Origin of the sequence: Stenotrophomonas sp. PS02300, assembly GCF_029959395.1 — a bacterium.
Lineage (GTDB): Bacteria > Pseudomonadota > Gammaproteobacteria > Xanthomonadales > Xanthomonadaceae > Stenotrophomonas > Stenotrophomonas maltophilia_AD.
Genome location: NZ_JASCOP010000021.1, coordinates 1 through 45,695 on the forward strand (window position 1 = coordinate 1; position 45,695 = coordinate 45,695).

Annotated in this window: 39 protein-coding genes and 1 tRNA gene; 11 read left to right on the plus strand and 29 right to left on the minus strand. The window is 67.6% G+C overall.

Annotated features, from left to right (window positions below):
* Positions 1-404: 404 nt before the first annotated feature.
* Positions 405-1,802: a histidine--tRNA ligase gene (gene hisS / locus QMX79_RS06365; protein ID WP_282245459.1), complete on the minus strand. Its 1,398-nt coding sequence runs from the start codon at positions 1,800-1,802 to the stop codon at positions 405-407.
* Between the two features lie 142 nt (positions 1,803-1,944).
* Here hisS and QMX79_RS06370 point away from each other — a divergent pair, with 142 nt between their 5' ends.
* Positions 1,945-2,694 carry a helix-turn-helix domain-containing protein gene (locus QMX79_RS06370; RefSeq protein WP_282245461.1) on the plus strand — a complete coding sequence of 250 codons (750 nt, stop codon included), beginning with the start codon at positions 1,945-1,947 and terminating at the stop codon, positions 2,692-2,694.
* 28 nt (positions 2,695-2,722) lie between these two features.
* Here QMX79_RS06370 and thrC read toward each other — a convergent pair whose 3' ends face one another.
* The 5 genes from thrC to QMX79_RS06395 all read right to left on the minus strand — a co-directional run bounded on the left by thrC (position 2,723) and on the right by QMX79_RS06395 (position 9,597).
* Positions 2,723-4,012, minus strand: coding sequence for a threonine synthase (gene thrC / locus QMX79_RS06375; protein ID WP_282245463.1), 1,290 nt, complete (start codon positions 4,010-4,012; stop codon positions 2,723-2,725).
* A gap of 32 nt (positions 4,013-4,044) precedes the next feature.
* Positions 4,045-4,977 (minus strand): homoserine kinase, encoded by a 933-nt coding sequence (locus QMX79_RS06380; RefSeq protein ID WP_282245465.1) that lies wholly within the window; start codon positions 4,975-4,977, stop codon positions 4,045-4,047.
* Positions 4,974-7,496 carry a bifunctional aspartate kinase/homoserine dehydrogenase I gene (gene thrA, locus QMX79_RS06385; RefSeq protein ID WP_282245466.1) on the minus strand — a complete coding sequence of 841 codons (2,523 nt, stop codon included), beginning with the start codon at positions 7,494-7,496 and terminating at the stop codon, positions 4,974-4,976. Before thrA ends, QMX79_RS06380 begins: the two co-directional genes overlap by 4 nt.
* A 351-nt stretch (positions 7,497-7,847) precedes the next feature.
* Entirely contained in the window at positions 7,848-8,795 is a 948-nt protein-coding gene (locus tag QMX79_RS06390; protein WP_282245468.1) for a DMT family transporter, read from the minus strand.
* A 73-nt stretch (positions 8,796-8,868) separates the two neighbouring features.
* The gene (locus tag QMX79_RS06395; protein WP_282245469.1) at positions 8,869-9,597 is read right to left on the minus strand and encodes an AraC family transcriptional regulator; all 729 of its coding nucleotides are present in this window, start codon (positions 9,595-9,597) and stop codon (positions 8,869-8,871) included.
* Positions 9,598-9,741: 144 nt separating this feature from the next.
* Between QMX79_RS06395 and QMX79_RS06400 the strand changes: the two genes are divergently transcribed.
* Positions 9,742-10,227: a GNAT family N-acetyltransferase gene (locus QMX79_RS06400; protein WP_282245471.1), complete on the plus strand. Its 486-nt coding sequence runs from the start codon at positions 9,742-9,744 to the stop codon at positions 10,225-10,227.
* A gap of 6 nt (positions 10,228-10,233) precedes the next feature.
* On the opposite strand, the gene QMX79_RS06405 is transcribed toward QMX79_RS06400, so the two are convergent.
* The 6 genes from QMX79_RS06405 to kdsA form a co-directional block, all read right to left on the minus strand.
* Positions 10,234-10,518 (minus strand): hypothetical protein, encoded by a 285-nt coding sequence (locus tag QMX79_RS06405; protein ID WP_282245473.1) that lies wholly within the window; start codon positions 10,516-10,518, stop codon positions 10,234-10,236.
* Between the two features lie 157 nt (positions 10,519-10,675).
* The gene (locus QMX79_RS06410; protein ID WP_282245475.1) at positions 10,676-11,125 is read right to left on the minus strand and encodes a PA2169 family four-helix-bundle protein; all 450 of its coding nucleotides are present in this window, start codon (positions 11,123-11,125) and stop codon (positions 10,676-10,678) included.
* Positions 11,126-11,652: 527 nt separating this feature from the next.
* Positions 11,653-12,021, minus strand: a complete 369-nt coding sequence (locus tag QMX79_RS06415; protein ID WP_282245541.1) for a DUF1214 domain-containing protein — start codon at positions 12,019-12,021, stop codon at positions 11,653-11,655.
* 6 nt (positions 12,022-12,027) lie between these two features.
* A complete protein-coding gene (locus QMX79_RS06420) occupies positions 12,028-13,035 on the minus strand; it encodes a DUF1254 domain-containing protein (RefSeq protein ID WP_282245477.1) in 1,008 nt (335 codons plus the stop codon).
* Between the two features lie 116 nt (positions 13,036-13,151).
* Positions 13,152-13,228 (minus strand) — tRNA-Arg (locus tag QMX79_RS06425).
* A 124-nt stretch (positions 13,229-13,352) separates the two neighbouring features.
* The gene (kdsA, locus tag QMX79_RS06430) at positions 13,353-14,198 is read right to left on the minus strand and encodes a 3-deoxy-8-phosphooctulonate synthase (RefSeq protein WP_282245479.1); all 846 of its coding nucleotides are present in this window, start codon (positions 14,196-14,198) and stop codon (positions 13,353-13,355) included.
* A 214-nt stretch (positions 14,199-14,412) separates the two neighbouring features.
* Here kdsA and QMX79_RS06435 point away from each other — a divergent pair, with 214 nt between their 5' ends.
* Genes QMX79_RS06435 through QMX79_RS06465 form a run of 7 tightly spaced genes read left to right on the plus strand, consistent with a single transcriptional unit; the run spans position 14,413 to position 20,857 of the window.
* A complete protein-coding gene (locus QMX79_RS06435) occupies positions 14,413-15,945 on the plus strand; it encodes an aldehyde dehydrogenase family protein (protein WP_095364601.1) in 1,533 nt (510 codons plus the stop codon).
* Entirely contained in the window at positions 15,945-16,712 is a 768-nt protein-coding gene (locus QMX79_RS06440; protein ID WP_282245491.1) for an SDR family oxidoreductase, read from the plus strand. Before QMX79_RS06435 ends, QMX79_RS06440 begins: the two co-directional genes overlap by 1 nt.
* A 51-nt stretch (positions 16,713-16,763) precedes the next feature.
* Positions 16,764-17,048, plus strand: coding sequence for a DUF4190 domain-containing protein (locus QMX79_RS06445; RefSeq protein ID WP_282245493.1), 285 nt, complete (start codon positions 16,764-16,766; stop codon positions 17,046-17,048).
* A gap of 7 nt (positions 17,049-17,055) precedes the next feature.
* Entirely contained in the window at positions 17,056-17,826 is a 771-nt protein-coding gene (locus tag QMX79_RS06450) for a class I SAM-dependent methyltransferase (RefSeq protein WP_282245495.1), read from the plus strand.
* Positions 17,827-17,835: 9 nt separating this feature from the next.
* Positions 17,836-18,891, plus strand: a complete 1,056-nt coding sequence (locus tag QMX79_RS06455) for a quinone-dependent dihydroorotate dehydrogenase (protein WP_282245497.1) — start codon at positions 17,836-17,838, stop codon at positions 18,889-18,891.
* Positions 18,888-19,937, plus strand: coding sequence for a UDP-N-acetylmuramate dehydrogenase (murB, locus tag QMX79_RS06460; protein ID WP_282245499.1), 1,050 nt, complete (start codon positions 18,888-18,890; stop codon positions 19,935-19,937). Before QMX79_RS06455 ends, murB begins: the two co-directional genes overlap by 4 nt.
* Positions 19,938-19,969: 32 nt before the next feature.
* Positions 19,970-20,857, plus strand: coding sequence for a DMT family transporter (locus QMX79_RS06465; protein WP_282245501.1), 888 nt, complete (start codon positions 19,970-19,972; stop codon positions 20,855-20,857).
* 19 nt (positions 20,858-20,876) lie between these two features.
* On the opposite strand, the gene QMX79_RS06470 is transcribed toward QMX79_RS06465, so the two are convergent.
* The 4 genes from QMX79_RS06470 to QMX79_RS06485 form a co-directional block, all read right to left on the minus strand.
* Complete coding sequence (locus QMX79_RS06470; RefSeq protein WP_282245503.1) at positions 20,877-21,902, minus strand: aminoglycoside phosphotransferase family protein; 1,026 nt, start codon at positions 21,900-21,902, stop codon at positions 20,877-20,879.
* 113 nt (positions 21,903-22,015) lie between these two features.
* Positions 22,016-24,220 (minus strand): ATP-binding protein, encoded by a 2,205-nt coding sequence (locus tag QMX79_RS06475; RefSeq protein WP_282245505.1) that lies wholly within the window; start codon positions 24,218-24,220, stop codon positions 22,016-22,018.
* Entirely contained in the window at positions 24,217-25,428 is a 1,212-nt protein-coding gene (locus tag QMX79_RS06480) for a helix-turn-helix transcriptional regulator (protein WP_282245507.1), read from the minus strand. The genes QMX79_RS06475 and QMX79_RS06480 overlap by 4 nt, the downstream gene beginning before the upstream one ends.
* Before the next feature lie 66 nt (positions 25,429-25,494).
* Positions 25,495-26,019 (minus strand): DUF3592 domain-containing protein, encoded by a 525-nt coding sequence (locus tag QMX79_RS06485; RefSeq protein WP_282245509.1) that lies wholly within the window; start codon positions 26,017-26,019, stop codon positions 25,495-25,497.
* Positions 26,020-26,315: 296 nt separating this feature from the next.
* Here QMX79_RS06485 and QMX79_RS06490 point away from each other — a divergent pair, with 296 nt between their 5' ends.
* A complete protein-coding gene (locus tag QMX79_RS06490) occupies positions 26,316-29,366 on the plus strand; it encodes a discoidin domain-containing protein (protein ID WP_282245511.1) in 3,051 nt (1,016 codons plus the stop codon).
* Positions 29,367-29,420: 54 nt separating this feature from the next.
* Here the strand turns inward: QMX79_RS06490 and QMX79_RS06495 are convergent, their stop codons facing one another.
* From QMX79_RS06495 to QMX79_RS06535, 9 genes are all read right to left on the minus strand, one after another.
* Positions 29,421-30,389 (minus strand): ABC transporter substrate-binding protein, encoded by a 969-nt coding sequence (locus tag QMX79_RS06495; RefSeq protein WP_282245513.1) that lies wholly within the window; start codon positions 30,387-30,389, stop codon positions 29,421-29,423.
* Positions 30,390-30,411: 22 nt separating this feature from the next.
* Entirely contained in the window at positions 30,412-32,151 is a 1,740-nt protein-coding gene (locus QMX79_RS06500; RefSeq protein ID WP_282245515.1) for an amino acid ABC transporter permease/ATP-binding protein, read from the minus strand.
* Positions 32,148-32,693 (minus strand): GNAT family N-acetyltransferase, encoded by a 546-nt coding sequence (locus QMX79_RS06505; protein WP_282245518.1) that lies wholly within the window; start codon positions 32,691-32,693, stop codon positions 32,148-32,150. Before QMX79_RS06505 ends, QMX79_RS06500 begins: the two co-directional genes overlap by 4 nt.
* Positions 32,690-33,901, minus strand: coding sequence for a M20 aminoacylase family protein (locus tag QMX79_RS06510; RefSeq protein ID WP_282245520.1), 1,212 nt, complete (start codon positions 33,899-33,901; stop codon positions 32,690-32,692). Before QMX79_RS06510 ends, QMX79_RS06505 begins: the two co-directional genes overlap by 4 nt.
* Positions 33,902-33,908: 7 nt before the next feature.
* The gene (locus tag QMX79_RS06515) at positions 33,909-35,252 is read right to left on the minus strand and encodes an LLM class flavin-dependent oxidoreductase (protein ID WP_282245521.1); all 1,344 of its coding nucleotides are present in this window, start codon (positions 35,250-35,252) and stop codon (positions 33,909-33,911) included.
* Positions 35,253-35,269: 17 nt separating this feature from the next.
* Positions 35,270-36,265, minus strand: coding sequence for an MsnO8 family LLM class oxidoreductase (locus tag QMX79_RS06520; protein WP_282245523.1), 996 nt, complete (start codon positions 36,263-36,265; stop codon positions 35,270-35,272).
* Between the two features lie 10 nt (positions 36,266-36,275).
* Positions 36,276-36,638: a DUF3088 family protein gene (locus tag QMX79_RS06525; RefSeq protein ID WP_282245525.1), complete on the minus strand. Its 363-nt coding sequence runs from the start codon at positions 36,636-36,638 to the stop codon at positions 36,276-36,278.
* A gap of 160 nt (positions 36,639-36,798) precedes the next feature.
* Positions 36,799-37,371, minus strand: coding sequence for an FMN reductase (gene msuE, locus QMX79_RS06530; RefSeq protein ID WP_282245527.1), 573 nt, complete (start codon positions 37,369-37,371; stop codon positions 36,799-36,801).
* 11 nt (positions 37,372-37,382) lie between these two features.
* Complete coding sequence (locus tag QMX79_RS06535) at positions 37,383-39,938, minus strand: TonB-dependent receptor (RefSeq protein WP_282245530.1); 2,556 nt, start codon at positions 39,936-39,938, stop codon at positions 37,383-37,385.
* A 168-nt stretch (positions 39,939-40,106) separates the two neighbouring features.
* On the opposite strand from QMX79_RS06535, the gene ftrA reads away from it, so the two are divergent.
* Positions 40,107-41,099, plus strand: a complete 993-nt coding sequence (gene ftrA, locus QMX79_RS06540; RefSeq protein ID WP_282245532.1) for a transcriptional regulator FtrA — start codon at positions 40,107-40,109, stop codon at positions 41,097-41,099.
* Between the two features lie 5 nt (positions 41,100-41,104).
* On the opposite strand, the gene QMX79_RS06545 is transcribed toward ftrA, so the two are convergent.
* The 4 genes from QMX79_RS06545 to guaB all read right to left on the minus strand — a co-directional run bounded on the left by QMX79_RS06545 (position 41,105) and on the right by guaB (position 45,531).
* Positions 41,105-41,605 carry a hypothetical protein gene (locus tag QMX79_RS06545; protein ID WP_282245534.1) on the minus strand — a complete coding sequence of 167 codons (501 nt, stop codon included), beginning with the start codon at positions 41,603-41,605 and terminating at the stop codon, positions 41,105-41,107.
* Between the two features lie 84 nt (positions 41,606-41,689).
* The gene (locus QMX79_RS06550) at positions 41,690-42,277 is read right to left on the minus strand and encodes a TetR/AcrR family transcriptional regulator (RefSeq protein WP_282245536.1); all 588 of its coding nucleotides are present in this window, start codon (positions 42,275-42,277) and stop codon (positions 41,690-41,692) included.
* 123 nt (positions 42,278-42,400) lie between these two features.
* Positions 42,401-43,966 (minus strand): glutamine-hydrolyzing GMP synthase, encoded by a 1,566-nt coding sequence (gene guaA, locus QMX79_RS06555; RefSeq protein WP_282245537.1) that lies wholly within the window; start codon positions 43,964-43,966, stop codon positions 42,401-42,403.
* A gap of 110 nt (positions 43,967-44,076) precedes the next feature.
* Positions 44,077-45,531 (minus strand): IMP dehydrogenase, encoded by a 1,455-nt coding sequence (gene guaB, locus QMX79_RS06560; protein ID WP_282245539.1) that lies wholly within the window; start codon positions 45,529-45,531, stop codon positions 44,077-44,079.
* Between the last annotated feature and the right edge of the window lie 164 nt (positions 45,532-45,695).

The window sequence follows — 45,695 nt, forward strand, 5'->3', positions numbered from 1 at the left end:
ACCCTACCGCTGCCAGCCATGACGCCCGAAGCACAGTGGTAGGGTCGGTCGCCAGACGACTGCCCGCAAACCATCCACACGCGGTAACGCATTACCCCAGAACGAAATCGCTGTTGCATTTCCCCATGGCCACCAACCCGCTGTCGAAGGTGGGACGGGGCGGGTTTGCGGGACTGTCAAAAACATGGATGTTTTTGCCAAGCCTCCATGGACGGATTCACGGCGTGTCCCGCAAACCCGCACCGTCCCGCCAAACCAGGGATCCGGTGATAACGGGCTTTCCGCACGAATGCATGAAGCACCGGGCAGCGCCCGGTGCACAGTGAAGCCACGCAATCAGACACCCAAAAACAACAACGGCACCCGAAGGTGCCGTTGTCAGACAAGCCTCAACCAAACCAGACTCACGCCATCGCGCGCGTCTGCTCCAGCTCCACCTGCAATGCACTGGCCAGCTCATCACGGGCGACTTCGAACTGCTGCTCGCGCAGCAGATCCTTCACCGCCACCACGCCACGCGCCAGCTCGTCTTCACCAGCCAGCACCACGAAGCGGATGCCTGCCTTGGCCGCGTACTGGAACTGCTTGCCGATCTTCTTCGGCTCCATCTGCACTTCGGCGTTGATCCCACCCACACGCAGGCGACGGGCGATATCCAGCGAATCGGCCAGGCCGTTGTCGTCCATCAGCGCCACCAGCGCGTGCACGCTGCTGTCTTCGATGCCCGCGATCAGGCCCGCCTCGCGCAGCTGCCAGAACAGGCGGGTCAGGCCGATGGAGATGCCCACGCCCGGCAGCTTGGACTTGCTGTAATGGCTGGCCAGGTCCTCGTAACGGCCGCCCGAACAGATCGAACCGATCTGCGGGTGGTCGGTCAGCGTGGTTTCGTACACCGTGCCCGTGTAGTAATCCAGGCCACGCGCGATCGAGAAGTTCAGGCAGTACGCCGTTTCCGGCACGCCCAACGCCTTCACCAGCTGCAGCACCTCGCGCAGCTCGGCCACGCCCAGCTTCAGCGTCTCGCTGGCAGCGCCATCGGCCACCAGCGCATCCAGCTGCGCGAGCGCATCGGCATGGCTGCTCGAACGCACCGCCACGAACGCCAGGATCCGGTCCACCTGCTCGGCCGGAATCGCGAAGCCTTCGCCGGTCAGCGTTTCACGCACGTAATCCGGGCCGCGCTTGTCCAGCTTGTCGACCTCGCGCAGCACCGCCATCTGGCGCTCGCCGTCGGCCACGCCCAGGCTTTCGAAGAACCCGCGCATCAGCTTGCGGTTGTTCAGCTGCACCGAGAAGTCGCCGATGCGCAGCTCCGCGAACACCGCATGGATGACCGCCAGCACTTCCGCGTCATAGCGCGTGCTCAGGCTGTCCTTGCCGATCACGTCGATGTCGCACTGGTAGAACTCGCGGAAACGGCCGCGCTGGGCGCGCTCGCCGCGGTACACCCGCTGCATCTGGTAACGACGGAACGGGAAGGTCAGGTCGTGTTCGTGCTCGGCCACGTAGCGCGCCAGCGGCACCGTCAGGTCGAAGCGCAGCGCCAGCTCCGGCAGGCTCTTGTCGCCGGCTTCGGCCGCATTGGCCAGCGCACCGGTCGACTGCACGAAATACACCTGGCGCTCGGTCTCGCCACCGGACTTGGTCAGCAGCACGTCGGACAGCTCGAACACCGGGGTTTCCACCGGCAGGAACCCGAACCGCTCGTAATTGCGGCGGATGACGTCCAGCATGCGCTGGAACGCGATCTGCTCGCGCGGCAGCAATTCCATGATGCCGGGCGGCGTACGGGGCTTGATCACTTGCGGGACTCCTGCGGGGAACTGGGGAAGAGCGAGCTGCATATTCTAGCCGCAGCCGGGCCGCGCGGCCGTCATCAGCCGCGCCGAACCGGGCCAACCGCCGCATGACGTATCATAGGCAGGCCCCGCTCCCTGGTTCGACATGACCCGGCCCCACTCCGGAACCGCTGTTGCCGCTGTAGAAGATCCCGCACCGGGCTGCTCGCCGCTGCGTGACTGCCTGCACTGCTCGGTGCGCCACCTGGCCGTGTGTTCGGCGCTGTCGCCTGATGAGGTCCAGGCCCTGGAACGGGTCACGGTGTCGCAGCCGCTGCCGCTGGGGGCCACCCTGGCCCGCGCCGGCGAGGCCCGCCAACATGTCTATACCTTGACCGAAGGCGCGCTGCGGCTGGTCCGCACCCTGGCCGATGGCCGCCGCCAGATCAGCGGGTTCGTGCTGCCCGGCGACTATCTCGGCCTGACCGGCAGCGACAACCACCGCTACGACATCGAAGCCATTGCCGACAGCCGGGTCTGCCGCGTGGGCCTGGCCCCGATGAAAGACCTGCGCGCACGCTATCCGCACCTGGAGCGCAAGCTGCTGCAGCGCGCCTGCCAGGCACTGGACGAAGCGGCCGATGCGGCGCTGGCGCTGGGCCGCCTGCAGCCGGCCGAAAAGCTGGCCGATTTCCTGCTGCGGCTGGCCGCGCGCGAAGCGCGGCTGGGCGGGAATGGGTTGCGGGTCACCTTGCCGATGGGGCGCAGTGATATTGCCGACCATCTTGGGCTGACCATGGAAACGGTGAGCCGTACGTTCACCAAGCTGCGGCAGCAGGGCCTGATTGCCCTGCCCCATCTGAACACCGTCGAGATCCTCGACGAAGCCGGCCTGCAGATCCTCTGCGGCGCATAGCGCCGGGCCCTGCCTGGCCGCACATCCATCACGCCTCAAGGAATTCCCTCAGCGCCGCGTAATGCGGCGGGCACGGTTCAGCATGCGCGGGGCGTTCCAGGAGCGCCGCCAGCGCCGGGGGCACCTCAAGGGGGCGGCCGATCAGCGGTTCGACCACCGATTCGAATTTGGCCGGGTGCGCGGTTGCGGCCACTGCCCAATCGCCCTGCACGCCTTCGGCACGCAGCTGTTCAAGCACCTTCACCGCCGTAGCGGTGTGCGGGCAGAAGACTTCGCCCGCTGCCGCATGGCGCCGGGCGATCAGTTCGCGGATTGCCGCGTCGTCCACCGCCTCGACACGGAACGCTGCGCGCAGTGCGTCGTCGTCTTCTTCATACAGCCAGCGCAGCCGCTCGAAGTTGCTGGGTGCGCCGACGTCCATCGCGTTGGCCAAGGTGGCCACACTGTGCAGCGGCCGGTATTCGCCGCCGTGGAAGAAGCGCGGCAGCACGTCATTGGCGTTGGTGGCCAGTGCGATCTGGCCCAGCGGCAGGCCCATCGCGCGTGCCAGCACCGCTGCCATCGCGTTGCCGAGGTTGCCGGTGGGCACCACCAGGTTCAGCATCTCGCCGGTCGCCTCGTGGTGCGTCAGCGCCGCGTCGGCGTAATAGCTCATCTGCGGCAGCCAGCGGCCCAGGCTGATGCTGTTGGCCGAGCTCAAGGGCACCTCTGCCTGCAGCTCGCGGTCGCTCAGGGCCTGCTTCACCATCGCCTGGCAATCGTCGAACGAACCGGCGACGCGCAGCGCATGGATGTTGTCGCCGAAGCAGCCCAGCTGGTGCGCCTGGCGCGGCGAGACGCGGCCATCGGGATACAGCACCACCACGCGGATGCCCGGCTGGCCATGGAACGCCGCCGCGACGGCCGCGCCGGTGTCGCCCGAGGTGGCCACTACAATCGTCAGCGGGCGGGCACGGTCGCGCTGGAGCTGGGCCAGGCTGGCCGCCAGGAAACGTGCGCCAAAATCCTTGAACGCGGCGGTCGGCCCATGGAAAAGCTCCAGCACGTGGTCGCCCGGGGTGGCCAGCGCACGCAGCGGCGCCGGGAAGTTGAACGCGTCCTCGCACAGGGTGGACAGGTGCGGGGCGAGCGCGTCGCCGGCGAAGAACGGTGCCAGCACCGCTTCGGCGTTGCGCGCCAGGCTGCCCTGCGCCTGCCAGCGCTGCGGCTGCGGTCGCTGCTGCGGGACATACAGCCCGCCATCGGGGGCGAGGCCGGCGGCGATGGCGGCACTGAGGGTGGCCGCGGGTGCGGCGTGGCGGGTCGAAACGAATTCCATGGACGATCCTGGCAGAAGAGTGGAAGCGGCGCTCACAGCAGCTGTGCCCCGGGCGCGTTCAACGGCGATACCCAGCCCTGGCTGTCGAAGCCCGCTTCGGCGAACGCATCCTGCACGGCGCGCTGTGCCGCCTGCGCGGCCGCCTGGCTGTCGAACCACGCGAACACGCTGGGGCCGGCCCCGGAAATGCTGGCACCCAGTGCACCTGCCCCCAGTGCGGCCTCGCGCGCGGCGGAAAATCCCTCGATGAGGCCGGCACGGCGCGGCTCCACCAGCACGTCGCGCAGACCGGCGCGCACCAGCTCGGCATCACTGCGGAAGCAGCCGCTCAACACCAGCGCCAGGTTCGCGCTTTGCGTGACGAACTCGGAGAGCGCGTAGCTACCCAGCAGGGCCGCGCGCGCGCGACGCGTTTCCAGCACGGCGTCCGGATGCACCAGCAGGCTGTGCCACCCGGCGGGCACCGGAATGCTCACCAGACGATCCGCCGTACTGAGCACCAGCCCGCCCAGCAGCATCGGCCCGAGGTTGTCGCCGTGCCGGCCACCGCTGGCCACCGCCTCGCCGGTCAGCGCGAACGGATACAGCGCTTCGCGCGACAGCGGCGCATCCAGCAGTGCATTGGCCGCCACCAGCGCGGCCACGCACGACGCCGCCGAGCCGCCCATGCCCGAGCCCAGCGCGATGCCCTTGTCGATCTCCAGTTCGAAGCCGAACGGCAACGCCAGCGCGTCGATCATCGCCAGCAGCGCTGCACCTGCGGTGTTGTCGGCCGCTTCCAGCGGCAGATCCACCGTGGTGCCCCGGATCGCCAGGATCCGCACGCCCGGCGCGTCAGTGCGACGCACGGTCACGGTGTCGCCGACGCCCGCGATGGCATGCCCCAGGATGTCGAACCCTACGGCGACATTGCCCACCGATGCCGGTGAGAACGCGCGTGCTTCCCGCACCTGGTCTGGACTCACAGGCGCGCTCCTTCACCCGCCGCGACCCGCAGCACATCGGCGAACACACCCGCAGCGGTCACTTCCGGACCGGCACCCGGGCCCTGCACCACCAAGGGGTTTTCGCAGTAGCGGCGCGTGGTGAACTGCACCACGTTGTCGGTCAGGCGCAGGTTGGCAAACGCGTGGCCAACCGGCAGCTCCACCAGCCCCACCTCCGCCGCGTCCGCTGACAACCGCGCCACGTAGCGCAGCACCGCACCGCGTGCGCGGGCCTGCTCCAGCCGTTCGGCGAATGCACCATCCACCGATGCCAACCCGCTCATGAAGTCGTCCACGCTGGCCTGGCGCAGTGCCTCGGGCACCAGGCTTTCCACGCTGACCTGTTCCAGGCTCAGTTCACGGCCGGCCTCGCGCGCCAGGATGACCAGCTTGCGCGCGACATCCACGCCGGACAGATCGTCGCGCGGGTCCGGCTCGGTGTAGCCCATGCCGCGCGCCTGCGCGACCAGCTCGGAGAACGGCACCTGGCCGTCGTACTTGTTGAACAGCCAGGCCAGCGTGCCGGAGAAGATGCCATCGACCGCCAGCACCTCATCCCCGGTATCGACCAGGTCGCGCAGCGTGGTGATCACCGGCAGCCCCGCGCCCACCGTCGCCTCGTAGCGGAAGCGCGCGCCGGTAGCGGCGGCGGCCTCGCGGATGGCGTGGTAGCGCTGCAACGGACCCGCGCCAGCCTGCTTGTTGGGAGTGACCACATGGATGCCAGCCGCCAGCCAGCCGGCATAGCGGTCGGCGACATCGGCGCTGCCGCTGCAGTCGACGATCAATGCGTGCGGCAGGTGCGCCGACAGCAGGTGCTCGGTGAACTGGTCCAAGTCGGTCGCCTGCGCCTGCCCGGCCAACGCGGCGCGCCAGTCCCCCTGCACGCCACGCGCATCCAGGTGCATGCGGCTGCGCGATGCCACTGCGCGCACCCGGAGGTCCACGTTGGCCCGGGTCAGCAGCGTGGGCTGCGCGACCAGCAACTGGTCCAGCAGCGCCGCGCCGACGTTGCCGGGACCGATCACGCCGACCGAGAAGGTCTGCGGCGACAGCCAGAATCCGGCGTGTGCCGCGCGCAGCGCCTTGGTCGCGTGGCGGCTGTCCACGGCCACCGAGATGTTGCGTTCGGACGAGCCCTGCGCGATGGCCAGGATGTTCACCTGCGCACGCCCCAGCGATTCGAACAGGCGCGCGGCCACGCCCGGCTGCCCGGCCATGCCATCGCCCACCGCCGCCAGCACGCTGACATTGTCGGTGAGCTGCACGCGCTGCACCTGGCCCAGGCTGAGTTCGTGCGCGAACGCATGCAGCAGCGCATCACGCGCCCGCTGCGCCTCGGCCTGGCGCACCACGCAGCAGATCGAATGTTCCGACGAACCCTGCGAGATCATCACCACCGATACGTGCGCGTTGCGCAGCGCGGCGAACACGCGTTCGGCCGTGCCCGGCACGCCGATCAGGCCGGTGCCTTCCAGGTTGAGCAGCGCCAGCTCCGGGCTCAGGGTGAGTCCCTTGATCGGGCCGGAGCTGGTGCGTTCGGCGGTGATCCGGGTCCCGGGGTGATCCGGATGGAAGGTATTACGGATGATGATCGGCAGGCCGCGCTCGATGGCGGGCGACATGGTCTGCGGGTGCACCACCTTCGCGCCGAAATACGCAAGCTCGCAGGCCTCGTCGTAGCTGAGCGCCTCCAGCTGCACGGCTTCGGGCACCACCCGCGGGTCGGCCGAGAGCACGCCGTCCACGTCGGTCCAGATGTGCAGTTCGTCGGCGTTGAACAGCGCGGCGAAGATCGCGCCGGAATAGTCGCTGCCGTTGCGGCCTAGCGTGGTCACCCGGTCACGGCGGTCGCGCGCCACGAACCCGGTGGCCACCACGCGCGCGGCCGCATGTTCGTCGCGCCACACCGCCAGACGCTGCGCGCTCTGCACCCAGTCCACGTCCACGCCCAGTTCGCCGCGGTCCACCACCAGCACCTCGCGCGCATCCAGCACCGCGCAGTCCTCGCCGATGCTGCGCAGGTAGTGGCCCAGCAGGTGCGCCGAATACACCTCGCCCAGGCCCTGCACGCGGTCGAGCACCTCGTTGGGCAGCTCACCGATCACCGCCAACGCGCCCAGTACTTCGGCCAGGTGGTCGAAGCGCGCATCCAGCCATTCCACCGTGTCGCCCGCGTGCTCGCCCAGCAGGGCCACCGCGGCACCGCGATGGCGCGCGCGCAGTGCGTGCCAGTCGTCGCGCCACTGCGGGGCGTTGTCCGCAGCAGCACCGGCCAGCGCGATCAGCGCGTCAGTGACGCCCTTCATGGCCGACACCACGGTGACCTGCACCGCTTCATCGCGGGCCAGCAGCAGCTGGGCGACATGGCGGTAGCGGTCGGCATCGGCCACGGAAGTGCCGCCGAACTTGTGCACGACCGTCGAGGTGGCCGCACGCAGCGGTGCGGAGGATGCAGGCGATGCAAGGGCATCGGGTGAAGCGGCGACAGAAGACATGCTGACCTCGATTCGAGGCCCCGCGTCATTCAGGCTGAAGGAGATCCCCCGCAACCTGATCTGGTGCGGGGCCGTTGTTTTCGGAAGTTACGCGAAGACGACGGGCCGCACCAGGCGAGTGGTGGCGGTGGTAATGGTGGTGGTACCGGTGGCCAGGGCAACGCAGCGCATGCCGCCGGTAAGGGCGGTGGAGCGAATCGTGACAGTGGCGGCGGCAAGGACCATGGACCAAGAAAACTACGCCGACCGGGTGCTTGTCAAGTGTTGCACCGCAAAAATTCAAACGCGACGAACAGCAGGCAACGTCTGCAAAAAAGTTGCGAATGTGACCATCCAGGCCCCGCAACGGAATCAGCCGGCGTGCTCGGCCACCATCCGCGGCGGGCGGTGTGCATGCGCGCACAACAGCACGCCGGAGACCAGGCAGACGATCGCCACCGCTTCCATCAGGGTCGGCCAGCGCCGCTGCCAGCCGAACCCGTACAGCAGCGCGAACAGCGTCTCGAACACGATCATCTGCCCGGTCAGGGTCAGCGGCAGGTTGCGGCTGGCCCGGTTCCAGCAGGCGTTGCCGAACACCGAGGCGACGACCGCCACACCCGCGCTGATGACCCAGAACCACATCCAGTCGACCGGCGCGTGCGACGGGCCTGAGACGACAAACGCGCTGGGCACCAGCAGCAGCGCCAGCGCACCGGTGGCAACGCCGGTCAGCAGCGACCAGTCGTGGCCGGAAATGTCCGGGCGCCGCGCCAGCCAGCGGCTGTTGCCGATGGAATACAGCGCCCACGAAAACAGCGCGCCAAACGCGCACAGCAGGCCCAGCAGGCGCTGGTTGGCCGAGCCCTGCGCATGTTCGGACTGCAGCGCCTCATAGCCCACCAGCCCTACCCCGAACAGGCACAGGGTCAATGCAGGCGCGAGCTGGCGCAGCGGCACTGCGCCTTCTTCGCGCACGCCGGCCACCGTCACCACCACGGGAATCAGCCCGACAATCAGCGACGCCGCCGCCCCGCCCGCCCACTGCACCGCATGGGCCAGCAGCACGAAATACACCAGGTTGCCCGCCAGGCTCAGCCACAGCAGGCCGCGCCATTCGGCCATGCCGATCCGCTCGCGCAACTCGCGCCAGCGCGGCGCCAGCAGCACCACGGCAATCAGCCCATAGACCAGGTAGCGGCCGGCCGACAGCTGCACGGCGCTGAAATGGCTCAGCACCGCCGGTGCCAGGAACACCACGCCCCACAGCGCGCCAGCAGCGACGCCATTGGCGATACCCACGCCCATCGAACGATTCATCAGCAACCACACGCCCGGCAACGGAAAGACCGCGCCAGTGTAGGCGCCGCGCGGTGGACGATCTTGACCGAGACTACTGCGCGGGACGGTAGCGGCGCCGGTAATCGGCCGGGGTCATGCCCCACTCCCGGCGCAGTGCGCGGGTCAGCGCGCTCTGCTCGGAATAGCCGGCATGCTGGGCGATGTCGGCAATGGACGCATCGCTGGCCGCCAGCCGCCCCCGGGCCCAGCGCAACCGGCTGGCACTCAGCCAGGCCTGCGGGCTGAGCCCGAACGCCTGGCGGAACAGGGCGTGCAGGCGGCTGCCGCTGACCCCGACCTCACTGGCGATACGCGCCACCGGCCAGGCCTGGCCGGGTGCGCACTCGATCCGCGCACATACCGCCTGCAGGCGGGTCGCACTGCCCGCCAGCGAGAACGCCTGCAGCAACCCGGGCAGCTCGCAGCGAACCGTATCGTCATTCACGCGTTCGTGCGGCGTTCCCCCGACCCGCTGTGCCATGGCGCGAACCTGTGCCGGAAGCGCCAATACGGGCTGGCGATGCAGGCGTTCGAGCGTGTCGTCGTCGAACATCTCCGCTGGGCAGTCCACGATCAGGAAGCGGTCGTCATCACCGGCGGTCTGCGCATGCCCCGCCATGGGCGCCACGAAAGCGCCCTGCAGGGCGTCCAGGCGTGCGCCCTGCCCCTCCAGCTCGAACGCCAATTCGCCACGCACCGGCACCACCCACTGCGCGAACGCGTGGTGGTCCACGCTCGACGAGCGGCCATAGCGGCGAAGGTTGAAGGCGGGTGAAGACATCGTGAGCACAGGCGTGACCGAAGATCCAAGTCTGCGCGCGGTTCTCAAAACCTGCAACGCGTCACGGCAAGGGCCCAATACCCCAGTGGTATAACGGTGGCGTAGTCATGGGAAGTACCGTCGCGCCGTACAGGGAGTACCCCGATGCCGTTTCTGACCCTGAGCCATGCCCCGCACCTGTTGCCCGTTGTTGCACGCTGGTATTTCGACACCTGGGGCCACCGGGTACCCGGCTGGACGCTGGAAGACGAACAGCAGCGGCTGGAAGTGTTCCTGCACGACAACGAGCTGCCCGTGCTGCTGATGGCCACGGACAACGACGTGCCCGTTGCCGCCGCGCAGCTCAAATTCCATGAACGTGCCGAGCGCCCCGAGCGGCTGCACTGGCTGGGTGGCGTTTACGTGTGCCCATCGCACCGTGGCCATGCGCTCGCCAGCGACTTGATCGCGGCACTGATGCAGAAAGCGCAGGGCTACGGCGTGCGCGAAGTGTTCCTGCAGACCGAGCACGATGATGGCGGCCTGTATGCGCCGCTCGGCTGGGAGCCACTGGAGCGGCAGACACATCGCACGGGCGTGCCAGTGCGCATCATGCGCCGGGTACTGCCCCTCGCCCGCCAGGCAAGGTAGCCCGGCTCAGCGGAAACGCGCCGGCTGCGGCGCCGGGCGATCTGCCAGGGAGCCCATCGTGAAGGTGTAACCCGCCTTCTCCAGCAGCTCGCGCATGCGCAGCTCGGCCCGCTTCGGATACGCAAGCGACGTCGGCGCATGCAGCGCATAGGCCGTCGATCGGCCGTCGGTATCGCGGGTCACCGACGACTGGTTCGTCTCGCACGCGTTGGACCATAGTTCCTTGAGAACCAATGGCCCGATGGACTGGTTGTTGCCAAGACGAAGCGTGAGCCAACGCATGTGTTCCATGAGCAATCCCAACGGTACCTGTGATCGAGTATGCACCATATCCAGGACACCCGTACGGCGGGGTCCGGAATCGCGCAGACCCCTGATACGCAAACGCCCCGGTCGGAGCCGGGGCGTCTGCTGGCGGTTGCTGGCGGTCTGGAACCGCGGCAGCCGCTTACTGCTTCATGGCGTGCTTGCGGGTACGCATGACCTGGTGGGTTTCCTCGACGATCGGCAGCAGGCTGGTAACTTCCTGGCGCGCGGCAGGCGGCGTATCGCTGTCATTCGCTGCGTCCCTGAAGGCCTTCAGCAGGCGATCTTCGGATTCTTCCAGTTCGGCCACATAGCCGTACTGGGTATCGCCCAGGGTGGCGCGGACCTTGCCGTAGAACTGCTGCATGGAGCCCACCACGGTGCCATGTTCCGCCGGCTTTTCACCGGTCGCCCGCACGGTGCTGCTCAGTCGGGTGACGATGTCGGCCTTGACGCCGGCAATGCGGGTGAACAGCGCGGACAGCTCGGCATCTTTCACCTTGGTGGCGGCTTCGGTGTAGAAGTCCTTGCCGTCACGGGCGATCTCGATGAGGTCATTGAGGGTATGCGCGGTCTTGGATTCGGTGCTCACTGATTTCTACTCCTGAAGGGAATTCGTGTTGACCCGTGTCGGGGTGAATCCACTTTTCCGCATTCGCAATGAAGTCGTCGTGAGCTTGAAATTGCAGTGTTAAGTGATGTCTGCATCGCGCAAACACGATGTTGTCGATGAGTGTTGGTGATGCGACGCGGCCATCACATGCGATGTACGTCGGAAAAGGAAAACGCCGCGCAGTGCGCGGCGTGTTTGATTCATTCCTGCTTCGAAGGCTCCGGCGCCTCCAAGGGAGGTTGCTCGGCGGGAGGATCGCGTTCCGGTGGAATTTCGCTGGGAGGATCCTGTGCGGGCGGATCCTGCGCCGGAGGCGACTCCACGGGCGGCGACGGTGCCTCCGGCGAGGGATCTGGTGCTGGCACCTGCGCTGCCGGCTGCCAGGGAAACTCGAGGCGATGTTCGATGGATGACATGACGGGGTTCCTGCTCAGTGGCGACGCAGCCACCCTGACAGGCGGTTCGTCAATGCGCAGCGACGGCAGCGTGCAGGACGCGTCCGTTCGCTACGAATCGACACGCACCAGCGGGGGCGGATAGTAGCTTCCATCGGCCACGCCACCCTTGGGTCCATAGAACCGGAACGTCAAACGATAGTCCTGCCCCTTCGGCGTGGGCAGCCAGTTCGGATCGGGCGCGTCCTTGGGCCTTTCCGCCGCGAAGTAGAGCGTGAGCGATCCGTCGGCGTTGTACTTCAAGCCCGATTCGCGATTGAGCAGGAACCGGTTCTTCGGATTGGGCAGTACCCGCGCGTACACCGGATCCACCGCGATGACCGACCAGAAGTACTCGGCGAAGCTGGCCGGCAGCGCATCCCTCGGGAAGGTCAGGGTGTACGTGTGATCGCCATTGAGCTGGGTATTGGTGCCATCCAGGCTGCCCTAGAAGTACAACACCCCATCAAGCTGGTTGGCCCAGATGCCGCCCAGGTTGATCAGCGTCCGGCCCAGCCAGTCATTGCCATAGGAGCCCGCCACCGCCGGACGCACCCAGCCGTTCCGGACGGTACCGTGGCCGATGGTCGGCGAGGCCTTGGCCAGGTCGGCGTGTCCCTTGTCGCGCACTACCCGGTCCACCCGTGCCCGCTCGGTCGGGTCCTGGATGCCCTGCGCGATGGCCCGCACGTGGGCCGCTACCGCTTCCATGCCGGGGTTGAGGTCGCGCTCGCTGTCCAGCACCGCCACGGCGTTGTCGAACGCTTCCGCGCCGGGAAGGTGCTGCGGGTCGAAGGGGGGAATCGAGGGCAGTGTCGGCGGCGTGGGGCTGCCGGTCGGCCGCAGCGCGAACTTGTGCTGCAGCGCCACCGCCTGTTCCCAGTTGTCACCCAGCTCCACGCGCGCCAGCACCCGCAGGAAGCGCGCGGGAACATCGACCCGGACCACGCCTTCGGGCAAGGCGACGTCTGCGCCCTCCAGGCAGACCGCGAACTCGCCCCAGTCACGCGTGGGCTGGGTCCGTGCATTGATGTTGGCCAGGGTTTCGCCCCATCCATTGAGGAACTGCACGGTGTAGTAGCGCCCCGTGATCTTCGGCACCGTCACCTGCGTGCAGCTGTTTTCGTCCAGCGCCACCCAGGCCTCCGAGTAAGCAACGTCCAGATTGGGGTTGGGCCATTCGACCGCACCGGGCTTGCGGTGGGTGAATTCGTTCCATTTCATCCCCTCGGCCAGATCCGCCTTCTGCTGCCGGAGCACCAGCAGCCGCCCCAGCAGGTAGATCCACGCATCGCTGATGTCCTGGTCGGTATACGCGGGCGCGGTGGCTGATGGCGCACTGGCCGTGGTCGGCGGCGTACCGTCCGCTGGCGTCGCTTCAGGCGTGCTGCCGTTGCAGCCGGACAGGAGCAGCGGTGCGACGACCGCCATGCAGAGCCAGACAGTACGGTTCATCGACGGAATCCTGCGTGGGCCGGGAAATCCCATCGTGACCGCCTGCGGTCAGCTGGACCTCTGAGGATTTACTGGACCAGCGCCGGTAAAACTACGCGCACAGCAGGCCTCGAACATGGTGACCCCGGCCCGATTCGAACGGGCGACCTTCCCCTTAGGAGGGGGACGCTCTATCCAGCTGAGCTACGGGGCCATGTGCGGGCCAGGCAAGCGTGCCTGGCCGCAGGCTGCACGCACATTGCGTGCATGCAGCGGTGAAGGATACCCACATTCAGCGACAGGACCAAGGCCGATGGCGCCGCGCGGGTACGCCCGGGTCAGCGGATTTCCAGCTCCGCGAAGCCCTTGACCAGCTCGTCCACGGCCTTGATCTGGGCCAGGAACGGTTCCAGCGCGCTCAGCGGCAGGGCGCTGGGGCCGTCGCAACGGGCATGGTCCGGGTCGCGGTGCGCTTCCAGGAACAGGCCGGCCAGGCCCAGCGCCATGCCCGAGCGGGCCAGCTCGGCCACCTGGCGGCGGCGGCCACCGGAGGCTTCGCTGCCGGCATCGCGGCGCTGCAGGCTGTGGGTGACGTCGAAGATCGCCGGCAGCCCACCGGTGGATTCGATCATTTCGCGGAAGCCCAGCATGTCCACGACCAGGTTGTCGTAGCCGAACTGCGAACCGCGCTCGCACAGGATGATGTTCTCGTTGCCCGCTTCGCGGATCTTGGACACGATGTGCTTGATCTGCGTGGGGCTGAGGAACTGCGGCTTCTTGATGTTCACGGCACGCCCGGTCTGGGCGATGGCCACCACCAGATCGGTCTGGCGGGCCAGGAACGCCGGAATCTGCAGCACATCAACCACTTCGGCCACCGGCGCGGCCTGGGCCACTTCATGCACGTCGGTGATCACCGGCACGCCGAACTGCCGCTTCACTTCCTCGAAGATGCGCAGCCCGTCGTCCAGGCCCACGCCACGGAAGGAATGGATCGAGGAGCGGTTGGCCTTGTCGAAGGAGGCCTTGAACACGTACGGAATGCCCAGCTTGGCCGTGACCTTGGTGAAGTGTTCGGCCGCGTGCAGGGTCGAATCGAGGTCTTCGAGCACATTCAGGCCGCCAAACAGCACGAACGGGAGACGGTTCCCAACGACCACGCCTTCTGCAACGGTAACGTTCATTCAGATTCCTGGGGGACGAACAATGGTGTCCATTCTAGCGGGTTGGCAAGGGGCGCCGCCCGACCAACCGTCGGGCGCTACCGGGTTGGCGTCCCGGTAGGTACCGACCGTTGGTCGGTACGGCGGATCGCGACGGGTTAGAATCGTCGTTCTGCACGCCGCACCCCACCCTGCCAGCGGCTGCGCCCTTTTTCGATCCGCAACAGGAGTTTGCATGTCCTCTGACCTGCTCAAGGCGCTCGGCCTCGACGCGACCAACGCTGGCACCTACCTTGGCAACGGCGAGTGGTCGTCGGCCACCAGCGCGGGCGTGATCACCTCGGTCAACCCGACCACCGGCGAGGCCATCGCCCAGGTGCACGCCACCACCGACGCCGACTACGAAACCATCGTGGCCCGTGCCCAGGAAGCGTTCAAGGTGTGGCGCACGACCCCGGCCCCGCGCCGTGGCGAAGCCGTGCGCCTGTGTGGCGAAGCGCTGCGCGCCAACAAGGATGCGCTGGGCTCTTTGGTTGCACTGGAAATGGGCAAGAGCAAGCCGGAAGGCGACGGTGAAGTGCAGGAGATGATCGACATCGCCGACTTCGCCGTGGGCCAGAGCCGCATGCTGTACGGCTACACCATGCATTCCGAGCGCCCCGGCCACCGCATGTACGAGCAGTACCAGCCGCTGGGCCTGGTCGGCATCATCAGCGCGTTCAACTTCCCGGTGGCGGTGTGGGCATGGAACTCGTTCCTGGCCGCGATCTGCGGTGACGTGTGCCTGTGGAAGCCGTCCAACAAGACCCCGCTGACCGCCATCGCGTCCATGCGCATCTGCAATGAAGCACTGCGTGGCGCCGGCTTCCCGGACATCTTCTTCCTGGTCAACGACGCCGGCACCGAGCTGTCGCAGAAGCTGGTGGCCGACAAGCGCGTGCCGCTGATCAGCTTCACCGGTTCGACCCAGGTCGGCCGCCAGGTCGCCGAGAAGGTCGCCCACCGCCTGGGCCGCTGCCTGCTGGAACTGGGTGGCAACAACGCCATCATCCTGGATGAAAGCGCGGACCTGAAGCTGGCCATCCCGGGCATCGTGTTCGGTGCGGTCGGCACCGCCGGCCAGCGCTGCACCACCACGCGCCGCCTGATCGTGCACGAATCCATCTACGACAACGTGCTGGCCACGCTGGTCAAGGCGTACAAGCAGGTGGAAGGCAAGATCGGCGATCCGACCGATGCGGCCAACCTGATGGGCCCGCTCAACAGCGACAGCGCGGTGCAGCAGTTCCTGGCCTCGATTGAAAAGGCCAAGGCCAGCGGCGGCACCATCGAAACCGGCGGTACCCGCATCGACCGCGCCGGCAACTTCGTGCTGCCGGCCATTGTCACCGGGCTGAAGAACAGCGATGAAGTGGTGCAGCACGAAACCTTCGCACCGATCCTGTACGTGATGAAGTACAGCACGCTGGACGAGGCCATCGACATGCAGAACGGCGTGCCGCAGGGCCTGTCCTCGTCGATCTTCACCCAGAACCTGAAGGTGGCCGAGCGCTTCCTGTCGGCGGCCGGTTCGGACTGCGGCATCGCCAACGTCAACATCGGCACCTCCGGTGCGGAAATCGGCGGCGCTTTCGGTGGCGAGAAGGACACCGGCGGTGGCCGTGAGTCCGGTTCGGATGCGTGGAAGGTCTACATGCGCCGCCAGACCAACACCATCAACTACTCCGATTCGCTGCCGCTGGCCCAGGGCATCAAGTTCGACCTGTGATGGTTGAACGCCCCAGCCTGGATTACACCGGCCGCCGCGTACTGGTGGCCGGTGGCAGCAAAGGCATCGGCCGCGCGATGGCGCTGGCCTTTGCCGCTGCGGGCGCCCGTGTATCGGTGTGCGCCCGCGGCGAACCCGGCCTTGCCGCACTGCGCGATGACGCCGCTGCCCAAGGGCTGTCGCTGCACACCGCTGTCGCCGACCTCTCGCGCCTGGCCGATATCGAGCACTGGCTGGCCAGTGCGGCCGACGCGCTCGGCGGTATCGATGTGCTGATCAACAACGCTACCGGCTCCGGCATGACCGACGACGAGGCCGGCTGGGAAGCCAGCCTGGGCGTGGACCTGATGTCAGCGGTGCGCGCCTCCCGCCTCGCCCTGCCCTGGCTGAAGCAGTCGGCCGATGCCTGCATCCTCAACCTGGCCTCGATCGCCGCCCAGCAGCCACGCCCCGGCGCGGCCCCGTATGGCGCCGCCAAGGCCGCGCTGATGCACTACACCACCTCGCAGGCGCTCGCGCTGGCCCCGCACCGGATCCGGGTGAACGCCATTGCCCCCGGCTCGATCGAGTTCGAGGACGGGCTGTGGGCACGCCGGCGCGAACAGGACCCGGCGCTGTACCACGGCACCCTGGCCAAGATCCCGTTCGGCCGCTTCGGGCAGCCGCAGGAAATCGCCGATGCCGCCCTGTTCCTGTGCTCGCCGATGGCGCGCTGGATCACCGGGCACACGTTGAATGTCGATGGCGGCCAGGTCCTGATGGGATAAACCCGTCGCTGGCCCTATGATTCCCCTGTCCCACCTTCCCCCAGGAGCCGCATGAGCCTCCCACCCCGCCAAACCAGCGCGCTGGCCCTGATCAGCCTGATCGCCGGCATCCTGGGTTGGACCGCGCTGCCGTTCCTGGGCAGCGTGGCGGCCATCATCACCGGCCACCTGGCCCGCGCCGAGATCCGCCGCCGCCCGCTGGAGCTGGAAGGGGACGGCATGGCGCTGGCCGGCCTGATCCTGGGCTATGTGATGGTGGTGACCAGCTTCCTCGCGGTCCTGCTGTTCATTCTGTTCCTGGGTGGACTGACCCTGCTGATCCCCCAATTCTCCTGAGGTGCGCATGAGCCCATCGGACGCAACCGAGCGTTTCAGCAACCGCGTGGCGGACTATGTGCGCTACCGGCCCGACTATCCCCCGGCCCTGCTCGACTGGCTGCACCACGAAATCGGCGTGCCCACCGAAACCCTGGTCGCCGACATCGGCGCCGGCACCGGCATCTCCACGCGCCTGTTCCTGGCCACCGGGCATCCGGTGATCGCGGTGGAACCCAACGCGGCCATGCGCGAGGCGGCCGAAGCGCTGCTGGCCAAAGAGTACCTGCGCCTGAAGCTGGTGGACGGCACCGCCGAAGCCACCACGCTGGCCGACGACAGCGTCGGCCTGGTTGCAGCGGCACAAGCCTTCCACTGGTTCGACACCGACGCGGTGCGCACCGAATGGAAGCGCATCCTGCACCCGGAAGGCTTGGCGCTGGTGTTCTGGAACTCGCGCCTGCTCGACGCCTCGCCCTTCCTGGTGGGCTATGAGCAGCTGCTGCTGGAGTTCGGCACCGATTACACGCAGGTGGCCGAGCGCTACCAGGACGACGATGCCATGCGCGCGTGGTTCGGCCCGGGCCTGCGCGGCATCGCCCGGTTCCCGAACGCGCAGTACATGGACGCCGATGGCCTGCGCGGCCGCCTGCTGTCGTCATCGTATGCCCCGCCGCCGGGCCACCCGCGCCACGCCCCGATGCTGGAGGCGCTGCAGCAGCTGTTCGATGCGCACGCGGTCGATGGCAAAATTGCTTTTGAATACCAAACCCGTGCCTTCGTCGGCACGCTGGACTGACTGGACGCCATGTACTCGCTTGCCCGACCCTTCCTGTTTTCCCTGGACGCCGAACGCGCCCATGGCCTGGGCCTGAGTGCGCTTGAGCTCGCCTACCGCACCGGCACCACGCCGCTGGTGGCACGCCGCCCTGCCCCGTTGCCGACCAACGTGTTCGGGCTGAGCTTCCCCAACCCGGTCGGCCTGGGTGCCGGCCTGGACAAGAATGGCGAGCACATCGACGCGCTGTTCGCGCTGGGGTTCGGGTTCGTGGAGATCGGCACCATCACCCCGCGGCCGCAGGAAGGCAATCCCAGACCGCGCCTGTTCCGGCTGCCTGCCCACCACGCGATCATCAACCGCATGGGCTTCAACAACCTCGGCGTGGATGCGCTGGTGCGCAATGTCGAACGTTCGCGGCGCCAGGGCGGCCTGCTCGGCATCAACATCGGCAAGAACAAGGACACCCCCAACGAGCAGGCGTTCGACGATTACCAGCATTGCCTGCAGAAGGTGTATCCGCTGGCCGATTACATCACCGTCAACATCTCCTCGCCCAATACCGCCGGCCTGCGCGAACTGCAGGAAGAAACCGCGCTGCGCCAGCTGGTATCGCAGCTGCGCGAAAGCCAGGAAGCACTGGCCGCCAAGCATGGCAAGCGGGTCCCGATGCTGGTCAAGGTCGCCCCGGACCTGAGCGACCGCGACATCGATGCCGCAGCGCGCGTGCTGGGCGAACTGAAGGTGGACGGCGTGATCGCCACCAACACCACCGTCGACCGCAGCGCGGTGGCCGGTGACCGTAACGCCAGCGAAGCCGGCGGCCTGTCCGGCGCGCCGCTGCTGGGCCAGTCCACCCTGGTGCTGCGCCGCCTGCGCGCGCGCCTGCCCGAATCCACCCCGTTGATCGGCGTCGGCGGCATCCTGTCCGGTGCCGATGCCGTGGCCAAGATGGCCGCAGGTGCTGCCCTGGTGCAGTGCTACAGCGGCCTGATCTTCCGCGGCCCGGCGCTGGTGCACGACTGCGTCGAGGCGATCCGCCGACGCCGCGAAGCCCCCAGCCGTGGCGCGGTGGCCCCCCTATGAGTACTGCAATGCCTGCCTGGTCGCTGACCGAAAATGCCTCACTGAAGGCCCTCAACACCTTCCACGTCGACGCGGTCGCAGAACAGCTGCTGGAGCTGCACGACGCCACCCTGCTGCCGGATGTGCTGGCCCTGCCCCAGGTGGCCGGCCACCCGCTGCTGGTGCTCGGCAGCGGCAGCAACGTGCTGATCGCCGACGACGTGCCCGGCACCGTGCTGGTGTTCGCCAACCGCTCCATCGAAGTGCTGGAACACCGCGCCGACCACACCGTGGTGCGAGCCGGCGCCGGCGTGAACTGGCACGGCCTGGTGATGTGGTCGCTGCAGAACGGCCTGTCCGGGCTGGAGAACCTGGCGCTGATTCCCGGCACGGCCGGCGCGGCGCCGATCCAGAACATCGGCGCCTATGGCGTGCAGGTTGATGAGTTCATCCAGGCGGTGGACGCCTGGGACCGCCAGAACAACGAATGGGTGCGGCTGGACGCCGACGCCTGTGCCTTCAGCTACCGCGACAGTGTCTTCAAGCACGATGCGGACCGCTACCTGATCAGCGCCATCGAGCTGCGCCTGCCGCTGCTGCATGACCTGCGCCTGGGCTATGCGGGCATTGCCGAAGAGATGCAGGCGATGGGCGTGGAGCTGCCGGTGGCCGCCGACGTGGCCAATGCGGTGATCGCAATCCGCCGGCGCAAGCTGCCCGACCCGGACGTGCTCGGCAATGCTGGCAGTTTCTTCAAGAACCCGGTGCTGCCGCTGGAACAGGTGGAGGTGCTGCTGCAGCACTTCCCCGGCCTGCCGGTGTACCCGGCCGACCAGGACGACCGGCGCAAGCTTTCGGCCGCCTGGATGATCGAAGCCTGCGGCTGGAAGGGCTTCCGCGAGGGCGATGCCGGCGTGGCGCCCCAGCACGCACTGGTGCTGGTCAACCACGGCAACGCCACCGGTGCCGAACTGCTCGCGCTGGCGCGGCGCATTTCCGCCTCGGTGCTGGAGAAGTTCGGCGTACCCATCGAACCGGAGCCGCGCCTGATCGGCGCACAGTGGTGACCGTCCAGCTCGCCCTTCCAGCGCCGACACCGATGCGTGCGGCGCTTTTGATGCTGGGCAGCACCATGGCATTCGGGTTGATGGCCGTGGCGATCCGCTACGCCACCCGCTACGTGCCCACCCAGGAAGTGGCGTTCTTCCGCAATGCGTTCGGCCTGCTGGCGCTGCTGCCGTTCCTGTTGCGCCCGGGCAGCTCGCCGTTCCGCACGACCCAGCTGCCCCGCTATTTCGTGCGCAGCCTGATCGGGCTGGCCTCGATGCTCTGCGCGTTCTGGGCGATCGGCCACCTTCCGATGTCGCAGGCGATCTCGCTGTCGTACTCCACGCCCCTGTTCGTCACGATTGCCGCGGTGCTGTTCCTTGGCGAGAAGGTACGCGCGCGCCGTTGGGCCGCCGTGGTCTGTGGCTTCATCGGGGTGCTGATCATCGTTCGCCCCGGCGCCGACACGTTCAGCCCGGGCGTGCTGGTGGCGGTGCTTGCCGCCGTGCTCAGTTCGCTGGTGGCCATCCAGATCAAGCAGCTGACCCGCGTGGACGGGGCCGACACCGTGGTGTTCTACACCTATGTGTTCTGGGTACCGCTGTCGCTGGTGCCTGCCCTCTTCGGCTGGGTCTGGCCCAGCGGCGTTGCGTGGGTCTGGCTGGCCGCTACCGGCGTGCTGGGCACGCTGGGGCAGCTGTTGTGGACCCGCGCGTTGCGCTTGGGCGAAGTCTCGGCGCTCACCCCGATCAGCTTCATGCAGCTGCCGCTAGTCAGCCTGCTGGGCTGGCTGCTGTTCGGTGAAACGCTGGACCGCTGGACCGTGATCGGCGCGGGCATCATTCTGGCCGCCAATGCCTACATCGCCCACCGCGAAGCAGTACTGGTGCGGCGTGCGGCATCGAAAGCCGCCACAGCCGGCGCCAAGCCTGGCGAGTAAGCACGGTCGACCACCCGCGCTACTCCACGGCAGCCCAGCTTCGCGCAGCCGCGTCGATCACATTGCCCGGCGCGAACTGCTCCTCCATGAAACGCAACGCCTGCCGGCGCTGGCTGGGCGGACGCGATGCCGCGCCGGGTTCGAGCAGCAGGTCGTGGAACTCCTGCAGGTCGTGCAGGATCCGCCAATGGCGGTAATACGCCAGCCGGACCGGGTCCAGGGCGATCGCGCCGTACCCTTCATGGAACCGCGGCGGATCATCGCGCCCCCAGCGACCGCCTACGCCGGCACCGACGAACATCAGGTCGCGCTCGCGTGGCGCCAGCACCATGTCGTCCCAGTCGATCAGGTGCAGCCCGCCATCTGCGCGCAGCAACAGGTTGCCCGCGTGCAGGTCGCCATGGCACAGCCCGCGCGACCAGCGCTGCCCGGCCAGGCGTTCACGCAGCGCCACGCAGTGCTGCCAGACCTCGCCCACCCGCGCCTGCCGTTGCCGCCAAGCACGCCGGTATTCCTCGGCCAGGGCATCGGGAATGGGCCAGCGGTCATCGCCGCGCTGCAGCCACGAACCCACCCGCTCCACCGCCGTGTCATCGTCGAATCCCGGTTGCGCCAGACCGGACGCCAACCGGGCCGGCAACGCGGTGTCATGCACCTGGCGCAACACCTGGCCCAGCCGGTGCCACTGCGCCTGCGACAGGGCCACTTCGAACCCCGACTCGCCCTCCACATAGGCAAACAGGGTCCACTGCAGGCCCTCGGCGTGCGTGGCCGGGGCGCCATCAAGCGCAGGCTGCGGGGCCACCACTTCGTCCAGGCCGAGCGCGCAGCGCAGGTGCTGCACGACCTCCCACACGGCATCGGCCACGGCATAGCGGCGGCACTTCAACCACCAGCGCGTGCCGTCATCGGAGGTGACCTGGTACACCGTGGCGCCTGCATCGGCCCCCGCCGGCCGCTGCATGACATGGCTGACGTGCAGGCCATAGGCCTGGGCCAGCACGGCGCCAATCTGCGAAGAAGACAATTCCTGTGGATGCAGCATTACTCCGCCGTGGCGCACGAACATCGCACCACTATCCCAGAATCGCGTCGATACACACAGGGAATTGCGTCACGAAGAGACGTAATTTCTCATTCGTTATCCTGACACCGGAGTCAAACCGCCGCGCCCGCCGCCAGCGCCTGCAGTTCTCGCTGCAGCAGCGCTTGGACTTCCTCACGCTGGAACTGGGTAACGAACACCGGCACCGCAAACACATACGGCAATCCATCGGCCTCACGGCGAACGACATATGCCAGCTGCAACCGCGCCAAGGCGTGGCGGACCTGCTCCGGATCGACCCGCGCACCCGCCGCATCGAATGCAGCCAGCAGTTCCACCAGGGTGATGCCACGCTCGCCGCTCCCGACCAGCTGCGCACCTGCTACCTGGTACACCACGATCCGGTCGATGCGGCACGCCAGGGGATCGGGACTCAGCCGCGCCCACCCGGCCAGCGCATCGAACATCGGCTCGCTGACCAGCGCCGCATGTACCTGTGTTGCATCGAGCACGCGCTGGCCCCGGTCCAGCTGGCCCAGCAGCTGCTGGCAGGCAATGGCGACGAGGTTGGCGCGGCGACCGCACGCCGCCACCAGCCGCTGCGGCAGGTCCGGGCTGGCGAAGTGCACGCCCAGGCGCGCCATCGGTTCGGTGGCCAGCGCCAGGCAGGCGTCCTGCTCCAGTCCGCCGATATGGATCACTTCGCCGAAGTTGCGCAGCGGTGAGGCGAAATCCAGGGTAACCGCTTCATACAGGTCCCAGAACCCGGCCAGCATGAAGTGGCAACGCCCCTCTTCGCTCAGCGCGCGCAGCGCCGCCAGTTGCGGGTAGCCATGTGCCGCTTCAGCGCGCAGGAACAGATCGGTCTCGTCGATCAGCAGCAGCAGGCCACGCCCCTGCGCACGCGAAGACAGCTCGGCGACCAGCGCATCGATCCCGGTGTCTTCGGCCAAACCAAGTTCCAGCGCCAACCGCATCGTCAGCCGATGGTCGCGCAGCGACAGGTACACGCAGTGCACGCGCGGGTGGCCGACAAAGCGCCGCTCGATCGCCTTCATCAAACTGGTCTTGCCCAGCTGCCGTCCGCCCACCAGCAGGTAGTTGCCGGGCTCGCGGTTGAGCACCCGCGCCAGCAGCGACTCGCGCCCAAAGAAGGCCGCCGGGCGGGTGATGCCGCCATGGGTCTGGTAGGGCGAGATGCGGGTTACCCGGAGCTGCCGGGCCAGCAGGCCTGCCAGCGCATCGAGCGCGCCCGGCTGCAGCAGCCAGCGGGTCTGTGCGGCCTGGCCAAGGCACACGCACAGGTTGGCCGGATCGTCGGCGTACGCAGCCAGTTCGGCCTCGACCGCCAGCGAGGGGCTCACCACCAGCACCACGTCCTGGCCATTGGGCATGGCGCGCAACTGCTGCACGATGGCATCGGCCGCCAGCGCCGGATCGGGCTGGTACAGCCACAACCGTTCCAAGGCCAGCGGCAGCTTGTCCGGCAGGGTCCATTCGCGGACCAGGCCGGTCAGCGCCCAGCCCGGTGCCGGCGCGTCGATCGCACCGATGCGCGCGGCCAGCTGCAGTGCGCGTGTCATTGGCGTGGCCTGCAGGTGCCGCAGCGCGTCGCGCCAGCGCACCGTGGCAATCCCGGCACCGGCCAGGACGCGATCCTTGAGCCGCAACCATCCCAGCTGGCGGTCGATGACGGGCAGCGCCTGCAGCGGCTGGGCAAGCAGCCGCTGTGGCTCGCGCACGATGTCGGCCACCGCCGGCCGCACCCAGTACCAGAGCATGCCCAAACCGGCCAGGCCCAGCACCGACAGCCACAGCACCACCGACAACCATTGCACGATGCCCCACGGCGCCTGCGCATGGCAGTTGGCCGGCAGCCAGCGCGACGGTGGCGCAGGATCGCCAGGACGGCACCGCCAGTACTGGGTGCGCGGCTCCAGCGTCTGCTCGATGGCCGCACCGCGCAGCCCGCTGTTGGCCGGGAAGCGGTCGGTGAAGCGCAGGCGCAGCACGAACGGCTGCGGCAGTTCGGCAACGACCAGGGTTTCTTCCCGGTCGTGCACGCCGGGCACGTGCACCTGCTGCGGCCAGCGTTCGTGCTGCAGCCAATACGACAATGCTTCTTCGCGCAGGAACATCATGTCGATGTTGGCCTGCTGCATGAGCATCATGCTTTCGCGGTCGCGCTGCATGCGCAGCAGCTGCACGGGGTTGAGCCACGGCACGAACAGGTAGCTGCCCACGAACCAGGTCAGGCCGGCCACCAGCAGCAGCCACCACCAGCGCAGTACCGGTTGCCCGCGCGGTGGCCTGCTCATGCGGTCTGCACCTGCATGCCGTCGATGACCTGTCGCACGGCGCGGCGGATCGCCTCGCAGCGCCATTCCAGGCATTGCCCCTGCGGGTGCGGTCGCGCGGCCAGCAGGTTGTTCCAGTACAGGTGGCGCAGCAGCGGATCGGCCAGGTACGGCCGCGCCGGTGCAACCACCTGGTGCGCCAGCCATCCCTGCACCGCGATACGCGCAGCGTCATCGCGCAACAGCGGTACCAGTGCCTCCCACAGGCGTGGATGGCTGGACAGCGTATCGGTGACCGCCTCGTCGTCGAGAGCGGTGTCAACGAGCAACGTCAGCGCGGCCTGCGCCAACAACGGGTGCCCGCCGGACAACCGCAGCGCGCGCGCAAGCGTGTCATCGCCAATGCCGGGGGCACTGCGCCGCAGGTCCTCGATTCCCAGCTCCGGCCAGCTCTCGCTGGCGGCAATATTGAGCAGCGAAAGATCGCCGCCCTGGTACTTCAGGTCGGCCAACGCGGCGCCGCCACAGATCAGCAGGTGCAGTTTGCCGCTGTACATCTCGCTGAGGCTGCGCAGGATCCCGGCCAGCACATCGCGCGGCCCGGATGCCCCCTGCTCGAACCGGCTGACCAGACAGAACAGCGCACCGGGCTGCTGCAGCCGGCGCGCCAGCGCCATCTCGAAACTGGCGTCCGATCCAATGCCCTCCAGCCCGCACTGTGCGGCCAGCAAGGCAAAGTAGTCCTGGTCGCCCTCGCCCGAGCGGAACGGCGGCTGCAGATGCAGCACGCGCTCCTGCCCATAGCGTGCCGCTGCTTCAGCAAGGATCGCGGCGCGCTCGGGCGGCTGCCCCCAATGGGCCTGGGTCAACAGCAGGCTCACCGGGTACGGGCGCAGCGACTGCAGGCGGTCGAACAGCCGGGTGACGGTGGGAGGCACGGAAACGGCGGGGTCGCCCTGCTCATCCCTTTCCGACACCGCCTCCACCGGGAATTCCGGTTCGAACCCCACCGACTGCAGCAATGCATTGCATTCGGTTTCGGTCAGGCGCAGGTAGTTGGCGCAGGCCAGTACCCGGTCGCGATGCCGGCGGCTGGGCCGCGAGGTACCGGCGCGCCAGTTGTTGACTGCCTCGCGACTGATGCCGATCTCGGCGGCCACCCCGCCGGCACTGGCCCGGATCCGCCGCATGTGTCGAGACAGCAGGTCCGCGAACTCAGGGGCAGGCATGGGAAACGACCAGAACGGGAGAGAGTCGCACACCCTACCGTGACCGTATGGACTGTCAACCATGGCTCAGGCCGCAGGAACCGCAGCGCCCTGCCGCACGAACAGCTTGCGGGTCACCAGCAGGTGCACCACGAAGGCCAGGATCGCCAGCATGCCCAGCGCCACGATCACCCGGCCCAGCACCGACCCCAGCCCCTTCTGGCCTTCAAGGCGATCAAGCCGATCGAACTGCGCGGGGTTGCTGCGTGCGTAAGCCACGTCGACCTGCGGCGCTTCGCCCAGGTACGGCGTGGCGTTGTCTTCGGAGGTGGAAAAGTGGCCGGTATATTCAACGCCATCGACGCTGAAGTCGTAGCGGAAGTGGTACTGGTAGGACACCCGCCCCTTGCGGCGTTTTTCCTCGATGTGGTCGACCTGTACCGGTGCCTGCACGGTCGCCGCATCCTTGAGGATGGCTTCGGCCTGGCGATGCCCGCTCAGGGCCGACCAGGCAAAGAACACCGCAAGCGCGGCGTAGCCGATGCTGCACAGCCAGCGGGAGACGCGGGACAGGCGGGCGTGGGAGGTGTCAGAAACTGGAATGCTGATCATGTGGTTTTCCCCGTTGATGGTTCGAATGCGTCGACAGCCGGATGGCAGTGACTTCGGGAACCAGTCTCAGTAGTTCCGTCGCGTTGCTGAACGGGCAGCCTGTCAAGTCAGGGCCTGCAGCACCTGACAATCCGTCAACCGGGCTTCCTGCGCCCCTCCGGAGGACGCAATACTGCAACGCGTCATGTAACCGATTACAACCACTGCTACGGTTGGCCCCGCCTCACTGGCGAGGCCGTAGCAGGAGGGTTGTCTTGATGGGTGTGTATGTACGTCGGCGCATGGTGCTGCGGCCCATGCTTGGCCTCGCGTTTGCCTCAGCCTGCTTCGCCCAGGACCTGCCTGACCGCAGTCAATGGCGGGCCAGCAGTTCCTCCCAGCAGGTTCCCGCCATGGCGGTGAGCCACCTGATCGACGGCGATCCCAAAACCGTGACCGGCGGAGCGTTCAGCCCGGGCCACTGGTTCCAGGTGGATCTCGGCAAGCCCAGCTCGCTCAGCGGCACCCGGCTCACCTGGGATGTTTCGAACCCGGAGGGCTACAGCCTGCAGACCTCGCTGGACGGCAGGCAGTGGCAGACCGCCTACACCATGCGCGATTCGCTGGGCGGTATCGAAACGCTCTACTTCGCGCCGCGCCAGGCCCGCTACCTGCGGCTCGCCAGTCCGGAGCGCACCTCGGACTGGGGCGTGTCGATCTTCGAACTCGAACCGCTGGACCGGCGCGCAACGGCCCGCATTTCCGGGCTGGATGCCACACAAGCGGCGACGCTGTGGCAAGGCGGCAGCGCGGTGGCCATTCCTGCGGACAAGGACGGCAGCCATGTGTTGAACATCGCCCTGCCAAAGGCCCTCTCTACCACCGGCTTGGCAGTGGACTGGGCGGGCGCGCACGGCAGCGCACGGCTGCAGGTACAGGATGCACAGGGGCGCTGGACCGACCTGGCGCATGACCCACAGGCCGGCAGCCGGCAGCAGAGCTGGCTGGCCGGCACCGCGCCGGTCAGCGCGCATGCGCTGCGCCTGCTGGTGGAGGGCGAGGCACCGAAGATCGCACGGCTGCGCCTGCTCGGGCCGGCCGCGGTGATGACGCCGATGAAGCGCTACCAGACCGCCGCCAGCGGCGCGCAGCGCGCCCTGTTCCCGGCCTCCCTGCACATGCAGCAGACCTATTGGACGGCCGTGGGCGTGCACGGTGGCCTGCAGAAATCGATCTTCGACGAGTTCGGCAACATCGAAGCGTTCAAGGGCGCACCGCTGGTACAGCCGATCTGGCGCAATGCCGATGGCAGCGCGGCCGGCGCCGCCGACCAACCGATGCAGCATGCGCTGCGCGACGGTTGGAAACCGATGCCGTCGGTCACGTGGCAGCCGCAGCCTGGCCTGGAACTGAAGAGCGAGGCGTTTGCGGTGGAACTGGGCGGCCAGCCGGTCACGCTGGTGCGCCACCTTCTGCACAACGTTGGCACGACCCCCATCGCCGGCACTCTGTCGCTGGTGACGCGCCCGATGCAGATGAATCCGCCGTGGCAGAACGGAGGCCTCTCGCCGATCCGTTCGGTGGCCATCGACGGCACCACGGTGCGGGTCAACGGGCGCTCACTGCTGCATTCGCTGACGCCGGTGGATGATTCGGGCGTGGCGCCGTTCGGCCCCGATGGCCGTACCGAGATCACCACCGCGGTGGCGCAGGGCGAACTGCCCAATGCGCAACAGGCCGATGACCCGGATGGCCTGGCAGCGGCCGCCCTCGGCTACCGCATCGATCTCGCCCCGGGTGCTACCCACTCGGTCGTGGTCGCGTTCCCGCTGGGTATCGCGGCTGCCGACAGTGGCGGCGTGCTTCCGGAGCCGCCAGCGATAGCCTTCGGCACGAAAACGCAGGATCCGGATGGGATGTTCGACGCCCTCGCCACCCGCGTTTCCAACGACTGGCAGGCGCGCCTGGGCCAGGTCGGCCTGCGCCTGCCCGACCCCTCCCTGGTGGACATGCTGCGCGCCCAGGCAGCCTACATGCTGATCAACCAGACCGGCCCGGCGATGCAACCCGGCCCACGCAACTACAACCGCTCCTTCATCCGCGACGGCATGGCCACCTCGGCGGTACTGCTGCGCATGGGCGAATCGCGCATCGCGCGCGACTACCTGGCCTGGTACACCGGGCACGGCGTGCACGCCAACGGCCTGGTGTCGCCGATCCTCAACAACGACGGCAGCGTCAACACCGGGTTCGGCTCGGATATCGAGTACGACAGCCAGGGCCAGTACGTTGCGCTGGTGGCCGATGTCGCGCGGCTGGATGGCGGCCCGGAATCGGTACGCGCCTACCTGCCGAAGGTAAAGGCCGCGCTGCGTTTCCTGCAGGAGCTGCGCGAGCGCACGCTGGTGCCCGGTTACATGGCCGGCCAGCCCGCGCCGGAGCGGTTCGCCGGCATCCTGGCACCATCGATCAGCCACGAAGGCTATCCTTCGCCGACCCACAGTTACTGGGACGACTACTGGGGCCTGAAGGGTTGGCATGACGGCGCGTGGCTGGCCGAATCGCTGGGGGATCACGAAACCGCCGCGTGGGCACGCCAACAATACCGCCTGCTGCATGACGCGCTGGCCGCTTCGATCCGCGCCACCATGGCGTGGAAGGGCATCGACTTCATTCCCTCCTCCGCCGATCTGGGCGATGGCGACCCCACCGGCGTTTCGATCGCGCTGGACCCCACCGGCGCGCAGGACGTGCTCCCCGAACAGGCGCTGCGCACCACCTTCGCGCGCTACCTGGAAGACGTGCGCAGGCGCAACCAGCCGGACGCGCTGTACGCCTACACCCCGTATGAAATCCGCAACGTGCTCAGCTATGTGCACCTGGACCAGCCCGAGGCTGCCGATGAGCTGCTGCAGGGCCTGCTGCGCGACCGCCGCCCGCTGGAGTGGCAGGTGCTGGCCGAAGTGGTGCACTCGCGGCTGCGCTTCCCGCGCTACCTGGGTGACATGCCGCACACGTGGATCGGTGCGGAGTACGGGCGCACGTTGTTCGGCATGTTGATGCGCGAAGACGATGATGCGCTGTCGCTGCTGCCGGGTACGCCGCCGTCGTGGCTGGTAGGCGACGGGTTGGCAGTGGAGCGGCTGCCGACCGCGTTCGGCACGCTGCAGATGGACGCGGTGCAGCGTGGCGATACGCTGAAGGTGACGCTGGGCAAGGGGCTGCGGAAAGACGCTGCGGTCCGGGTGTGGTGGCCTTCGCGTACGCGGCCCAAGCAGGTGCGTGTGGATGGGCGGGTGGTGCAGGACTTTGATGCGAAGGGGGTTCTGGTCAGCACGCCGTTCCGGACCTTGGAGGCGGTTTGGTGATTGCGCTTGAACCGGTTGGTGCAGCCACGCAGGGCGTGGCTCTACGCGGGTGCGTCACAAGGTGCGCAAACCCGGCGGATTGGTTTCCGAGCGCGCTACCGCTTCTTCGCCTACGTTCCAGCGCTTCAGCGCCTGGGCGTAGGTGCCGGAATCGATCTGCGTGTTGAGGGCCTGGGTGATGGCGGTGGCCAGGCCACTGCCCTTGCGCGTGGTCACCGAGATGGCCGCCGCGTCCGGCCAACCGCCGGGGAACAGGCCGATGCGCCGCACCTTGCCATCGCGCGCGGAGTACGCGCCGGTGGCATTGGGTTCGAACGACACATCCGCGCGCCCGGTGATCACCGCCAACCGGCCCACCACGGCGTCGTCGAAGTACTGGTACTCCACCGGCTTCAGACCGGCGGCGATGTTCTGCCTGTCCCACTGGCGCAGGATCTGGTCCTGGTTGGTGCTGGCGCCCAGCACCACCTTCAACCCTGCCACGTCGGCGGGCCGCTCGATCTTCTGCAGCGGTCCATCGGTGCGGGTATAGATACCCAGCAGGTCGAAACGGTAGCTCGAGAAATCGAACTTCTTCTTGCGCTCTTCGGTGACCGTCACGTTGGACAGCACCGCGTCGTACTTGCCCGACTCCAGCCCCAGCGGCCAATCCGCCCACGCGACCGGCACCAGGACCAGCTTCAACCCCAACCCATCGGCGATGAGCTTGGCGATGTCCGGCTCGACCCCGATGATCTGCCTGCTGTCGGCACCATAGTCGGCGAGCGGCAGCTGCCCGGGATGGGTGGCCACGGTGAGCGTACCCGGGGTGACGAATGGGTAGCCGGCCGGAATCAACGCCTGTGCCTTGGGATCGGGCGTACCGACCAGTGCGGCCAAGTCGGCCTGTCGCGATGCAGCCGCTGCGGTCGGTTCCGGAGCGGCGGTCACGCGCGAATAGACGATCGCGCCGACACCGGCAATCAATGCAGTGGCGATGACGACGGTGCTGACGGGAAGACGGCGGGTTCGCGTGCTGCTCATGGGGATTCCTGGAAGTTGACGGTCATAGCGTCTTGGCAAGGAACTCGGCGGTACGTTGCTGGCGCGGCCGGTCGAACACCTGCTCCGGCGGTCCCTGCTCGATCACCCGTCCCTGGTCCATCATCACCACGTGGTCGGCTACCCGCCGCGCGAAGCCCAGCTCATGGGTGACGATGACCAGCGTGGTGCCCGACTGCGACAGTTCTTCGATCACCCCGAGCACTTCGGCGACCAGCTCCGGGTCCAGCGCCGAGGTCGGCTCGTCGAACAACAGCACCTTCGGCTGCAGCGCCAGCGCACGGGCAATGGCCACGCGCTGCTGCTGCCCGCCGGAGAGCTCGCGCGGGTAGGCGTTCGCCTTCTCCGTCAGCCCCACCCGATCCAGCAGGTCATGGGCCTGCTGTTCGGCCTGGGCACGCGGGATGCCACGCACCGCAATGGGCGCCTCGATGATGTTTTCCAGCACGGTCAGGTGCGGGAACAGGTTGAACGCCTGGAACACCATGCCCACCTCCGCGCGACGGCGGCGGATTTCGGCTTCGGGCAGCTCGTACAGCGTGTCCCCATCACGGCGGTAGCACACCAGTTGCCCGCCGACGGTGATGACGCCGCCGTCAGCGCGCTCCAGGTGGTTGATCAGCCGCAGCAGGGTGGACTTGCCGGCACCCGACGGCCCCACCAGGACGGTGACGCTGCCCGCCTTCAGTTCCAGCCGCACGTCGTCCAGCACCGTGGTCTCAGCAAAGTGTTTGCTCACCCCCTGCACCGACACGGCCGCGCCCTGCCCGGCCGCCACCGGGACGGAATGCTCCCGCCGCGTGGCGACACCCGTCGCGGCCGCTGGCGTGCTGCGCGGTCGTGACACCACCCGCGAAACGCTGCGCTCACGCTGCAGTTGGCCGCGCGCGAAGCGGCGCTCGATGCGGTGCTGGGCCAGCGACAGCGCGGTCAGTATCACCAGGTACCAGACCGTGGCCACCATCAGCAGCGGCACCACTTCCAGGTTGCGCCGGTAGATCACCTGCACGGTGTAGAACAGCTCGGGAAGGGCCAGCACATAGACCACCGAGGTGCTCTTGGCCAAGCCGATCACATCGTTGAACGCCGCCGGCAGGATCGAGCGCATTGCCTGCGGCAGGATGATGCGGCGGATCTGGCGCCCGCGGGGCAGCCCCAGTGCAGCGGCTGCTTCGTACTGGCCGTGATCCACCGACAGGATGCCGCCGCGGATGACTTCGGCGGAAAACGCGGCCTGGTTGAGGGTCAAGCCGAGCACCGCGGCGGTGAACACCCCGATCAACTGCGTGGTGGGATAGGAGAACAAGGTGATCGCGGTAAACGGCACCTCCAGCGCGATGGTGCTGTACAGGTACCCCAGGTTGTTGAGCAGCAACAGCAGCACCAGCAGCGGAATCGAGCGGAACAGCCACACATAGCCCCACGACACCGCCGCCAGCAGCGGCGAACCGGAGACCCTGGCCAGCGCCAGCAGGGTGCCCAGCGCGAAGCCGAATGCGGTACCCAGCGCCGTCAACCACAGCGTGCGCGCAAGGCCTTCCAACACCGGCCGCGCAAAGAACCATTCCGCGAACGTGCCCCAGCCCCAGCGCGGGTTGCCCAGCACCGACTGCACCGCAAGCAGGATCAGCGCCAGCGCCAGCAGCGTGCCGAACAGCTGCAGCGGGTGTCGCGCGGGCACGATGCGCAATGCCGACCGGGTCGCCGTTGCCACCCCGCCCAACGCAGACGAAGGAGTGCTCATGCGTGTGCCCCAAGCTCGAGCGCCTGCGCAACGGCGGTAACCGGCTGCGCCTGGCCCAGATGCTTCTCGAAGGGAAGATGCGCCACCGTCTCCGGGTCCGCCTGCAGGTCGAACAACGCGGTGTAGCCGTGGGTCAGGTACAGACCCACCGCTTCTGGCTGGCGGAAGCCGGTGGTCAGGAACACGCGCCGGTAGCCCTGTCGCAGTGCCTGGTCCTCCAGCTCCTGCAGCACCCGGCGCGCGATACCCTGGCGGCGCAGGCCGGGCAGCGTCCAGATCCGCTTGAACTCGGCGGTATCCGGGTCGCGGTGCGGCATGAACGCACCACCGGAGATGGCCTGGCCATCGCGGAGCAGCAGCACGAAGGCGCCCACCGGCGCGGCGAAGGCCTCGGCCGGATAGCGCTGCAGTTCCTCGCGGGCGGTGCCGCCGATCCGGCGCTGCACGTCGGCGTAGCGGGTCTCGTACTCGCGCTCCAGCCCGTCGAACAGCGGCTGCGCCAGCGGGTCGTTCACCGAGGTGTACAGGAAGCGCTCGCTCATGTCGTGGACTCCACCAGGTAGTGTTCGGCCAGCCGCGCCCACAGGCTGGCCGCTGGCGCTATCGCCGCGTCGTTGAACACGTAGCGCGGGCTGTGCAGCGGCGCGCTGTCGCCGTTGCCGACGAACACGAAGCTGCCCGGCCGTGCCTGCAGCAGGAATGCGAAGTCCTCGCTCGCGGTGCGCGGCGCGAAGTCCTCCACCACCTGCCCGCGCCCGAACGCGGCGTGTGCCACGTCGCGGACCAGCGCGGTCTGCTCGGGGTGGTTGATGACGCTGGGGAAGCCTCGCGGGAAGGAAATTTCCGCACGCGCACCAAACGCGGCAGCGGTCTGTTCGGCGATGTCGATCACCCGCCGGCGCAGCGTGTCACGCACCTCGGGCAGGTAGGCGCGCACGGTAAGGGTCAGCTCCACCACGTCGGGAATCACGTTGGCGGCCTTGCCGCCATGGATCGAGCCCACCGTCACCACGCCCATCTGGCGCGGATCCACGTTGCGCGACACGACGCTCTGCAGCGCGGTGACGATATGCGCGGCCGCCAGGATCGGATCCACCGCATGCTGCGGCTCGGCACCATGCCCGCCATTGCCGACCACCCGCAGCTGCGCCCAATCCACCGACGCCATCGCCGGTCCATCCACGAACCCGAAGTGCCCGGTCGGCACGCCCGGCCAGTTGTGCAGGCCGTAGATCGCATCCACCGGAAAGCGCTCGAACAGGCCGTCGTCGATCATCTTCGTGGCGCCGGAACCGGTCTCTTCCGCCGGCTGGAACACCAGCTGCAGGGTGCCATCGAAGCGTCCGTGCCGTGCCAGGTAGTGGGCAGCCGACAGCAGGATGGCGGTGTGCCCGTCGTGGCCGCAGGCATGCATCAAGCCGTCGCGCTGGCTGGCATAGGCCAGCCCGGAATCTTCGTGGATGGGCAGCGCATCGATGTCCGCGCGCAGGCCCAGGCGACGGGTCCCCTGCCCGCGCTGCAGCGTGCCGACCACGCCGGTGCCACCGAGCCCCGTGGTGACCTGGTAGCCCCACTGCTGCAACAGCTCGGCCACGCGTGAACTGGTGCGGTGTTCTTCGAACGCCAGCTCCGGGTGCCGGTGCAGATCGTGGCGGATGGCGATGGCATCATCGATGCGTGCCGCGATCTGCGGCAGGACGCCAACGGTCGTTGCGGAAAGATCCAACGGGGGCCGCTGCAGGACGGTCATTGCGCTCTCAACCGGCCTTGCGCGCGGGCACGGCATCGGCCGCGAAGCGGCTGGCCTTGCGCGGCAGGCCCAAGTGATCGCGCAGCGTGGTGCCTTCCAGCGTGCCACGGTGGTAACCGCGCGCAGCCAGGATCGGCAGCACCAGGTCGACGAAATCATCCAGGCCCTCGCGCTGCACGGAGAAGCCCAGAATGAAACCATCGCTGGCCCCGGCTTCGAACCAGCGGATCAGCTCATCGGCCACCTGCTCCGGCGTGCCGATGAAGTTCGGCCGCGGGCTCACCGCCTGCAGCGCCACCTGGCGCAGGGTGAGTCCCTGCTCGCGCGCATCCTGCTTGATCTTGTCGGTGGTGGAGCGGAATGAATTGCTGCCGATGTCGCCCAGCGCCGGGAATGGCGCATCCGGTGCGTACTGGGTGAAATCGTGGTGGTCGAAGAAGCGGCCCAGGTAGGCCAGCGCGTCATCCAGGGTGGCCAGTGCCGCAATGGCCTGGTATTTCGCTTCGGCTTCTTCGGCGGTGCGGCCCACGATGGGGCCGATGCCGGGGAATATCTTCACATCGGCCGCGCTGCGGCCATGCGCGATTGCCGCATTTTTCACCTTCTGGGTGAACGCACGCGTTTCCTCAAGCGATGGCGCATGGGTGAACACCGCATCGGCGTACTTGCCGGCCAGCGCGATGCCATCATCGGAGGCGCCGGCCTGGAAGATCACCGGCTGGCCCTGCGGCGAACGCTGGATGTTGAGCGGGCCTTCGACCTGGAAGAACTTTCCCTTATGGTCGAGGCGGCGGAACTTCCCTGGATCGAAGAACGTGCTGCTGTCGCGGTCGCGCACGAAGGCATCGTCGTCCCACGAATCCCACAGGCCCTGCACCACCTCAAGGTACTCATCGGCGATCTGGTAGCGCAGCGCGTGCTCGGGGTGCGCGCGGCCGTAGTTGCGGCCGGAGCCTTCCAGCGGCGAGGTCACCACGTTCCAGCCGGCGCGCCCGCCGCTGATCAGGTCCAGCGACGCGAACTGGCGCGCCACGGTGAACGGGTCGCTGTAGGAGGTGGACAGCGTGCCGGCCAGGCCGATCTTCGAGGTGGCCGTGGCCAGCGCCGACAGCAGCGTGATCGGCTCGAAGCGGTTGAGGAAGTGCGGAATGGATTTCTCGTTGATGTACAGCCCATCGGCCACGAAGCCAAAGGCGATGCCGTGGTTCTCGGCGGTGCGCGCCACGTCGATGTAGTACTCGAGATTGACGCTGGCATCGACCACGTTGGAGGGGTGCTTCCAGGCATGCATGTGGCTGCCGGGGCCCTGCAGCATGATGCCGAAGGGAATGGGACGCGGGGTCCTGCTCATGGCGACGCTCCTGGGGGTCAGGCCACCGCCGCGCGCGGCGCGGGCGACAGCAGTTCAAGGGAAGTGAGGCGTGCATCGACGTCGGCCACCGGCGCATCCAGGATGAATTCGCCGACACCGAAACGCTGGTGCAGCTCGTCCAGTGCACGGCGCACCTGGTGGCCATCGCCGGACAGCACGCTGGGATGGGTTTCCTCGATGCGGTAGTCGACCACGCCGACCTGGCGCGCGTACTCGGCCGCCGCTTCGGCGCTGGGCAGGTTCACGGTCTGCCCCGGCCCGAGGTGCAGCTTGTAGATGCGCAGCGCGCCCAGCTGCGCGGCCGCGGCATCCGCACTGCGCGCGGCGAAGGCCACCGTGGCCAGCAGCGGTGCCTGGGATGACACCTCGCGATAGGCGTTGAAGGCGGTTTCGATGCTGCGCGGATCGCCATCGAAATGCGCCGCGTACACGAAGCCCCAGCCCAGCTCACCGGCCAGCCGCGCACTCTGCGCGCTGGCCCCGAGCAGGAACCGCGCCGGCCCGGCCTGCGGCAGCGGCCGCGCCTGCGCGTTGGCATGCGGGTGATCGTCCGCCAGCGTGCCCGACAGGAAGCCTTCCAGATCGTGCAGCTGTTGCTCGAACGGCCCCGCCGGCGGGCGTCCCGCGGCCAGCGCCGCCGTGGACGCGGGAAGCCCACCCGGTGCCTTGCCCACGCCCAGATCCACCCGCCCCGGTGCCAGGCTGGCCAGCAGGTTGAAGGTTTCGGCCACCTTGTACGGCGCGTAGTGGCGCAGCATCACGCCACCGGTACCGACGCGGATCCGGCGCGTCTGCGCCAGTACCCAGGCCGCCAGCACTTCCGGTGCCGGGCTGGCCAGCTGTGGCGCGGCATGGTGCTCGGCAAACCAGTAGCGGTGGTAGCCCAGGTGCTCGGCATGCAACGCCAGGCGCAGGCTGTCGCGCAGCGCCTGCTCGGCGGTGCCGCCTTCGCGCACGGGGCTCTTGTCGAGCACGCTGATCAGGTAGCTCATCGCATCGTCCTCAGGGGTGGGCCACGGGAATGCCAAGCAGGCCGTTGAGCGCGGCCAGGATCGGCTCGGCACCGGACACCACCTGGCGCTCGTCGTGGGTGCCGGTGGCATGCGTCGACTGCACGCCTTGTGGCAACACCAGCTTGGGCAGCGACTGGTCCTGCTCGCCGATCTCGGCGATTACTTCGCGGCGCGGCCGGGCGAAGCCAATGCGGCGCACATCCAGCTGGGTATCCAGGCCATCAATGCTCGACAGCGCCCCCTCCAGCAGCAGGCTGTGCCGGCAGAAGAAGCGCTGCCCGGGCAGCTGGCCGTCTTCGAACTCACGATCCAGCAGGAACAGGATCGGCTTGTGGGTGGGCTGTGCAGACACGAAACGCTCCTCGATCTGGCCGGCACTGCGGTGCCGTTGGACTATCGATGCTAGAGAAGGACCGGCGCGGGGCTGCGCCGCAATTCGACAATCGACGGTCGGATCCGGCCACGCAAATGCGCGTTGGCCATAACCAGACTGCTGGCGGTTATGGCGTTGCCTAGGCAATCCGCCGCAGCAGCATCGGCGGTGCGGCCTGCAGGTGGCTGGCCGCACGTTCGGCAGCCAGCTCGATGCGTGCCTGCAGCGCGACACTGCGAATCTCGACGTCGTCGAAATCAGCCGGCGTGGCATACACCCCGATCGGCAGTGTGTGCGCCTGCAGGAAACTGAACAGCGGCCGCAGCTGGTGGTCGATGACCAGCGCGTGGCGTTCGCTGCCGCCGGTGGCGGCCAGCAGCACGGGGGTATCCACCAGCGCGTCCAATCCGATGAAATCGACCAGGTGCTTGAACAGCCCCGGGTACGAGCCGCGATACACAGGCGCGGCGGCGATCAGCAGGTCGGCCGCTTCGATCCGCGCAAGCGCCTGCTCGATGCGCGGCTCCACCTCGTCACGGGTCAGCGCCTGGCCCAGTGACCGCGCGATGGGCGCCAGTTCGATCAGCTGCACGTCCATGTGCAACCGAAGCCGAAGCTGGTCAAGCAGGTGGCGCACCAGCAACAGCGTGCGCGAGGTGGTCGAGGAGGTCGGCGAACCGACCAGGGCAACAACGTTCAAGACGGTGGACATGCAGCTCTCCCTCAGAAGCGGTAATGGACGCGGCCGTACCAGAACGCGCCGATGGTGCTCAGCACATCGCCGGTGTCCCAGGTGGTTTCGATGCTGGCCACGTCGGTGGCGCTGCGCGCGTACTCGGGCACCTTGCGGGTGCGTTCATCGAACAGGTTGTTGATGCCCAGCGTCGCGCTCCAGCCGCCGCCCAGCTCGACCCCGCCGGACAGGTTGGTGACCAGCACCGGCGGCTGCCGGTACTCCACCCCGTTGTTGAGCCGCTTGATCGGGCCGTAGTAGGTGAAATCCAGGTTCGAGCGCCAGCGCCCCTGCTGCCACCCCAACCCCGCCACCTGGGTGTAGGACGGCGTGCGGAAGCGCAGCGCGTACTCGCTCGACCTGGTCAGCAGGTTGATGTTGGGCAGGCCCTGCAGCACCACCGGGATGTCACGCACCTTCTGGATGGTGGTGCGGCCGACGTTGGCGGCATAGCTCCAGCGCAGCTTTCCCCAGCCGGTTTCCTGGTTCGCTTCGAGGGTCAGTTCCAGGCCACGCGTGCGGGTGTCGCCGACGTTGGTGAAGTAGCTGGCATAGAACGCGTCGCCGGGCAGGATGCTGATGCCGGCGCTGGCCAGCAGCGTATCGATCGTCTGTATCTGCGCAGGCGTAAGGACCGTACCGCTGTTGTCGGTGATGCGGTTGGGGTCCTGCGCGTTGTAGCCGATCTGGCTGGACTGGCCGAGCTGGCCCCGGATGTCGATCTGGTACGCATCCAGCGCCAGGTGGAAGGCCGGGTTCGGGTCCCAGGTCACGCCGAGGCTGTAGTTGTTGGCCTTTTCCGGCTGCAGCGGCGTGGCACCCAGCGCGATGGCAGCGGGCGATGACACCTGCGCCACCAGCGTGGTGCCGCACGGGCAGCTGCCGGTAGCCTGGTAGTACTGCGCACCCAGGCTCGGCGCATGGAAGCCGTTGCTCACCGTCGCCCGCACGCCGAACGCATCGGTGAAGTCGAAGCGCGTGGTGAGGCGCCCCGTCGACACGCTGCCGAAGTCGGAGTGGTCCTCCCAGCGCGCCGCCGCATCCAGGTACCAGCGCGAGGTGACGTTGGTGGCCGCGCCGGCGTACACCGCCTTGCTGTTGCGGGTCGCCTCCACCGCATCGGCGGTGGAATACCCGACGAAGGCGGCTGCGCCAAAGCCCGTATACGACTCCCACTGCCCTGCCCCGCGCTCGTACTTCTCGTGCTGGTACTCGGCACCGGCGCTGACCTGCAGCGGCGAGGCAAACGCGGCGACATCGAACCCGCGGCGCAGGTCGAGGTTGGCGATGCGCTGCTGGTAGTCCAGGCGGCCCACGTAGAAGTCGGTGGGTGCACCGGGATAGATCAGCGAGAAGTTGGCCGAATCGCGCGTATAGGTGCGCACCGTGCTGCGGTTGGCGGTCAGGCTGGTGTCGTACTCCCATCCTGCCCAGCTGCCCTTCACCCCGGCGGTGCCGGTGGTCTGCTTTTCCTTGGTCTGCAGGATCGGCAGGAAGCCATCCGGCCAGACGTTCAACACCGTGGGCGCCTTGTAGGTGCCGAAGATCGTCGCCGGCAGGCGGAAGTTCTGGATCGCCTGCGCGGTGCGGTCGCTGGCCGTGGCGGTGGCGTAGAACTGCGCGTTCTCACCCAGGCCATGGCCGACATTGGCCGCCAGTGCCTTGAGCGTGTACGACGGCGAACTCAGGATGGTGTTGGCCTCCGGGTTGCGCGTAGCCTCGGCAGGGTTCTCCGTCGTGTTGGGCGGCAGCCGGTTGTTGGGGCGCAGCGCCACCAGGTTGCCGTTGGCATCGATGGCCGGATAGCTCAGGTAGTCGTCGACATAACGGCGCGGTCGGATCGCATGGTGCTGGCGGGTGTACTCGCCGGACACGTTCACGAAGCCATCCGCGCCCCACGGCAGGCCGACGTTGGCGCGCACGCTGGTGCGGGTGCCATCGCCATCGATGCTCTGCCCGCTTTCCACCGACACATCGCCGCCCTGCGCCTGTGACTTCAGGATCACGTTGATGACCCCGGTGATCGCATCGGAGCCATACAGCGCCGACGCGCCATCGCGCAGCACTTCGATGTGGTCCACGGCAGCGACCGGAATCAGCGCCAGGTCGGTCCACGCGTGGCCCGGGAAACCGCCGCCGTTGGCGCCACTGACATAAGCGCTGGCATTGCGGCGCTTCCCGTTGACCAGCACCAGCGTGTAGCCCGGCGAGAGGTTGCGCAGCTGGTAGCCGCGAATGAGGCTTTCCTGGTCGCTCTGGTAGCCACCGATCTGGCTCAGCGACGGCAGGCTGCGCTGCAGTGCTTCGAGCAGGTTGGCCTGTCCGGTAGCCACCAGGTCCTCGGCCGACACCACATCGATCGGGGTGGAGCTGTTCTTCACCGTGCGGTTGCTGGTACGCGAGCCGGTCACCACCACTGCATCAAGCGTGGAAGCTGCAGCCACTGACGCGCTGGCCAATGCCTCGGGCGGAGTGTCGGGTCCGGCGGCCATGGCAGGGGCGGCAAGGACGAAGGCGATCATCACGGAAAGCGGACGCAGCAGCATGTCGGGACCTGATCGAGGACAGGCCCCCATTCAACAAACAGCGCTCATCCGGCAACAGCCACCAACACGCCACCCGCACCCCACATCCCGCCACCCACATGACCACAGGGAATAACGAGGTAGCGACACGCCATGCGTGTCCCACGTAGAGCTGGATAGCATCACCTCATGCCAGCCCCCCAAGCGCCCCCCACCATCGCCATCGTCGCCGCCCACGGCCAAGGCCTCTTCGAATTCGGCTGCGCAGTAGGCCTGTTCGCCCCGATCCGCCCCGAACTCGACGTCCCCTGGTACACCACCCAGCTCTGCGCCGCAGAACCCGGCGCCCTGCGCATGCTCGGCAGCACCCAGGTGCAGCTGCCACACGGCCTGGAAGCGCTCGACCACGCAGACACCATCATCGTGCCCGGCTGGCGCGACCCCAGCGAACGCCCGCCACAGCCGCTGCTCGATGCACTGACCCGCGCGCACAGACGCGGCGCACGCATCGCCTCGATCTGCTCCGGCGCGTTCGTACTCGCCTGGGCCGGCCTGCTCGACGGCCGCAGCGCCACCACGCATTGGCGCCTGACCGAAACCCTTGCGCGCGAATTCCCCGCCATCACCGTGCGCGAGGATGTGCTGTACGTCGACACCGGCACGGTCATCACCTCGGCAGGCTCGGCCACCGGCATGGACATGATGCTGCACCTGGTGCGCAAGGATTACGGCGCGCACGTGGCCAATCGGGTGGCCGAACGACTGGTGCTGGCACCGTGGCGCGATGCCGAACGCAGCCAGCGCGTGGTGCGTTCGATTCCCAACGGCGAGCCCACGCGGCTGGCCCGCCTGATGGAATGGATCCGCCGCAACCTGCGCGAAGAGCACTCGCTGCGCAGCCTCTCAGAACACGCCTCGCTGAGCCAGCGCACGTTGCAGCGGCAGTTCCTGGAAGCCACCGGCCTGTCACCGATCGACTGGCTGATCCGCGAGCGCGTGGCCTTCGCGCGCGAACTTCTCGAAACCACCGACCGCCCGTTGCACTGGGTGGCCGAACAGGCGGGGTTTGGCTCACAGGAGTCGTTCCGCCGGCATTTCCGCGGGCAGACCGAACTCAGCCCCACCACGTATCGCGAGCAGCACCGCGGCAGCACCAACGCCTATGCGTTGACCGGCTGCTGACGGCGTCATCCCTGCACGCGCTTGTTACGCGCATGGATCATCCAGCCCTGCGCGGCGATGCCGATGAGGAACGCGACAAAGCAACCCAGCAGGGTCTGCAGCACTACCGGCGCCATCGGTGCGGCGGCAAGCGGATGCGACACCGGCAGTCGGGTCAGCGATTCATTGACGGCAGGCACCAACCCAAGCAGGAAACTGAAGGAAAGCGCGAACGCGGACAGATACGGTCGCAGTCGCCCCAGGAAGCCGAGCCGGTTCACCAGCACTCCGCCGAACGCCACCAGCAGCACCACCATGCCGAAGGCGTGGCCGGGATTGAGGCCACCGGTGCTGGAGACGGTGAACGAGGTCGCCACAGCAAGCACCAGACCGATCAGATAGAGCTTGCCGGCCCCGGTGGCGGGGTCGATCTTCCGGTGGCGCACGAAGCCGTACAGACCGGCAAATACGGGAATGAGGCTGATGGCGGTGTGCAGTACACCGAGTGCCGAGAGCGGATGTGTCATTGGAGGGTTCTCAAGTAAACCTACTAGTAGGTAGGCGCGATGGCCATGAAAAAACCCGCGCGAGGCGGGCTTACGAAAAACCGTTCAACGCTGCGCAGTCACCCGCGCAACCGACAGCTGCGCCAGGGCTGCGAAGGTCTGCGCATCACCAAACCCACGCGCGGCCAGCATCGCCCCGTGCACGGAGGCCATGAAGGCCTTGGCCTCGTCCGACGGTGCGCCCTGCAGCTGGAACTGGCCCTGCGCCACGCCCTTCTCCAGCGTGGCGGTCAACCAGCCGCTGAGATCCTCGAAGTGCCCGCGCACTTCTTCGGCGATTTCCGGCGGGATCATCGGCGACTCCGCCGCCAGCATCGCGCAGATGCAGAACGAGGCCGTGCCCCCTGCGATGCAGCTGGACCAGTAGTCGACGTAGGCGTTGAGCTCCTTCAGCGGATCACCCAACTGCCGGTCCAGCATGGCCAGCCCTTCACGGGCCTCAGCGCGGTAAAGCACCACCACCGTGCGAACCAGCTCTGCTTTGCTCGGGAAGTGGTGGTGGATGCTGGCCTTGCTGATGTTCACCCTGGCCGAGATATCGGCATAGCTGAAGCCGTTGTAGCCGCCCGCCTCCAGCAACATGCGGGCGTGGGCGACGATTTCGGCGGCTTTGGGGGAGAGGACGGTATCCATTGACCAATCCTACTAGTAGGTAGTCTAAGAGGTCAAGCGACGGGGCAGCGCGTATCGACCAACGGTCGATACCTACCCGGTTCCCCAATAAAGAAAGGCGCCTTGCGGCGCCCTTCTTTCAACTCACTCCCACTCAATCGTGGCCGGCGGCTTGCCCGAGATGTCATACACCACCCGCGACACCCCCCGCAGCTCATTGATGATCCGGTTGCTTACCGTGCCCAGGAAGTCATACGGCAGGTGCGCCCAGTGCGCGGTCATGAAGTCGATGGTTTCCACCGCGCGCAGCGCGATCACCCACTCATACGCGCGGGCATCACCGACCACGCCCACCGACTTCACCGGCAGGAACACCGCGAATGCCTGGCTGGTCTTGTCGTACAGGTCGGCCTTGCGCAGCTCATCAATGAAGATCGCATCGGCCTTGGCCAGCAGCTCGGCGTATTCGCGCTTCACTTCGCCCAAGATGCGCACGCCCAGGCCCGGGCCCGGGAACGGATGGCGGTAGACCATGCTGCGCGGCAGGCCGAGTTCGACGCCGAGGCGGCGCACTTCGTCCTTGAACAGCTCGCGCAGCGGTTCCACCAGGCCCAGCTTCATGTGCTCCGGCAGGCCGCCCACGTTGTGGTGGCTCTTGATCACATGGGCCTTGCCGGTCTTGCTGCCGGCCGACTCGATCACGTCGGGGTAGATGGTGCCCTGCGCCAGCCACTTGGCGTTGCTGAGCTTGTTGGACTCTTCATCGAAGATGTCCACGAACAGGTTGCCGATGATCTTGCGCTTGGCTTCCGGGTCGCTCACCCCTTCCAGCTTGCTGAAGTAGCGGTCCGCCGCGTTCACGCGGATCACCTTGACGCCCATGTGCTCGGCGAACATCGCCATCACCTGGTCGCCTTCCTGCCAGCGCAGCAGGCCGGTGTCGACAAACACGCAGGTCAGCTTGTCGCCGATCGCCTTGTGCAGCAGCGCGGCCACCACCGACGAATCGACGCCGCCGGACAGGCCCAGGATCACTTCGTCATCGCCCACCAGCTCGCGCACGCGGGCGATCTGGTCGTCGATGATGTTGGCTGCCGTCCACAGCGTCTGGCAGCCGCACACGTCCACCACGAAGCGGCGCAGCAGCGCCTGGCCCTGCAGGGTGTGGGTCACTTCCGGGTGGAACTGCACGCCGTACCAGCGCTTTTCCTCGTTGGCCATCGCGGCCACCGGAATGCGGTCGGTGGTGGCGGTGATGGTGAAGCCCGGCGGTGCCACCGACACGTGGTCGCCGTGGCTCATCCACACGTTCAACCGCGGCTCGCCGCCGTGGTCGCTCAGGCCCTTGAACAGCGCATCGGGGTGGACCACGTTGACTTCGGCATGGCCGAATTCGCGCTGGTCGGCCGCTTCGGTGGCGCCGCCCAGCTGCGCGGCCAGGGTCTGCATGCCGTAGCAGATGCCGAAGATCGGCAGGCCGCTGTCGAACACTTCCTGCGGCGCGGCGGGCGCATCCGGCAGCGTGGTGGATTCCGGGCCACCGGACAGGATGATGCCCTTGGCACCGAACGCGGCGATCTCGGTCGGGTTGTGGTCCCACGCCCAGATTTCGCAGTACACGCCGAGCTCGCGGATGCGGCGCGCGATCAGCTGGGTGTACTGCGCGCCGAAATCGAGGATGAGGATCTTGTCGTTATGGATGTTGGTCATGGCGCCCGGAAATGCAGGTTGAAAACGGAGAAACGGAATTCAGAACGGAGGGCAGATAGAGAAAGAGGAACGGGAATCAGCTTCCTCGTTCCTCTTTGCTCACCGGCCCATCAAGCCCGGTAGTTCGGCGGTTCTTTCGTGATCTGCACGTCATGGACGTGGCTCTCACGTTGGCCGGCGCCGCTGATCTTGACGAACTTCGGCTTGCTGCGCATGTCTTCGATGGTGCCGCAGCCCACGTAGCCCATGGTGGCGCGCAGGCCGCCCATCAGCTGGTGGATGATGCCGCCGACCGGGCCGCGATACGGCACGCGGCCTTCGATGCCTTCGGGCACCAGCTTGTCGGCACTGGAGGCGTCCTGGAAGTAGCGGTCCTTGGACCCCTTCTCCATCGCCGCCAGCGAACCCATGCCGCGGTAGCTCTTGTACGAACGGCCCTGGAACAGCTCGGTTTCACCGGGCGATTCCTCGGTACCGGCCAGCAGGCCGCCGATCATGATGGTCGATGCACCGGCGGCCAGCGCCTTGCCGATATCGCCGGAGTAGCGGATGCCACCGTCGGCGATGAGCGGGATGCGGTCCTGCAGCGCTTCGGCCACCAGGTCGATCGCGGTGATCTGCGGCACGCCCACACCGGCAACCACGCGGGTGGTGCAGATCGAGCCCGGGCCGATGCCGACCTTGACCGCATCCGCGCCGCTGTCCAGCAGCGCCAGTGCGGCTTCGCCGGTGCAGATGTTGCCACCCACGACCTGCACCTGCGGGAAGTGCTTCTTGACCCAGCTGACGCGGTCCAGCACGCCCTGCGAGTGGCCGTGCGCGGTGTCCACCACCAGCACGTCCACGCCGGCAGCGACCAGCGCTTCGACGCGGCGATCGGTATCGCCGCCCACGCCCACCGCGGCACCCACCAGCAGGCGCGTGGCGATGTCCTTGGCGGCGTTGGGGTAATCGGTGTTCTTCTGGATGTCCTTCACGGTGATCAGGCCACGCAGGGCGAAATCATCGTTGACCACCAGGATCTTTTCGATGCGGTTGCGATGCAGCAGCTGCAGCACTTCCTCGGACGCGGCGCCTTCCTTGACCGTGATCAGGCGATCCTTCTTGGTCATGATGTGGCGGACCGGATCGTCCAGCTCGGTTTCGAAGCGCATGTCGCGGTGGGTCACGATGCCCACCAGCTGGCCGCCATCGACCACCGGCACGCCGGAGATGTTGCGCGCCTGGGTCAGCGCCAGCACGTCACGGATGGTGGTTTCCGGGCCGACCGTGATCGGGTCGCGGATGACACCCGCTTCGAACTTCTTGACCTTGGCCACTTCGGCGGCCTGCTGGTCGACGCTCAGGTTCTTGTGGATGATGCCCATGCCGCCGAGCTGGGCCATGGCGATGGCCAGGCGTGCTTCGGTGACGGTATCCATGGCAGCCGACAGGATCGGAAGCTTCAGCCGCAGGTCGCGCGTCAGGCGCGTTTCCAGGGTGACATCCTTGGGCAGGATGATGGAATGGGCGGGGACGAGCGAGACGTCGTCGTAAGTCAGTGCTTCAGCCTGGATGCGCAGCATCGGCATACCCGAGATGTGGGGAAGCGCGACATTTTACCCTGATTTCACCCCGTTGGGCAGGGGGCGGATGCGACGCTGTGTCGCGCAGGCGCAGCGCGTTCATGCAGCGGTTCGGCGGACGGGCCGCACGACCAACGGTCGTGCGCTACCGCCTCCGGTCAATG

What these genes read in the sequence shown, in the direction of transcription:
- murB (WP_282245499.1), top strand. Translation starts at nt 18,888, where the DNA reads ATGAGTACTGCAATGCCTGCCTGGTCGCTGACCGAAAATGCCTCACTG.
- thrC (WP_282245463.1), bottom strand. Translation starts at nt 4,012, where the DNA reads ATGGAATTCGTTTCGACCCGCCACGCCGCACCCGCGGCCACCCTCAGT.
- QMX79_RS06435 (WP_095364601.1), top strand. Translation starts at nt 14,413, where the DNA reads ATGTCCTCTGACCTGCTCAAGGCGCTCGGCCTCGACGCGACCAACGCT.
- QMX79_RS06450 (WP_282245495.1), top strand. Translation starts at nt 17,056, where the DNA reads ATGAGCCCATCGGACGCAACCGAGCGTTTCAGCAACCGCGTGGCGGAC.
- QMX79_RS06370 (WP_282245461.1), top strand. Translation starts at nt 1,945, where the DNA reads ATGACCCGGCCCCACTCCGGAACCGCTGTTGCCGCTGTAGAAGATCCC.
- QMX79_RS06465 (WP_282245501.1), top strand. Translation starts at nt 19,970, where the DNA reads ATGCGTGCGGCGCTTTTGATGCTGGGCAGCACCATGGCATTCGGGTTG.
- QMX79_RS06520 (WP_282245523.1), bottom strand. Translation starts at nt 36,265, where the DNA reads ATGAGCTACCTGATCAGCGTGCTCGACAAGAGCCCCGTGCGCGAAGGC.
- QMX79_RS06505 (WP_282245518.1), bottom strand. Translation starts at nt 32,693, where the DNA reads ATGAGCGAGCGCTTCCTGTACACCTCGGTGAACGACCCGCTGGCGCAG.
- ftrA (WP_282245532.1), top strand. Translation starts at nt 40,107, where the DNA reads ATGCCAGCCCCCCAAGCGCCCCCCACCATCGCCATCGTCGCCGCCCAC.
- QMX79_RS06545 (WP_282245534.1), bottom strand. Translation starts at nt 41,605, where the DNA reads ATGACACATCCGCTCTCGGCACTCGGTGTACTGCACACCGCCATCAGC.
- QMX79_RS06500 (WP_282245515.1), bottom strand. Translation starts at nt 32,151, where the DNA reads ATGAGCACTCCTTCGTCTGCGTTGGGCGGGGTGGCAACGGCGACCCGG.
- msuE (WP_282245527.1), bottom strand. Translation starts at nt 37,371, where the DNA reads ATGTCCACCGTCTTGAACGTTGTTGCCCTGGTCGGTTCGCCGACCTCC.
- QMX79_RS06535 (WP_282245530.1), bottom strand. Translation starts at nt 39,938, where the DNA reads ATGCTGCTGCGTCCGCTTTCCGTGATGATCGCCTTCGTCCTTGCCGCC.
- QMX79_RS06455 (WP_282245497.1), top strand. Translation starts at nt 17,836, where the DNA reads ATGTACTCGCTTGCCCGACCCTTCCTGTTTTCCCTGGACGCCGAACGC.
- QMX79_RS06445 (WP_282245493.1), top strand. Translation starts at nt 16,764, where the DNA reads ATGAGCCTCCCACCCCGCCAAACCAGCGCGCTGGCCCTGATCAGCCTG.
- QMX79_RS06440 (WP_282245491.1), top strand. Translation starts at nt 15,945, where the DNA reads ATGGTTGAACGCCCCAGCCTGGATTACACCGGCCGCCGCGTACTGGTG.
- QMX79_RS06405 (WP_282245473.1), bottom strand. Translation starts at nt 10,518, where the DNA reads ATGGAACACATGCGTTGGCTCACGCTTCGTCTTGGCAACAACCAGTCC.
- QMX79_RS06485 (WP_282245509.1), bottom strand. Translation starts at nt 26,019, where the DNA reads ATGATCAGCATTCCAGTTTCTGACACCTCCCACGCCCGCCTGTCCCGC.
- QMX79_RS06395 (WP_282245469.1), bottom strand. Translation starts at nt 9,597, where the DNA reads ATGTCTTCACCCGCCTTCAACCTTCGCCGCTATGGCCGCTCGTCGAGC.
- QMX79_RS06470 (WP_282245503.1), bottom strand. Translation starts at nt 21,902, where the DNA reads ATGCTGCATCCACAGGAATTGTCTTCTTCGCAGATTGGCGCCGTGCTG.
- thrA (WP_282245466.1), bottom strand. Translation starts at nt 7,496, where the DNA reads ATGTCTTCTGTCGCCGCTTCACCCGATGCCCTTGCATCGCCTGCATCC.
- QMX79_RS06390 (WP_282245468.1), bottom strand. Translation starts at nt 8,795, where the DNA reads ATGAATCGTTCGATGGGCGTGGGTATCGCCAATGGCGTCGCTGCTGGC.
- kdsA (WP_282245479.1), bottom strand. Translation starts at nt 14,198, where the DNA reads ATGAACGTTACCGTTGCAGAAGGCGTGGTCGTTGGGAACCGTCTCCCG.
- QMX79_RS06495 (WP_282245513.1), bottom strand. Translation starts at nt 30,389, where the DNA reads ATGAGCAGCACGCGAACCCGCCGTCTTCCCGTCAGCACCGTCGTCATC.
- QMX79_RS06480 (WP_282245507.1), bottom strand. Translation starts at nt 25,428, where the DNA reads ATGCCTGCCCCTGAGTTCGCGGACCTGCTGTCTCGACACATGCGGCGG.
- QMX79_RS06550 (WP_282245536.1), bottom strand. Translation starts at nt 42,277, where the DNA reads ATGGATACCGTCCTCTCCCCCAAAGCCGCCGAAATCGTCGCCCACGCC.
- QMX79_RS06475 (WP_282245505.1), bottom strand. Translation starts at nt 24,220, where the DNA reads ATGAGCAGGCCACCGCGCGGGCAACCGGTACTGCGCTGGTGGTGGCTG.
- guaB (WP_282245539.1), bottom strand. Translation starts at nt 45,531, where the DNA reads ATGCTGCGCATCCAGGCTGAAGCACTGACTTACGACGACGTCTCGCTC.
- QMX79_RS06515 (WP_282245521.1), bottom strand. Translation starts at nt 35,252, where the DNA reads ATGAGCAGGACCCCGCGTCCCATTCCCTTCGGCATCATGCTGCAGGGC.
- QMX79_RS06420 (WP_282245477.1), bottom strand. Translation starts at nt 13,035, where the DNA reads ATGAACCGTACTGTCTGGCTCTGCATGGCGGTCGTCGCACCGCTGCTC.
- QMX79_RS06490 (WP_282245511.1), top strand. Translation starts at nt 26,316, where the DNA reads ATGCTTGGCCTCGCGTTTGCCTCAGCCTGCTTCGCCCAGGACCTGCCT.
- QMX79_RS06510 (WP_282245520.1), bottom strand. Translation starts at nt 33,901, where the DNA reads ATGACCGTCCTGCAGCGGCCCCCGTTGGATCTTTCCGCAACGACCGTT.
- QMX79_RS06400 (WP_282245471.1), top strand. Translation starts at nt 9,742, where the DNA reads ATGCCGTTTCTGACCCTGAGCCATGCCCCGCACCTGTTGCCCGTTGTT.
- guaA (WP_282245537.1), bottom strand. Translation starts at nt 43,966, where the DNA reads ATGACCAACATCCATAACGACAAGATCCTCATCCTCGATTTCGGCGCG.